Genomic DNA, 56,837 nt, shown 5'->3' with positions numbered 1-56,837 from the left:
CTTCTCGGCGAACAGGGTCTGGTGGTGATCTTTTCGATCGCCTTCGTAATCGTCTCGCTGACCGTGCCGAGCTTCCTGACCGAACGCAATATGCTGGGCCTCCTGCAATCGGTGGTGACGATCGGTATCGTCGCCTGCACCATGATGTTCTGCCTTGCCTCGCGCGACTTCGACCTTTCCGTCGGCTCGACCGTCGCCTTTTCCGGCATGATCGCAGTCATGGTATCGAATGCGACCGGCTCCATTCCGCTTGGCCTGCTGGCAGCGCTCGTCTGTGGCAGCATCGTCGGCGTCGTCAACGGCGTGGTCATCGCCCGTTTCCGCATCAATGCGCTGATCACGACGCTCGCGACCATGCAGATCGTCCGCGGCCTGGCGCTGATCGCCTCTGACGGCCGCGCCGTCGGCATCAACGATCCGGCCTTCTACCAGCTGGCGCTGTCGCGCTTTCTCACGGTGCCGACGCCGATCTGGATCATGGCTCTGCTCTTCATCGTCTTCGGCTTCGTCTTGAACCGCACTGTCTTCGGCAAGAATACGCTGGCGATCGGCGGCAATCCGGAGGCTTCGCGCCTTGCCGGCGTCAATGTCGTCACCATGCGCATCTGGATCTTCGCACTGCAGGGCTTCGTCTGTGCCATCGCCGGTATCCTGCTTGCCTCGCGCATCACGTCCGGCCAGCCCAATGCGGCGACCGGCCTGGAACTCTCCGTCATCTCAGCCTGCGTGCTCGGCGGCGTGTCGCTTGCCGGTGGCCGCGCGGCGATGACCGGCGTGATCGTCGGCGTGCTGATCATGGGCATTGCCGAAAACGTCATGAACCTGCTCAACATCCAGGCCTTCTATCAATATGTGGTGCGCGGTCTTATCCTTCTGATCGCCGTCCTGCTCGACAATATGCGCTCGTCGGCCGCCGGGCGCGGCAGTCGCGCGTGATGATCAGATTTCTTGGGAGAAGCCCGCTGAGCCTGCGGTTGCACATTGATGAGAAAGCATGGCGCTGCTCATGGTGACAACCAGACCAGCGGTACGGGGGACGTTATGAGCACGCGATCAGGACTTCTGCGAACGGGAAGTACGTCAGCCAACCTGGAACAGGGACGGCGCACGGTGCGCGAGGAGCTGTTGAAGAAGCTCATCGGGCAGATCGTATCCGGGGACATTGCCGAAGGCTCGCTGCTGCCGAACGAAGCGGAGCTTTCCGAGGTCTATGGCGTCAGCCGCACCAGCCTTCGGGAGGCGATGCAATATCTGTCGGCTCTCGGCATGATCCGCTCCCGCACGCGTGCCGGCACGAGCGTGCTGCCGCGCGAGAACTGGAACTATCTTGATCCGATGGTCCTCGATGCGACGCTCGAATTCAGCGACGACCGCAGCTTTTACGATTCGCTCCTCGATGCCCGCCAGCTTCTGGAGCCGGCAGCAGCCGCACAGGCCGCTGCCAACGCCACAGCCAAGCAGCTCGCCCAGATCGCCGAAGCCTTCGAGGACATGGTGGCCGCCAACGCCCGCGACAACGAGGCCTGGAGCCAGGCCGACCTCGAATTCCACACCGCCATCATCAATGCCAGCGGCAACTGGGTGTTCCGCCAGTTCGCCACCGCCATCCGCGCCGCCCTGCTCGCAAGCTTTCGCCTGACCAACCGGGCAAGCCAGAGCCATGATTACGCCATCGCCCGGCATCAGGACGTGCTTGATGCCATCCGCATGCGGCGGCCCGATGCGGCGCGTTTTGCCATGGAGCAGCTGATCGGAACGGCGCGGATGGAATTGAGCGACGCCCTGCGCGTCGGCAAGCCGGGCAAGCAGGAATAGGCGCCGCCGTCTCCCCGCCGAGGTAAAAGGAACATTCAAAATTCCATCTGCCGACAGAAAGTATATTAAGTTTGAAGTCCTTTTGCGGATTCGCTAGTAACTGGGTGTAAACTCGGCTGCTTGAAAGGACGATGGGCGCGTGGACGAGACCGAAAAACTGCAAACGCACAGGCGCGGCTCCGGCGTATCGACGGTCTATGAGACGCTTCGAAACGAGATCATCGAGCTGAAATTGCCGCCGGGCAGCCCGATCGACGAACAACAGCTGTCGGATCGTTTTGCGCTGTCGCGCACGCCGATCCGCGAAGCCTTGGTGCGGCTTGCTGCCGAAGGCCTGATCACCACGCTCACCAACCGCGCGACGATCGTCTCGAACATCGATTTCCTCGGCCTGCCGGAATTTTTCGATGCGCTGACGCTGATGTACCGCGTCACCACCCGGCTTGCGGCTGCCAATCACGCCGAAGGCGATATCGCCGCTATCCTTGTGCAGCAGAAGGCTTTCGAGGCGGCGGTCACCAGCCGTGATGTGCTCGGCATGATTTCGACCAATCGAGACTTCCATATCGCGATCGCCCAGGCCGGCCGGAACAGATATTACGTCGAGCTTTTCACCCGGCTGCTGGATGAAGGCCGCCGCATTCTGAGGCTCTACTATTCCTCCTTCAACGATGTGCTGCCGCGCCAATATGTCGGCGAGCACGAGGAGATGATCCAGGCGATCATCAATCGCGACGTGACGCTGGCCGACAGCCTGGCATCTGCCCACGCTGATCAGATCGTAGGCCAAATCCGCTCCTACATTACCGCCGATTCCCGCCAGAACGCTAAGCTGGCGCTCTAGCCGCCCGCAAAATTCTCGCACCATAGCAGCAGTGCCTCGCCCAGCACTGAAGGAAATCATTCTCTGTATTTTTCTTGTCGACAAGAAGTCGGCAAGGTGCTACATGCCTCATCAACCCCGCTATCCGGGGAGTTTTCCAGAGAACGAGAGATTGGCGATGACTGGTTCCGTATTCCAAGGCTGCATCCCGGCGCTCATGACGCCCTGCAACGACGACCGCACCCCAAATTTTGACGCGCTTGCCCGCAAGGGCAAGGACCTGATCGATCTCGGCATGTCCGCCGTCGTCTATTGCGGTTCGATGGGCGACTGGCCGCTCTTGACCGACGAACAGCGTCAGGAAGGTGTCAAGCGCCTCGTCGAAGCAGGTGTTCCCGTCATCGTCGGCACTGGTGCCGTCAACACCAAGTCGGCCGTCGCCCATGCTGCGCATGCTGCGGCTGTTGGCGCCAAGGGGTTGATGGTCATCCCCCGCGTTCTGTCGCGCGGTTCGTCCGTTTCGGCCCAGCGGGACCATTTCTCGGCGATCCTCGAAGCGGCCAAGGGCCTGCCGGCAGTCATCTACAACAGCCCCTATTACGGCTTTGCGACGCGCGCCGATCTGTTCTTCGATCTGCGTTCGCGCTTTTCGAATCTCGTCGGCTTCAAGGAGTTCGGCGGCAAGAGCGACATGACCTATGCGGCCGAAAACATCACGTCGGGCGATGATGCACTGACGCTGATGGTCGGTGTCGATACCGGCGTCTATCACGGCTTTGTCAATTGCGGCGCGGGCGGGGCCATCACCGGCATCGGCAACGCGCTGCCGAAGGAAGTGCTGCATCTCGTTTCGCTCTGCGAACAGGCGGCCAAGGGTGATGCGGCCGCCCGCAGCGCCGCCCGCGAGCTCGAAGAGGCGCTGATGGTTCTGTCGACCTATGACGAAGGTCCAGATCTCGTGCTGCACTACAAGTATCTGATGGTGCTGAACGGCGAGAAGGAATACACGCTGCACTTCAACGAGACCGACAAGCTGAGCAACTCGCAGCGCCGTCACCTCGAAAACCAGTATCGCCTGTTCAAGACCTGGTACGCTGCGCGTTATCCGAACGCCGCCTGAGGCTGCCAGAAACGGTTCGGTCTCGCAGCTTGCCTGCGAGGCCGCTCAAAGAAGGCGCGCCCCATCAGGTGAGCGCCGCGCCGCGGGCAAATGGATTGCTGTTGGTTTTCCTGCTGGAGACGGGGTCAGTTCGCCACATCGGTGGCGGCCAGGGAGTGGATCAGCATCGTCAGATCGCGTCGGATCTTCAGATCCGAGATACGCTCGATTTCCCTGGCAAGATAGGCTGCCTCGTCCTCGACGCCAGCGCCCGCCTCGGTTTCGATGCCGTTGATGAACCAGCCGGCATCCACCTTCATGAAGCCGCATAGCCGCAGCATGACCGCGACGGACAGGCGGTTTGTACCATTCTCGTATTTCTGGATCTGCTGAAACGCGACGCCGATATGCGCAGCGAGTTCGCTCTGGGTGATGCCGCGAGCGGCGCGCACGGAGCGTAATCTCTGGCCGATTGCCAAATTCAGTTCCTGATCTTTCATGCCTATCCTTGAGAATACTTCCGTCGACTGCAGATCTTGCAGGTTCTCTTTACATGATCGGCTTTTGAGATCCACCTCCATCTGTCAAAAGCGTCAGTTGTTCTTTGAGTTGGCGCTGTTCTCTCTCGGACAGACGCGCAATCTCATTTTCGACGAAGCTCGCAATGGCCTGTGGGTCGTCGCCAAACCGGCGTGCCCCTTCCGCGCAGAGAGCGATGATGGTTGCCATCGGATTGGCAGGGTCCGTCATTTTTGAAATCCCCCCTGAAATCTTCGTCCTTCGCTTCGCAGACGTTCTGGAGTTGAAGTGGGTTGCACAGAAAAAGAGGCCGACCGATGGTGAACAAATATCCCAATCTTCGATGCCAAGTCGCAACGACCCCGGACCATGTTCGGGATGCGATGATCTTGAGAAGCATCTGCTTTGTCCATGAGCACGGTATCTCGCCCTCCTTCATCTTCGACGGTAATGATCACCAGGCCACGCATTTCGTCTTTTATGATGGCGAAGAGCCGGTCGGCTCGCTTCGCATCCGCTGGTTCGCTGACTTTGCCAAGTATGAACGAACCTGCTTCCGCGAAAAGTACCGACACCCTTTTACGGTTAAGCGTTGCATTCAGATGACCTTCGATCACGTAGCGCGCAAGGGCTATACGAAGGTTCTGACCCAGGCCGAGCAGCGCCTCGCGCGGCTATGGACCATCCTCTTCGATCTGGAGATCGTCGACAGCCCGCCGGTGGAAATTGCCGGCCATCCCGAGCCCTATCTGACCGTTGTCGGCACGATCCCCGCGTCATCTGATCCGATTACCATGGAAAGCAGCAGCGCCATGCTGTTGCGCATCGAAGGTCAATGGGACGCCCCGAGTTCGTTTGAGACAGCATAACAATGGCAGGTTTGAGGAACGCGGGCGACATGTCTGCAACGGCTGCGCTGCAGGAGGAAATTCTCACGCGCACGAAACTACACACCGAAATGGTGCGTCGTCTCATCAATGATCCGACAGTGCAGCCGGTCGAGCTCGCCGGCTTCCTGGAGGATGTCGCGAATGCCTATCTTTCGATCTCGGAAGAGCTCAGCCAAATTGTGAAGGCGGCGGAGGAGCGATAGTTTCGAGCATCTTGCGCAAGCTTTCTTCCTGTTCGTGCCGCCCGGACGGGAAGGTCAATCTGCCGTCGAAAGACGGGTTGGTCCTGAAAATATCGACGATCCAGTCATAGACGGCGGCCACCGGTCTCGATTGCCGGCGATTGGCAACCGAGGTCAGATAGACGGGCAAGGCGACATGCACGCCGAGGTCAAGCGGTACGAGTTCGGGATCTGCGAGCACGTAATTGCCGAGCAGCCCCACGCCGGCGCCGTTGCGAACGAGAGCAAAGTAGGCAAGCGAATTCTCACAGTTGTGGGTCTGGTGGCCGGCTTCGACGAGGCCGCGCCAGCCATCCCAGATCTCGCGTTCGGAAGCATAATAGTTGCACTGCACATAGACATGCTGGGAGATGAACTGGCGCTGCGGGACACCGGATTTCTTCAGATAATCACGGCTGGCGATCGGAATGAGATGAAGAGTGCCGATCTCGACGCAATCGACATCCGCCCTCGAAATCGGAGAGAGCGAGATCATCAGATCGGCCTGGTTCTTCTCGAAATTGACGAGCGACACCTGTTCCCGGATGTCGAGATTGAGGCGCGGATAGTTGTCGTTCAGCCTGGGCACGGCGGGAGCGACGATGGCGACGGCAAGGCCGGAGGTCACGCTGACGGCAACCCGTCCGGTGACGGCGTCCATCTCATCCTTCAGGTCGTTGGAAAGGGAAAACAGCTGGAAATCGAGCTCTGCAACCTGGATGGCGAGCTTGCGCCCGGTTTCCGTCAGCGTGACGCCGGAAAAGGTCGAGATGACCAGTTGCGATCCGATCTGGTCCTGAAGGCGCTTCACATCACGGCTGACGGTTGGCGCACTGGTGCCGAGCAGCTCAGCGGCTTGAGCAAAGGAAGGGCTTTTGGCGACCGCCAGAAAGGTCCTGAGTTCGCGCCAGATCGGCCGCGAAAGCAGGCCTCTGATTTCAAGTGGCGATTTATCCAGATCGGCGCGTTCGCTGCCGAATGGAAGAGGAGGGAAGGCTTTGTTCACGACCGCCTCGCGTATCAGTGGAGGCGCAACAATATACTTAATCGGGGATTACGGGCAATTGTTGAAGAACGACAGCTTATAGGCGTTGAGAAGTCGCAGTTTAAAGATCGCGAACGTCCATTCTGGTCGCGGGCTTCTGAAAAATACTACCGATTGGGTGTCCATTTCTATTTCGATATTTCAATAAAGCGACTTTATTATAGTGATTTAAATCGATCTAATCGGGTCATTTACGCAACTCATGGGGTGTGTTAGCGTTTTGCAGCGGGCAAGATCCGATTTCAACATTCCGTTTCGGGACCGATGCAGGCGGGCCTGCCCGATCGCGAAACTTTCGCCAAGCTCGGAGGCAAATCAAGGCGATGGCCGATGGAATTTCTGATATGATTGATAGCAATGGGCCGGTGGGATTCCTGCGGCTCTTCCGTCTTATTTCTGCAGCAAGAGATAGTGCTTCATCACTGGAGCTCATGGATCTCGTGCGTCTAGTGGATATGGCGCTCATGCAGACGGCGCTCGACTGGGAAGGGCTTGATGCCGAAAACCTCGATGAGCGCGCTTTCCTGAATCTCATCCGCGAGAAGCGGGAAATTGCGGACAAGACGCATATCTACGCGGTCCCGAACTGACATGATCATCGCCAGCTCCTGAGAGCTGGTACTCAGATCTTGGCAAAGGAAAAGGCATTGATCGGCAGGTCGGTCTGCCCATCAATGGCAAGATCCGCCAGGATTTCGCCGACGACGCTCGTGAACTTGAAGCCGTGGCCGGAGCAGGGCGAAGCGACGACAATGTTCTTTTCGCCTGGCACATGGTCGAGAAGAAAGTCCTCGCTCGGCAGCATCGTATAGCGGCAGGTCGTTTCCTTCATGCGAAGACCGGCCGCAGCCGGAACACGCTTCCTGATGAAGCTGTCAAGCAAGTTCCGGTCGGCATCGTTGACGGGCGGGTTTGGCTTGTTAGGATCGATCGGCTCGCGGAAATGTGCGTGCTTGCCGACCTTCACCCCGTCGACGCCGATGGCGGGAAAACCGAAATACGTGCCTTGCGCACCTTCGTCCCGCAGGAAACAGGGCATGCGCTGCGGCTGCGTCGCGACATCATCCTGCGGCTGATACCAGGCAACCACCTGACGGATTGGCACCGCCGCCTGCTTCAGTTGGGGTATCAGTTCGGCAATCCACGATCCGGTCGCCACAACGATTTTCCCTGCCCGATACCGCCCGGTTTCAGAGATGATCGTCACGCCGGCATCATTGGGCTCGATTGCGGTCACTTTCTCGCCGAAATGGAGGACCGCGCCGTCCTCGACAGCAAGCCTCAGGTAGCCGAGCACAGCCGCCTCGGGACGAAGATAGCCGCCCAGCGGGTCAAACAGCGCCATCTCATGATCGTCGAGCTGGAAGGCCGGAAAGCGGCGCGCCATCTCTTCCTTGTCCAGCGCCTCATAGGCTAGTCCGTGGAGTTCGGAGGAAGCGCGCGTACCGGCAACGATCTTGCTGTCCGGTGCGCCGATCTGCAACACGCCTGTTATCGTCAGGATCTCGGTGCGCAGGCGTGCCTCCAGCGACCGCCAGTTCTGATAGGCGCGCTTGAGCAGCGGAACATAGGACGGGTCCTCGAAATAGCCGAGCCGGATCAGGCGGCTGTCGCCATGCGAGGAACTCAGCGCATGGGCGGGAAAATAGGCATCGAAGCCGATCGCCCTGACACCGCGGGCTGCCAGAAAGGCGAGCGCAGCACTCCCCATGGCACCGAGGCCGATAACGGCGACGTCGAAGCTGGCGGTCATGAAGTCTCCTCAGGGAATTGCTGGTGCTGCGGCCTTACGGATCAGTCCGCGCAAGGCCTCGATGTCGCGCGAAAGCGGCCGGTCATCGGCATAGGCAGGCACGATCGTGCGAACGGCTTTGTAGATAGCATCCGTGCCCGTCGCCCTCGACGCGGTACCGACGAGGAATTCGTGGGCCTGCGCAGCCGCCATCAATTCGATCGCCAGGATGTATTCGGCATTATCGATCAGCGTGAGAAGCTTGTTGGCGGCGGCCGTCGGGTGCGCCAGGAAATCCTCCTGCAGGCCGGATGTGATACCGCCATCGGTGGAGGCCGGTGCGGCAAGTCGCCGGTTCTCGTTGGCAAGGGCTGCTGCCGTATATTGCGCGATCATGAGGCCGGAATTGCTGCCGGCGTCGCTTGCCAGGAATGGCGGCAGGCCGCTCACGAGCGGATTGACGAGGCGGTCCATGCGCCGTTCGCTCATGGCGGAAATCTGAGCGAGGGCCGTCGCAAGACTATCGGCAGCCTGTGCAAGGGCAGGGGCTACGGCATGTGCTTCGGAGGATATGATCGGCTCCTCGGGCGTGCCGGATACGGCGGGATTGTCGGTGACGGAGGCAAGTTCCTGATCGACGACGAGGGCCGAAATATCGAAGACATCGCGTGCAGCACCATGGGCATGCGGGATCGAACGCAGGCTGAGCGCGTCCTGCGTCCGTTTGCCTGTCGCAGCTGATATCAGCCCGCTGCCAGCAAGCCTGGCACGCAGCGAGGCGCCGACGCTGGCGATGCCCTTGGAGGGACGCAGTGCCAGAACAGCAGCATCGAAGGCCGCCATCTGGCAGCCGGCCGCTTCAAGCGTGAGTGCCGCGATCGCATCGGCCCAGTCGAGAAGCCGCTCGGCGCGCGCCAGGGCAACACTTGCAAGCCCGGTCGCGCAGGCTGTGCCGTTGACGAGGCTAAGCCCTTCCTTGGCACCGAGCACCAATGGTTCGAGGCCGATGGCGGCAAGCGCGTCGCGGCCGCTCATATGGCCGCCCTTAACGCTGGCGCTGCCTTCGCCGATCAGCACCAGCGCATTGTGGGCGTTATGGGTGAGGTAGCCCGCCGAACCCTTGGAGGGAACGTCAGGAATGCAGCCCTTTTCGAGAAAAGTGGCGAGATGGCGGAGGATCTCGGGACGCACGCCGGAATGCCCGTGGGCAAAATTGGCGATCTGCGCGGCGATGATGGCGCGCACCTCGCGCGGCGCCAGCAATTCGCCGACGCCAACCGCATGGCTAAGAATGATGTTGCGTGACAGTCTGCTCTGCGAGGCCCTGTCGACAACGGTATCAGAAAGCGCACCAACGCCGGTATTGATGCCATAGGCCCGCACGCCGGTCTCGACGATCCGCTCGACGATGCGGCTTGCATGCGTGACACGATCCCAGGCCGCTTGCGATAGGCCAAGCGCTTCCCCCTCGGCCACGCGCGCGATATCGCGCCAGCCGGCAACCCTGTCGATGGTGATGGTCATTGGCCGCTTCCGAAATGGCCGATGAACTGGCGGAAGGCCGGCGACGCGCCGCCGCCGAACATTTCGTTCGGCGTGCCGCTGCTCTCGACCAGCCCTTCGCGCATGAAGACGACGCGGTTCGACACATTGCGGGCAAAGCTCATTTCGTGGGTGACGACGAGCATGGTCATGCCCTCTTCGGCGAGCGCGCGCATGACGCGCAGCACTTCGCCGACCAGTTCCGGATCGAGCGCCGACGTCGGCTCGTCGAACAGCATGACCTTCGGCTTCATGGCAAGCGAACGGGCAATGGCCGCCCGCTGCTGCTGGCCGCCCGAAAGATGCGCCGGGTAGGCATGGCGCTTGTCGGCAATGCCGACCTTTTCGAGCAGTGCTTCGGCTTCGGCGATGCATTCGGCCCGCGGCCGCTTCAAGACATGGACCGGTCCTTCAATGACATTCTGCAGGATGGTCATATGAGACCACAGATTGAAGGACTGGAAGACCATGCCGAGTTCTGAGCGGATATGGTCGACCTGCTTCTGGCTCGCCGGCTTTGTCTTGCCGTTCTTGTGGATCATCTGGATGTGTTCGCCGTCGACCCAGATTTCGCCGTCGCTCGCCACTTCAAGAAGGTTGATACAGCGCAGGAAAGTGGATTTGCCGGAGCCAGACGCGCCGAGCAGCGAGATCACGTCGCCATCCTCGGCATCGAGCGATATGCCGCGCAGCACTTCATGGGTGCCGAAGCTCTTGCGAATATTGCGGACCGAAAGTCGGGTTACGCCGGGCATGGAAGCTCCAATCACGTTCAGTCGGGTTCAAGCCTTCAGCGCCGCCGGAATGGCGCGGCGATGTCGGGACAGCCAGTATTCCAGCAGGGACATGGCCTGCAGGATGATGAAGTTCAAAACGAGGTAGATGATGGCCGCACAGAGAAAGACTTCCATCGTGCGGTAGGTCTGCGAAATCAGCCGCTGTGCGACGCCCGTCACTTCCCAGACCGTCACGAGGCTTGCGAGTGCGGTCGATTTCATCATCAGCACGATCTCGGTCGAATAGGCCGGCAGCGCATGCCGGAAGGCGATCGGCGCCAGGATGCGGCGCACCATCAGGAAGCCGGACATGCCGATGGCGCGCGCTGCCTCGATTTCCTTCGGCGAGACGGCGCGAATGCCGCCGCGGAAGATCTCGGCCGAGTAGCCGGCAGTGCAGAGTGCGAGCGAGAGAACCGCGCAGACCATCGGCTCGCGCAGGAAGGGCCAGAGGAAAGAATAGCGGATGACGCCGAACTGGCCGAGCCCGTAAAAGACCAGGAACATCTGGATCAGGAGCGGCGAGCCGCGGAAGACGAAGATGTAGCCCTTGGCGAAGCCGGAGAGGATCGGATTGCCGCTGACGCGCATGGCGACGATGACGAGCGCCAGCAATCCGCCAAAGAAGACCGACAGGAAGAACAGGATCAGCGTCGTCGGCACGGCCTTCAAGAGCGTGACCATGGTGCTGAAGAGGAAGGCGATGTCCATCTGTTCCCCCCTATGCCTGACCCATGGCCGAAGCCGGCATGCTGCGATTGGCCTTGCGCTCGGCGCCGTTGAAGACGCGGTCGGACAGGCTGGTGAGGATCAGGTAGAGCGCGCCGCCGACGATATAGAAGAGGAAATATTGCCGGGTCGAACCCGCGGCGACCTGGCTCGAACGCATCAATTCGGCAAGGCCGGTTACCGAAATCAGCGCCGAGTCCTTCAGGCTGAGCTGCCAGACATTGCCGAGGCCGGGAATGGCAAGGCGCAGGACCTGGGGAATGATGATGCGGCGAAACCGCAGGCCGCGATGCATGCCGATTGCCGAAGCTGCCTCGAGCTCGCCCTTGGAAATGGCGTTGTAGGCGCCACGATAGACCTCCGCCTGATAGGCGCCGGAGATGATGCCGACGGCAAGCGCGCCGGCGGCAAAGGATGGCAGGCCGAGAAAGCCTTCATAACCCATGGACTGGCCGATCGCGGTAATGGCCGAAGAACCGCCGAAATAGATCAGATAGATGATCAGCAGTTCCGGAACACCGCGGAAGACGGTGGTGTAGATATGGCCGATCGTGACGAGCACGAAATTGCTGGAGAGCTTCGCGGCCGCGATGATCGCGCCGAGCACGGCACCGATTGCAAGTGCGGTGGCGGTCACGCAGAGCGTCAGCAATGTGCCGAGGAGGAGGAACGCTCCCCACCCGGTTGAGCCGAATCCAATCAGTTCGAGTATCGCCATGGGCCTTCCCAGCGCTGTCTTCGTCGTGATGACGGGCGGTCAGAATAGCACGTGGTCTCCGATCGCAAAGCGGAGACCACGGAACGCGGCTTTTGATCGAAAGCTTAGTTCTGCGGGCTGACGTCGACCTTGAACCACTTCATGGAGAGGTTCTTGACCGTGCCGTCGGCAAGTGCGGACTTGATCGCTTCGCTGAACTTGTCGCGCAGGTCCGTATCGGCCTTGCGGATGCCGAGGCCTTCGCCTTCGCCCCAGATGGAGCCGGCGACTTCCGGACCGGTAAAGGTCAGCGCGCCATTGGCGGCTTCAAAGGCATTGTTGAAATAGACGGCATCGTCGAAGCCGAGGTCGATGCGGCCGTTCTGGAGGTCGAGGTCGCGGTCAGCACCCGTCTTGTATTCGCGGATCTCGGCAATGCTACCGAAATTGTCATAGACGAACTTGGCGTAGACGGTTGCCGCCTGGATGCCGATCGTCTTGCCCTTGAAGGCTTCCTTGAGCGCGTCGATTTCCTTCACGCCGGTCTGGCCGGGCGTCATCTTGACGGTCGCACCGGTGCCGGCTGCATTGGCGAGCGGGCTGTCCTTGGCGGTGGCGAAGGCTGCCGGTGTTGCTGCATAAGGAACCGTGAAGTCGATGACCTGCTTGCGCTCGTCAGTGATCGACAGCGCATCCATGATGACGTCGAACTTGCCGGCATTCAGCGCCGGGATCATGCCGTCCCAGTCGGATGCGACCAGCGTGCATTCGATCTTGGCGCGTTCGCACAGGACCTTGGCAAGCTCCGGTTCGAAGCCGCCGAGCGAGCCGTCGGCATTGGTGAGGTTCCAGGGAGCGTAGGCGCCTTCGAGCGTGATGGTCGCCTTCGTCCAGTCCTTGGCAGAGGCAGGAGCCGCAAAGGCGGCTGCCGTCATCGCGCAGGAAAGAAGAATCGTGCTGAGCTTCATTGATGTGATCTCCTCTGAGATTGGACAGACCTTGCGGTATGAATGCCGATCTTCGCCGGCTTGCCCGTCCTGATCCTTTGTTTCATTTTTGGATCGGCAGGTTGTATAGGGTACCATATGAGATATTTTGTGATATGCAAGTGGAAAGTCGATTTAAAAGGCAGATTCCATTCATGCAAAGGGAATAGGCAATGAAGCGTTCCGGCGAGATGAAGCGCGAACTGGCGGAAAATGACGGCGGCCCGCTTTATGCCGGTGTCAAGCAGGTCATTCTCGACCGGATCCGTAGCGGCGAATGGCCCCCGCGACACCGCGTGCCCTCCGAAAACGAGCTGGTGGTGGAGCTCGGCGTCAGCAAGATGACCGCCAACCGGGCGCTCCGGGAACTGGCGAACGAAGGCGAACTCCTCCGCATCCAGGGCGTCGGTTCCTTCGTTGCGGAACGCAAGGGCTATTCGGCGCTCTTCGAGGTGCGCAATATCGCCGACGAGATCACCGAGCGCGGCCATGTCCACGAGGCGACAGTCATCGTTCTGGCCGAGGAGCCGGCCTCTCCGGAGGTTGCCGATGCGCTGGAGCTTGAGATCGGTGCGCCGGTTTTCCACTCGCTGATCGTCCACAACGAAAATGGCGTGCCCGTGCAGATCGAGGACCGCTTCGTCAATCCGGGGGCCGTGCCCGACTATCTGGCGCAGGACTTTTCGACGCTGACGCCGAATGCCTATCTGACGGCGGCGGCACCGCTCAGCGCATCGGAGCATATCGTCGAGGCGGTGGTGCCGCGCGCCTGGGAATGCAAGCTGCTGACAATCTTGCAGAATGAGCCGTGCCTTGCCATCCGCCGACGCACCTGGTCGGCCCGCCAGGTGGTCTCGACGGCGCGCCTCGTCTATCCCGGACATCGCTACAGGCTGGAAACGCGCAGCGGCAAGATCTTCGAGGAATAGGCTAGTTGTATATGGAACTTGCCCCGAAAAAGCGATTTCCCTAGCCCATTCCATGATTTTACGCCTCCTCGATCGAGATGGCGTAGCAGCGCGCCTGGCCGGAAAGATCGAGCCTGCCGCCATCGCTCTCTTCAAGCAGCATTGCATCGCCGGCGTCGAGTTCGATGCTCTGCGCACCCGTTCGCGCCGCCAGAGCTCCATTGGCGCAAAAGAGCAGGAAAATCCCTTTCGCAAACGCCAGGCTCTTCTTGCCATCGATGAAATGCCGCGCGACTGCGTGCCTCACGGTACCCCGCCTGGTCATCACGTTCAGGTCGGTGATTGTGCCATCCGGTAGCGTTGCCGAGACGGCGATATCGGCAGCAAAGGCGAGGGGTTCGCTCTCCTGCGTCAGGAGCACCTGCTCATGCCCCTCGATGAAGAGCCGCATACCGTTGCCTTCCAGGATCGACAGCGTGCGGTCGATCCCGGGAAAGACGGAGAAGGGCCCATCGGAGGCAACGGTTGCCGTGCTGACCCGCCAATCGAAATCGGCAAGTCCCGCGCTCAGCGGCGAAATGGCAATTTCCACCGTTTCGCCGCCGCCATTCTTCCACGGCATACGCTTGTGATCGGCAGCGCGCAGGACCCTCATGGCTCAGTTTCCGAGGATGCCGGGCAGGCGCAGGCCCTTTTCCTTGGCGCAATCGATGGCGATGTCATAGCCGGCATCGGCATGGCGCATGACGCCGGTCGCCGGATCGTTCCAGAGAACATTTCCGAGGCGGCGGGCCGCATCGTCAGTGCCGTCGGCGCAAATGACCATGCCGGAATGCTGCGAGAAGCCCATGCCGACGCCGCCGCCATGATGCAGCGAGACCCAGGTGGCGCCGGAGGCGGTGTTGAGCAGGGCATTCAGGAGCGGCCAGTCGGAGACGGCATCCGAGCCGTCCTTCATGGCTTCCGTCTCGCGGTTCGGCGAGGCGACGGAACCGGAATCGAGGTGGTCGCGGCCGATGACGACGGGCGCCTTCAGCTCGCCATTCTTGACCATCTCGTTGAAGGCAAGGCCGAGGCGGTGGCGGTCGCCGAGGCCGACCCAGCAGATGCGTGCCGGCAGGCCCTGGAAGGCAATGCGCTCGCGCGCCATGTCGAGCCAGTTGTGCAGGTGCTTGTTGTCGGGCAGCAGCTCCTTCACCTTGGCGTCGGTCCTGTAGATATCTTCGGGATCGCCCGACAGGGCGGCCCAGCGGAACGGACCGATGCCGCGGCAGAAGAGCGGGCGGATATAGGCCGGCACGAAGCCCGGGAAGGCGAAGGCGTTTTCCAGGCCCTCGTCCTTGGCGACCTGGCGAATGTTGTTGCCGTAATCGAGTGTCGGAACACCGGCATCCCAGAAGGCGACCATCGCCTCCACGTGCGCCTTCATCGAGGCGCGGGCAGCGACTTCGACCGCTTTCGGATCGCTCTCGCGCTTGGCCTTGGCTTCGGCGACGGTCCAGCCGACCGGAAGGTAGCCGTTGCGGGGGTCATGCGCCGAAGTCTGGTCGGTGACGATATCGGGGCGCGGGCCGCCGGCCTTCATGCGACGAACGAGTTCCGGGAAGATTTCGGCGGCATTGCCGACAAGGCCGACCGACTTTGCTTCGCCCGCCTTGGTCCAGCGTTCGATCTTTTCCAGCGCCTCATCCAGCGTATGGGCCTTTTCGTCGACATAACGGGTGCGCAGGCGGAAATCGATGCGGGTCTCGTCGCATTCGACGGCCAGGCAGCAGGCGCCGGCCATGACGGCGGCGAGAGGCTGGGCGCCGCCCATGCCGCCGAGGCCGCCGGTCAGGATCCACTTGCCCGTGAGATTGCCGTCATAGTGCTGGCGGCCGGCTTCCACGAAGGTCTCGTAGGTGCCCTGCACGATGCCCTGCGTACCAATATAGATCCACGAGCCGGCCGTCATCTGGCCGTACATGGCAAGGCCCTTCTTGTCGAGCTCGTTGAAATGGTCCCAGGTCGCCCAGTGCGGCACGAGGTTGGAATTGGCAATCAGCACGCGCGGCGCATCCTTGTGGGTGCGGAAGACGCCGACCGGCTTGCCGGACTGAACCAGCAGCGTCTCGTCCTCGTTGAGCGTCTTCAGCGTTGCAGTGATGCGATCGAAATCGTCCCAGGTGCGGGCTGCACGGCCAATGCCGCCATAGACGACGAGCTCATGCGGATTTTCTGCGACGTCAGGGTCGAGATTGTTCATGAGCATGCGCAGCGGCGCTTCGGTCATCCAGCTCTTGGCGTTCAGCTGATCGCCGCGCGGCGCACGGATTTCGCGGATATTGTGGCGCGGGTTTACGGTCATGATGATGTTCCCTTTCTAGCGTTTCAGACCAAGCGCGATCTCTTCGATCCGCGTCAGAATGGATTTGAGATGGATGCGCAGATTGTCGGCCTCCTCGCCGTCATAGGCGAAGGGTGGCGCTTCGGTTGCAAGATGCGTGGATTGTGCGAGCTCCATCTGGATGGCATGGACGCCGGTTTCCGGCTTGCCGTAATGGCGCGTCGTCCAGCCGCCCTTGAAGCGGCCGTTCAGGATGCTGTCATAGCCTGCCGCAGCCGACGCAATGGCGATGGTCGCCTGCTCGATCGCCGGATCGCAGGTCTTGCCCATATCGGTGCCGATATTGAAATCCGGCAGCTTGCCCTCGAAGAGGAAGGGAATGTGCGAGCGGATGGAGTGGCAGTCGTAGAGAACGGCGACGCCATGAATGGATTTGACCCGTTCGATCTCGGCTGCAAGGGCGCGATGGTAGGGCGCATGAAAATCGCGCAGCCGGACGGCGATATCGGCCTCGGTCGGCGTGGGCCCATCCTTCCAGATTGCCTTGCCGTCGAAATCCGTCTCCGGGATCAGCCCGGTCGTGTTCTGGCCGGGATAGAGGCTGGTGCCCGAGGGATCGCGGTTGGCATCGATCACGTAGCGATGGAACGTCGCGCGCACCGTGGTCGGATTGTCGAGCAAGCCGTCGTAGAGCTGGTGGATGTGCCAGTCGGTATCGGCAAGCAGCCGGCCATTCTCATCAAGGCGTTCCCATATATCGGCCGGAACCTCGGTACCCGTATGAGGAAAGCCGAGGATGACGGGGGAAGTGCCTTGCTTGACCTCGAAAACAGACATGTCAAACCTCCAGAGCGGGCAGGACACCGCTTGAAACGGATGCGTTGAGACCGCCGCTCGCAATGAGCACCGTCGCCGCCTTCAGATCGTTCGCCATGTAGCGATCTTCCTCCAGCGACGGCACAACAGCGCGGATAGCGGCGATCGCTTTCTTGAGCTCGGGGCTGGTCGCAAGCGGTGCGCGAAGCTCCACCCCTTGTGCTGCGGTGAGCGCCTCGATGCCGATGATCGCAAAGAGATTTTCGGTCATCGGCAGAAGCCTGCGTGCGCCGTGGCAGGCCATGGACACATGGTCTTCCTGGTTGGCCGAGGTCGGTGTCGAATCGACGGAGGCCGGGTGCGACATCTGTTTGTTTTCGCTCATCAACGCGGCGGATGTGACTTCGGCGATCATCAGGCCGGAATTGAGCCCCGGCTTCTTGGCGAGGAAGGCCGGCAGACCGTAGGAAAGAGCGGGATCGACGAGCAGCGCGATGCGGCGCTGGGCGATCGCCCCGATCTCGCAGACGGCAAGCGCGATCTGGTCGGCGGCAAAGGCAACGGGTTCGGCATGGAAATTGCCGCCGGAGACGACGGAATTATCCGACAGGACCAGCGGATTGTCGGTCACCGCATTGGCTTCGATCTCGAGCGTGCCGGCAACCGAGCGCAGGAGATCGAGGCAGGCGCCGTCGACCTGCGGCTGGCAGCGGATGCAATAGGGATCCTGCACACGCTCGTCGCCCTCGATATGGCTCTGGCGGATCGGTGAGTTTTCGAGCAGGGCGCGTAGGCCCGCTGCCGTATCGATCTGACCGCGATGGCCGCGGAGCGTATGGATATCGGGATGGAATGGTGCGGACGAGCCCATGGCCGCATCCGTCGACATGGCGCCGGTAATCAGCGCCGATTGCGCCGCCCGGTGCGCACGGAAGAGGCCGGCAAGCGCAAGGGCCGTCGAGGTCTGCGTGCCGTTGATGAGCGCCAGGCCTTCTTTGGCTGCCAGCACGACGGGTTGCAGCCCGGCTTTGACAAGCGCCGTTGCACCATGCAGCCTCTCGCCACCGAAGAACGCCTCGCCGTGGCCCATCATCACGGCGCTCATATGGGCAAGCGGTGCAAGATCGCCGGAGGCGCCGACCGAGCCCTTTTCCGGGATGACCGGAATGACGCCGCGCGCCATCATCGCTTCGATCAGCCGCACAATGTCGAGCCGCACGCCGGAGGCACCACGGCCGAGCGAAACGAGCTTCAGCGCCATGATGAGACGCACGACATTTTCCGGCAGCGGCTCGCCGACGCCGCAGCAATGGGAAAGGATGAGATTGCGCTGGAGTGTGGCGACATCGGCGCTGTCGATCTTGATCGAGGCAAGTTTACCGAAGCCGGTATTGATGCCGTAAACCGGCGCATTGCCGGCAGCGATCTCGGCAATACGTTTCGCCGCCTTGAGGATCCTCGCATCAAAGGAGGGATCGAGTTTTGCCGGAACGCCGGTCCAATAGATGGTGGCGAGATCCTGAAGTGAAACGGAACCCGGATGGAGAGTGATGGTCATCGGTCGATCCTCTCGCCCTTGAAAATGTGCGCATAAAGCGGGTTGAAGCCGATGCGATAGACGAGCTCGGCCGGGCTCTCGATATTCCAGACCGCCAGATCGGCGGACTTGCCGGCTTCGAGCGTCCCTGTTTCGGCAAGCAGGCCGAGCGCGCGTGCGCCCTCGCGGGTTGCCCCGGCAATGCATTCTTCCACGGTCAACCCGAACAGGGTCGCCGACATGTTCATGGTGAGCAGCATGGACGTGAGCGGCGAGGTGCCGGGATTGCAGTCCGTGGCGATTGCGATATGCACGCCGGTCTGGCGCAAGGCCTGAACCGGTGGCTTCTGCTTTTCGTTGATCGCGTAGAAGGCGCCCGGAAGCAGCACGGCAACCGTGCCGGCCGCAGCCATTGCCCGCGCGCCGTCCTCATCCAGATATTCCAGATGATCGGCCGAAAGCGCACCGTAGGAGGCTGCTAGTTTTGCGCCGCCGAGATTGGAAAGCTGCTCGGCATGGAGCTTGACGGGAATACCGAGCGAACGGGCCTTGTCGAAGACTCGGCCAATCTCGTCGACCGAGAAGGCGATGCCTTCGCAGAAGCCGTCGACGGCATCGACGAGGCCTTCCGCATGCGCCCGTTCCAGTCCAGGCAGGACCACTTCATTAATATAATCCTGGTTACGTCCCCTGTATTCGACAGGTGTTGCATGAGCACCGAGATAGGAGGTGACGACCCGCACGGGTCGGACATTTGCAAGCGCGCGAGCAGCGCGCAGCATCTTCAGCTCCGCCTCGATGTTGAGGCCATAGCCGGATTTGATCTCGATGGTGGTGACACCCTCGCAGAGCAGCGTATCGAGCCGCGGCAGTGCGGCCTCGACCAGGCCCTCGACGGACAGTGCATTGGTTGCCTTTACCGAGGAGACGATGCCGCCGCCGGCGCGCGCAATCTCTTCATAGGTGGCGCCTTCAAGGCGCATCTCGAATTCTCGCGCCCGATTGCCGCCATAGACGATATGCGTGTGGCAGTCGACGAGGCCCGGCGTGACCCAGCGGCCTTCAAGATCCGTGATCTCGGCCGTCTCGATCAGGGCGGACGGCAATTCGCCTTCCGGCCCGGCAAACAGGATACGGCCGCCTTCGCAAACGATGGCGCCTTTGTCGATAATGCCGAGGCCCGTCAGATCCTCCCGCAGCGTCGCCAGGCGCGCGTTGCGCCAAAGCGAACGGGCGGCGGAGCCGCGACCCGATCTGGAAAATTTGTTCCCACTCATCAGCTTTACGCCTTTCTTTATGGATTAATATGTATATACATAATAGCGATGGTGACAAGTGGAAATTTATGGCCCTGTGCACAAAGGCAAGCGGTGGGCCAATAAGAAAGAAGGGGAGCAATCATGACGAAACTTCATGGAACGACTGCCTTGCTGGCCGAAGGCTGGCGCAAGAATGTGCGCCTGACGCTCGAAAACGGCCGGATTGCCGCAATCGAGACGGATGTCGTGCCTGGTGCCGATGACGAGCGCCATGCCACCCTTTTGCCGGCTATGCCGAACCTCCACAGTCATGCCTTTCAGCGGGCGATGGCGGGGCTTGCCGAAGTGCGCGGTCCGGCCAATGACAGCTTCTGGAGCTGGCGCACCGTCATGTATAAGTTCGCCCTGTCGATGACGCCTGACCATGTCGAGGCGGTGGCAGCCAAGCTCTATATGGAAATGCTGGAAGGCGGCTTTAGCCGCGTCGGTGAGTTCCACTATCTGCATCACGACAAGGACGGCAGCCCCTATGCCAATATCGCCGAAATGGCCGAACGCATTGGCGCGGCGAGTGCGGAGACGGGCATCGGATTGACACTGCTTCCGGTTCTCTACGCCCATTCCGGCTTCGGCGGCGCCGCACCCATCGAGGGACAGCGCCGCTTCATCAACTCCGCTGACAGTTTTGCGCAGCTGATGGACGGCTGCCGAAAGGTTACGGGCCGGCTGCCCGGCGCCGAGATCGGTGTTGCGCCGCACAGCCTGCGCGCCGTCACGCCGGAGGAACTGTCAGTCGCCATCGGGCTTGCCGGCGACGGGCCCATCCACATTCACGTCGCCGAACAGGTCAAGGAAGTCGAGGATTGCCTGGCCTGGTCCGGCGCAAGGCCTGTCCAATGGCTGCTCGAGAATACGCCGGTCGATCAGCGCTGGTGCCTCATCCACGCAACCCACATGACCGATGACGAAACGCGCCAGATGGCAAGGAGCGGCGCCATTGCCGGCCTTTGCCCTATCACCGAAGCCAATCTCGGCGATGGGACATTTTCGGCGCCCCTGTTCCTGTCGGAAGGCGGGCGCTTCGGCATCGGTTCCGATTCCAACATTCTGATTTCCATCGCCGAGGAACTTCGTCAGCTCGAATATTCCGAGCGTCTGGCGCTGCGTGCCCGCAATGTCATCGCGTCGACGGGCGGCTCCACGGGCCAGGCCCTCTTCGAACAGGCACTTGCTGGCGGTGGTGCGGCACTGAAGGCGCCGGCGGGTCTTGTCACAGGCAACCATGCCGACATCATATCGCTCGAGACCAATGCCGTTTCCTACCTCTCCGAGGACCAGCTTCTCGATCACTGGATTTTTGCCGGTGGTGTGTCGGTCGACTGCGTCTGGTCGCTCGGCCGCAAGCAGGTCGAAAACGGCCGCCATCTGCGGCGCGACCTGATTGACCGCCGCTTCATCGACGCGATGAACGAGCTGTTGGCGGCATGACGACCTTTCCTCGGCGCTTCCCAGGCGTTACAGCGGAGGAAGAGCCGGAGCGTGATGATGAATGAACCCAAGGAAACGACCTTACACCAGCGTATCCTCACGGATATCGAAGGTCGCATCGTCTCGGGCGAATGGCCGCCGGGTTACCGCATTCCGTTCGAAATAGAGCTGACGAAGCAATACGACTGCTCGCGTATGACGGTGAACAAGGCTCTGACCCAGCTGGTGAAAGCCGGTCTCATCGAGCGCCGCAAGAAATCCGGCAGCTTCGTCATCCAGCCGCAGGCGCAGTCCGCAGTGCTCGAGATCCACGATATCAAGGCGGAGGTCCAGTCCCTCAATCTCGCCTATTCCTACAAGGTCGCAAAGCGTATCCGCAGGAAGGCACAGGCGCAGGACCGCCAGATGCTGGACCTGCAGCAAAATTCCAGCCTCGTCGAAATCATCTGCACCCACTACGCTGGGACGCAACCGTTTTGCCTGGAAAAGCGGTTGATCAATCTTCAAACCGTGCCAGAGGCAGCCGGCGAGGCGTTTGAGCAGACGGCACCCGGCCCCTGGCTCTTGAGCCAGGTTCCCTGGAGTGCTGCCGAGCACAAGATCTTCGCAATCGGCGTCGATGAGGAGGAGGGAGCCATGCTTTCCATCCCGGCGTCAACCGCATGCCTCGTCGTCGAACGACGCACCTGGAACAAGTCAGGGCCGGTCACGCATGTGCGCTTCGTCTATCCCGGCAATCGCCACGCCCTTTATGCCCGCTTCACGCCGGAGGCGGTGAAATAGGCTTGATTCCCAAATGAAAAAGCGCCCGGTCACCTCGTATGACCGGACGCCTGTTGCTGCCGCCGCACTGGGTCGGCGGCTTCCCATAGAAAGCGATTTTCCCGCCGTCAACATCCCCAAAACACGGGTATTGCGAAAGTCCACACTTACCTTAAATCATTGGACGCTCACGGATTATTGCCCGCATTTCCTGGAAGCAGGCGAGCAATGATTTTGCCTTTGCAGTGGAAACCGGCCCGCTTTCATCGACGATATCGAGGACGCCAATTGCGGCGATGTGGACGGCTGGCGGAGCCGAGCGCGCAGCCTCTTTGACGTTGCGCGCCATAGATCCGTTGGAAGCATCGGAACCCGTGCCCGTCCATGGAGCACGCGAGACAGCTCAGTCGATGTTTAGTTATGGCGCGATCAGCGTTGAAAATGGGCGCGATGTCCAGGAAAGCGCAAATGGGCCGCGGCGCAGCTGATAATTTTTTAGTCGTGAAACCAGATGCTTGTGGACCATTCGATAATGCAGGAGGATAGCGGCTGGCCTGAGTAAGAAGGATCTTATCCCACAGCCATGAAATGGAACTGGCGTGATGCTGTCGCCGGCCTTTCGGTCGCCGGTCTTCTGCTCCCGGAAGCGATTGCCTACTCCTCAATCGCGGGGTTGACGCCTCGCCATGCGGTTACCGCAACAATCGCTGGATGTACGGCCTATTTCTTCATTGGCCGTTGCCGTTTCGCGGTTGTTTCACCGACATCGTCCTCTGCCGCGATCCTCGCGGCAATGCTCATGTCCATGGACGTGCCCGCGTCACAGAAGGCGCTATTTGCAGCTGTTGTCGTCGCGCTTGCAGGTCTTGTCTTCCTGATTGCCTCGGCGATGGGGCTTGGATACTTGGCTGGCGTAATATCCAGACCTGTCCTGCGGGGCTTCGCCTTCGGTACCGCCCTTCTGATCACGATCAAGCAGTTGCCGACCATTTTTGGCTTGAGCAATGCTGATATCCAACCTTGGGAAATCCTCCGTTCCGCTCTGGCGCGGTTTCACGAATGGAACCTCATCAGCCTCGGGCTCGCGCTATTCGCATTCGTCTGCCTTCTCGCCATGCGCCGTTACCGCGAGATTCCGGGCAGTCTGTTTGTGACTCTGGGGGCTGCGGCGGTTTCTTTCCAGTTCAATCTCGAGGGTCTGGGCGTGCCGGTCGTCGGGCCTGTCAGCCTCGCGATCGGTTGGGACGCTTTCGCCGCGCCCGATTTGCATGGTGTCGAGCATATTGCTCGCTACACCCTGCCTCTCGTGCTGATTGTCTTTGCCGAGTCCTGGGGCACTGTACGAAGCCTATCGCTGCTTCATGGTGAAGTCGTGGACGCAAACCGCGAATTGCGCGCAATCGGGGTGGCCAATATTGCAAGCGCTCTTGTCCAGGGCATGCCGGTCGGGGCCGGCTTCTCGGCAGGGTCCGCCAGCGAAGCGGCGGGATCGCAGAGCAGGCTCTCGTCTTTGCTCGCCGCAGCTTTCCTCGCTGCTTTCTGCCTTTTCGGTGTGAAACTCCTCGCTTATATTCCCCAAACGGTACTCGCCGCCGTGATCGTGAGCGTACTCCTACACTCGCTCGATCCATCTCCGGTCATGCATATTCTGCGTGTCGGTCGCGACCGGTTTCTTCTCACCTTTGCTGCCTGTGGCGTGCTTCTGTTCGGTGTCCTGAATGGCATGCTAATCGCGGTTGCGCTTTCATTCGTCCTGTTTTTGAAGCGACTTACGGTCGCGAGGGTGATTACACTCGGCAGACTTCGCCAGACACGGGATTTTGTCGACGTGGAACGCCATGCCGACGCCACCGAGATCGCCGGCATTGGCATATTCAGGCCAGCTCAGCCCCTCTTTTTCGCCAACGCCGAATTGGTATTGTCGGAAATCGCGACACATGCGCTTTCCAATAGAAGCACGCTTTCCGTCATCGTCAGTCTGGAAGAAAGCGTCGATCTCGACAGTACCGGCTTCGATGCTCTCGTCGAATTCGACACGTTGCTGCACAAGGCCGGCAAGCGCGTCTATTATGCCCGCGTGCATGACTGGATCAGGGATCTGATGGAATCGGCCGGCGAAGCGGAGTTGGCAAGCCGGTGCAATTTCAGTGTCGACGATGCCGTCACACAGGCTGTGGCAGACGCCGCGAGTCCGACGGAATGAAGCCGGCATTGCCGGGCAGAACAGCGAGCGCCGCGGACGTCATGCGCATCCGGCGACGAAGTTCTCCGATACGACCTCGCCAAAAGCCGTTCTTGTCGCCATTATTGCCAATGACTATTTTTGTGTGGACAAAGGCTCTGGTGGGAATTCATGGCGTCGACGTTGTCATCGATCTCGTTGACCGGGTTCATGGCTTGAGAGAACGGTTGCGGCTGCTTATGGAGGCCGTGAAGCAGCAGGATGCGGATATCCAGCAAGTCTGATGAAGAGCATGCGAGACGGGGATTAAAAGGTTTGCGCGCCCGGATTCGCGAAAGGACAGCGTCAAGGGCTGTGCAGGCAGCCTCGTAGCCATTGTCGATGTTGCAGACGATTATGCCGGGGGCGCAGCCTGTGAGCATCGCATTGAGTGCCGTGCGTCCGGCTTCCGAGGCACCGCATCCGACGGAGGTCTGCACCGCAATCAGTGCGCCCGGAACCAGGCCGCCGAGAACGCTGGGAATCCGGCGTTCACACCCGCGACGGCGATCACGACGGGATGGGCGCGGATTTCTTCGATCCGCTCATCCGCCGCCAGAGACCAGGAATCGGCAGATCAACTGGGTCCGCACCGGACGCTTACGCTTCCTGCGCTTCCGGAATTAGGGGCGGCACCTGGATGACGACAGGTTTGTTCGCTCCGGATTCGATGAGCTCGAACACCTTGTTCAGCATGCCCGGCACGTCCTGACGCACCATTTCGATGCCGTTTCCAAGCAGGGTGACGAAGGGGTCCCAGTCGAAACAACCGAGCACCAGACTGCGATCGTCGAGATGGCCGGAGCGGCGGATCCAGCGCATGACGCCTTCGAGCGAGATTGTCGAGTTGACGAACATGCCCTTGGGCAGTGCATTGCCGCCAAGCGCGCGCTCGTCCAACGCCTTTTCAGCCTTTTCCGGCGCATAGCCGCAGGCAAGGATATTTTCCTCATGCACGGCAACGCCGAGGTCGGCATGTGCCTCGCGAAAGCCGCGGATACGCTCGGCGGTGTTGTGGTCGCTGCCGCGGCCACCGATGAAGAGCAGCGGCTCCATCTTGCCGAGCCGTTGCTCGCTGTTTTTCAGGATGCGACGCGTCAGCTCGCGTGCGCCGGCGAAATTGTCCGAGATGACGGAGGGGGCAAGCGCGCCGGGCAGGTCGAGATTGAGGCTGCGCACGCCGGCAGCCGCACACATTTCGGTAATGCGGTCGGGGTCCGTGGCACCCGTCGCGATCAGGCATTCGACCTGATAGGAGAGCATGGTGCGCGCTGCCTCGACCTCCAGCTGAGGGTCGCGGCGCGTGCAGGTGATGATCGGGAAAAGGCCGCGCGCACGCGCCATGTCCTCGAAGAGTTCGACGATCGAGCCGAAATATCGGTTGTCGTATTTCGGCACGATCATGCCGATGATGTGGGATTTTTCGCGCCTCAGCAGGCTTGCCTGCATGTTCAGCGCATAACCCTGTTCCTCGGCGATCCGCATGATCTTTTCGGCAAGCTGGCTGCTGATCCTGCGCTTCTTCCAGTTGCCGTTGAGCACGGCGCTGACGGCGCTGGCGGATGTGCCGGCAAGCTCCGCCAGATCGTAAATCGTCGTCCTCTTCGTCTGTTTCACCTGATTCAAAATGTCTTCTCCGTTTGACGGTAACTTGACATCAATTGGAGGAAGTGGCAATTCTTGCTTCATCGATTGAGCAAGGTTGCGCAATCGATGATACAGGCCGGTCAGCAGACCGGTGCAGGGAGGTATTTCTAAGAAGCTGCGGAGAGGTTGTCCTTTTGCAGGGGCGCTTCGCTCGTCGTTTTCATGCCCGCGAAGGCGGCGGCGAGCGGGCGAACCGTGGTGACTTCCAGCAATGCCTGGGCCTGTCTTTCGATCACACCAAGGAGGAGAAAATGAATTATCGCAATTTGCTTATGGCCTCGGCGACCGTTTTCATCGGTTTTGCCGGCATGGCCTCGGCTCAGGAAGCGGCGACCGTCGCGTTCCTGATGCCCGACCAGGCATCCACGCGCTATGAGCAGCACGACTTCCCGGGCTTCAAGGCCGAGATGGAGAAGCTGTGCCCGAAGTGCACGGTGATCTATCAGAACGCCAATGCCGATGCCTCGCTGCAGCAGCAGCAGTTCAACTCGGTCATCGCCCAGGGCGCCAAGGTTGTCGTTCTTGACCCTGTCGATTCCGCCGCTGCCGCCGGCCTCGTCGAAATCGCCCAGTCCCAGGACGTCAAGGTCATCGCCTATGACCGCCCGATCCCGGACAAGCCGGCCGATTATTACGTCTCCTTCGACAATGAAGGCATCGGCTATGCGATCGCCAAGTCGCTCGTCGAGCATCTTAAGGCTTCAGGCGTTGCCGATGGCGCAGGTGTGCTCGAGATCAACGGCTCGCCGACCGATGCGGCCGCAGGCCTCATCCGCGACGGCATCCACCGCGGCCTGAAGGAATCCGCCTACAAGACGCTTGCCGAATATGACACGCCGGAATGGGCGCCGCCGAAGGCGCAGGAATGGGCTGCCGGCCAGATCACCCGCTTCGGGGCCGATATCAAGGGCGTGGTTGCCGCCAATGACGGCACGGCAGGCGGCGCGATTGCCGCCTTCAAGGCCGCAGGCGTGAAGCCGGTTCCGCCGGTCACCGGCAATGACGCGACGATCGCAGCCCTTCAGCTGATCATTTCCGGCGACCAGTACAACACGATTTCGAAGCCATCTGAAATCGTCGCGGCAGCCGCTGCCAATGTGGCGGTGCAGATGATCAAGGGTGAGAAGCCGCAGGCCAAGACGACGCTCTACAATACGCCGTCTCAGCTGTTCATCCCCGCCGTCGTGACGGCAAAGAACATCAAGGCCGAAATCTTCGACAAGAAGATCCAGACGCCCGAGCAGATTTGCACCGGTGAATATGCCGAAGGCTGCAAGAAGCTTGGCATTACCAACTAAACGCGTTTGAGTGAGCTCCGGCCGCGCTTGTCGCGGCCGGATGCCCCTATGGCAAGAAGGGCTGCCCCATGACTAGGGACGTGAAGGATATGCCGGAGAAGGGTCAGACGATCCTCCGGTTGAGCAATATTTCCAAGAATTTCGGCGCGGTGTCGGCGCTGACCGACATCGATCTCGAAGTGAGTGCCGGCGAGGTCGTGGCGCTGGTCGGCGATAACGGCGCCGGCAAGTCGACGCTGATCAAGGTTCTTGCCGGCGTGCATCAGCCGTCGTCGGGGACGATCGAATTCTGCGGCCGCAATGTCACGCTCGATAGTCCCGGCAAGGCGCTGGAACTCGGCATTGCAACCGTCTTCCAGGACTTGGCGCTCTGCGAGAATCTCGACGTCGTCGCCAATCTCTTCCTTGGCCATGAAATGTCTCCCTGGAGCCTCGACGAGGTTGCCATGGAGGTGCGTGCCTGGACGTTGCTCAGAGAACTTGCCGCCCCTATCCCCTCGGTGCGCGAGCCGATCGCCTCGCTTTCCGGCGGCCAACGCCAGACGGTTGCCATCGCCCGCTCGCTGCTGCTCGATCCGAAGATCATCATGCTCGACGAGCCGACGGCGGCTCTCGGTGTCGCCCAGACCGCGGAAGTGCTGAACCTGATCGAACGTGTGCGCGAGCGCGGCCTCGGCGTCATCATCATCAGCCACAATATGGAAGACGTGCGCGCTGTGGCAGACCGCATCGTCGTGCTGCGCCTCGGTCGCAACAATGGCGTCTTCACGCCCGATTCGTCCAACCAGGAACTCGTCGCCGCCATCACCGGTGCCACCGAAAACGCCGTCTCCCGGCGGATCGAGCGCAAGACCGGTGCTGCACACGAAACCAGCGGGAGGCCCGCATGAGCCAGAAGATGTCCGATACAGTCAGCCAGCCGGCTGCCCTTGATCGCAGCGACGAACGCGTCCGCCACGACGACAACATCATGGGTATGGTCAAGGCCTTCTTCGACCGCGTACGCTCGGGCGATCTCGGCATGCTGCCGGTCTTCGTCGGCCTGATCGTCATCTCCACGGTCTTCTCGCTGCTCAATCCGGTGTTTCTGGCGCCAAACAACCTTGTCAACCTGCTGTTTGACTGTGCCACCGTCGGCGTCATCTCGCTCGGCATCGTCTGCGTGCTGATGCTCGGCGAAATCGACCTTTCGGTCGGCTCGATGAGCGGGCTTTCCTCCGCCATCCTCGGCGTGCTCTGGGTCAATATGGGCTGGCCGATCCCGCTCGCGATCCTGGTTGCGATCGTCGCCGGCATCGTCGTTGGCGCGCTGTATGCGGTGCTCTACAACAGGCTCGGCATGCCGAGCTTCGTTGCGACCCTTGCCGGTCTGCTGGCCCTCCTCGGCATGCAGCTCTATATCCTGGGGCCGACCGGCAGCATCAACCTTCCCTATGCCTCGCCGCTCGTGCGCTTCGGCCAGATTCTCGTCATGCCAGACTGGCTGTCCTATGTTCTGGCTCTCTTGCCGGGCGTGGTCCTCGTCGTCAACGAGATGCGCAAGCGCCGCCAGCGGCAGGCTTCGAACCTCTCCTCCCCACCGGTCGGGGCGCTTGCGGTCAAGGCCATCATTCTCACCGCCGCGTTGGAATTTGCCGTCTATTATCTCAATCTCGGCCGTGGCGTGCCGTGGATGTTCGGCCTTTTCGTCGCAATCGCCGTCATCCTGAACTATGCGCTGACGCGCACCAAATGGGGACGCTCGATGTTTGCCGTCGGCGGCAATCGCGAGGCGGCTCGCCGCGCCGGCATCAACGTGCGCCGCATCTATCTCAGCGCCTTCGTGCTCTGCTCGACGCTTGCCACCATCGGCGGCATTCTCTCGGCCTCGCGTCTTGCCTCCTCCAGCCAGCAGGCTGGCACGGGCGACGTGAACCTCAATGCCATTGCGGCAGCAGTCATCGGCGGCACCAGCCTGTTCGGTGGCCGTGGCAGCGCCTATTCGGCTCTCCTCGGCATCATCGTCATCCAGGCGATTTCCAATGGGCTTACGCTGCTCAATCTCAGTTCGTCGCTGCGCTACATGATCACTGGTGCCGTTCTCGCCATCGCCGTCATCGTCGATTCGCTCGCTCGCCGGTCCCGTGTCAGCCATGGCCGCGCCTGACCCGCATTCTCAAGGAGTATTTGCATGACTGATCTCATGAAGGGCAAGGTTGCCGCCATCACCGGTGCAGCATCGGGTATCGGGCTGGAATGCGCCCGCACCCTGCTTGCCGAAGGTGCAACCGTTGTTCTCATCGATCGTGCCAAGGACAGGCTCGAGGCCCTCTGCAAGGAGATCGGGGAGGGCGCCCTGCCGCTTGTCGTCGATCTTCTCGATGGCCCGCAGGTCTCCGGCATGCTGCCGCGCATTCTGGAATTGGCCGGCCGGCTCGATATCTTCCACGCCAATGCCGGCGCCTATATTGGCGGCCCTGTCGCCGACGGTGATCCGGATGCCTGGGACCGCATGCTGAACCTCAACATCAACGCGGCCTTCCGCTCGGTCCATGCGGTGCTGCCGCATATGATCGCTCAGAAGTCCGGGGATATCCTGTTTACGAGTTCGATCGCCGGCGTCGTGCCCGTCGTCTGGGAGCCGATCTATACCGCCTCGAAATTTGCCGTTCAGGCCTTCGTCCACTCCACGCGCCGTCAGGTCGCACAATATGGCGTGCGCGTCGGCGCCGTGCTGCCCGGACCGGTCGTTACCGCGCTCCTGGATGACTGGCCGAAGGCCAAGATGGAAGAGGCGCTGGCCAATGGCAGCCTGATGCAGCCGAAGGAGGTGGCCGATGCCGTGCTCTTCATGCTGTCACGGCCGCGCAACGTCACTGTCCGCGATCTGGTGATCCTGCCGAACAGCGTCGACCTTTGAGGTTGACAGGTCCGGTTGCGGATTGCTCTAGAGCAATTCCAGCAAGAATGCGTAGCGGTCTTGCGTCCGCAATTGCATGAAAACAAAGAGATAGAGCGTTTCCGCGATTCGGGGAAAGATGGAAATGCTCTGGAACCCTGATACTGCCGATTTGAACGAGAGATCATGAGCGACACTTCACACACGCCATCAGCGGGTGCCAAACATGTCATCGGCGTCGATGTCGGCACCGGCAGCGCCCGCGCCGGCCTCTTCGACCTCGATGGCCAGATGCTTGCATCCGCCAAGCGGGATATCACGCTGTTTCATGAAGCCGGCTCCATCGTCGAGCAGTCGAGTACGGAAATCTGGACGGCCGTCTGCGCTTGCGTGCGCGAGGTCGTGGCCGCAAGCGGTATCGATCCGACTTCGGTCGCTGGCCTGGGGTTTGACGCCACCTGTTCGCTCGTCGTGCTCGGTGAGGCTGGCCGGCCGCTGCCCGTCGGTCCCTCGGAAGACCCGAACCGGGATATCATCGTCTGGATGGACCATCGCGCCGTCCCGCAGGCGGAGCGTATCAACGCGCTCGGCCATGAGGTGCTGCGCTATGTCGGTGGTCGCATCTCACCCGAGATGGAAACGCCGAAGCTGCTCTGGCTGAGGGAAAGGCGGCCGCAGGTCTTCGATGCCGCCTGGCAATTCTTCGATCTGGCGGATTTCCTGACATGGCGGGCGACCGGCGATCTCGCGCGTTCCACCTGTACCGTCACCTGCAAATGGACCTATCTCGCCCATGAGAAGCGCTGGGATGCGACCTACTTTCATGAGATCGGCCTCGGCGCATTGGCCGACGAAGGTTTTGCCCGCATCGGCCAGTCGATCGTCGAGCCCGGTTCGCCGCTCGGTCAGGGCCTGACAGCAGCGGCCGCCGGTGAACTCGGCCTCGTTCCGGGAACTGCTGTCGCCGCAGGGCTGATCGATGCCCATGCTGGCGGCATCGGAACGGTTGGTATCGGCGCCGGTCCGCAGGCCAATCTCGGCTACGTCTTCGGCACGTCGTCCTGCACCATGACATCAACCGTCGAACCGGCCTTCGTGCCGGGCGTCTGGGGTCCCTATTATTCTGCCATGGTGCCAGGCATGTGGTTGAACGAGGGTGGCCAGAGTGCTGCGGGTGCGGCGATCGATCAGCTGCTGTCATTCCATCCCGCCGCCAGCGAGGCAAAGCAATTGTCGAAGCGCAACGGCGTTCCGCTGCCGGTCCTTCTGGCCGACATGGCTGCGCAAAGGGCGGGGCGCTCTTCGAATGCCGTCAAACTCGTCGCAGGCTTGCATGTCGTTCCCGAATTCCTCGGCAATCGCGCACCCTTCGCCGATCCGCATGCCCGCGCCGTCATGGCCGGTCTCGACATGGAGAGAGGTCTCGACAGTCTGGTCTCGCTCTATGTCGCAGGCCTCTGCGGCATCGGCTATGGCCTGAGACAAATCATCGACACGCAGGCCGATGCCGGCGTCACCATCGACAACATCGTCATCAGCGGGGGTGCTGGCCAGCATGATTTCGTCCGTCAGATGCTTGCCGATGCGAGCGGCAAGCCGGTAGTCGCGACGAAGGCCGAGGAACCGGTGCTGCTGGGTGCTGCGATCCTCGGCGCCGTCGCCGGCGGGCTGTTTAGCGATATGCGTGAAGCAATGACGAAACTCTCTGCCGCCCAAGAGACCTACAAGCCGGCGCAAGGTGCGATCGCTGATCTTCACGCGAAGCGTTACGAGGGCTTCAAGCAGCTCCAGGTGCTGACGCGTGAGTTGCGGAAGTTCTGAACGGCCGTCGCCTCAATCGCGAGTGCCTCACGGCCACGCGGCAAAGGATGGGGCGAGGCCTTTCTGCGACTGTGCGGCGATCTTGCGCCGGTAGGCGCCGGGCGGTTCGCCGACGCGGCTCTTGAAGAAGCGGCTAAAATAGCCCGGATCGCGAAAACCGAGCCCGAAGCCGATCTGCTCGACGGATTGCTCCGATTGCCCAAGCCGCAGCTTTGCTTCGGCGATCAGCCTTTCATGGATCAGTTCCATCGGGCTTCGTCCGGTGCCGGAAATGCAGGCCCGATGCAGGTGGTCATAGGTGATGCCCATGGCGCGGGCGATATCGGTGATCGCTGGCTGTTCGCGGAAACGCAATTCGACGATCTGCCTGAACCGCTGCAAGGTGGTCGCCCCGGTGCCTGACGTCTTCGTCGGCGCCGATGCCCCTGAGGCCCGCCATATCAGCAGGAGCAGCACGGAAAAATAGGCGCCGACAAGCGCTGTCCCACCGGGTCGGTGGTCCCGTGCCTCCTGCGTGATGACCTCGAAGGCGCGGCCGATATCGCCAGCATGTCCCGCCAGATTTTCGTTTTGGGCCACGACAACGCGTTCGATCATGTCGTGCAATTGCACGGCGGCCGGGCTATCTCCAACCGTTCTGCGGACAAAGTCATCGGCTGCCGAGAGCATCGCCCCCTCACTGCCGGCGGCAAGAACGAAAGCCCCCGAAATCCGTCGCGGCAGCCAAAGTGCGGCAGGTGCCGAAAGCGTAAGCCCCACCTGTCCATCGATGGACAGGCTCGCTCTGCCCTGTGAGACGAAAAAGGCCTGGTAGAAGGGACGGCTGCCGTGAGCGTCAAGGCTCCAGGTCTGGCTGCCGAGGCCGGCGGAAATCATCGATGCAGTGACCGACAAGGCCGGCATATCGAGCAACTTTTCCGCCATCTTGGACTCCGGGCGCATAACCGGCCGGGCAATCACATGCCAAGCGAGAACCTGAAAAATATGCGGAAAAGTACAATAAACTGCCAGGAAAATCCATTCATTTCGCCGATGGATTGGTTCCTACTGGATCCTGAGGAGCGCCTGAATTCGGGCGATATGGGTGAGGATCTTCCAATGAAGGACGTCGATCTCCCGGCGTGACCGAGGGATTTGCATGACCCCCGGCAGATGCCGGAAACCAGCAGACATCATCGCGCCAGCCCTTTGGGAGGGACATCAGGCGCATATCTGAAAGGGAACGAGATGGTTGACCTGATGCTTCTCATTGGCGGCCGTGCCATGCCGGCTTCTGACGGCGCGACTTTCGAACGGCTGAACCCGATTACCGGTCAGCTTGCGACGAAGGCGGCCGCGGCAACGCTGGAAGATGCGCATGCAGCGGTTGCCGCTGCTGCCGCGGCCTTTCCGGCCTGGTCGGCGTTGGCGCCGACAGAACGGCGCAAGCGCCTTTCGAAGGCAGCCGACCTCTTGGATTCCCGCACCGGCGAATTCATCGCCGCCATGGCCGAGGAAACGGGAGCAACAGCCGCCTGGGCGGGCTTCAACGTCTATCTCGCCGCCAATATGCTGCGTGAAGCCGCCGCCATGTGTACCCAGATCACCGGCGAAGTGATCCCCTCCGACAAGCCCGGCCTGTTGGCGATGGCCGTGCGCCAGCCGGCCGGCGTCGTCCTTGGCATTGCACCCTGGAACGCGCCCGTCATTCTCGGCGTGCGCGCCGTCGCCCTGCCGCTTGCCTGCGGCAATACTGTCGTCCTCAAGGCGTCCGAGCTTTGCCCGAAGACGCATCATCTGATCGGCGAGACATTGCGGGAAGCGGGTCTCGGCGACGGTGTCGTCAATGTGCTCACCAATGCACCCGCCGATGCTGCATCCGTCGTCGAAAAGCTAATCGCCCATCCGGCGGTACGCCGTGTCAATTTCACCGGCTCGACCCGCGTCGGCCGGATCATCGCCGAGGTCTCCGCCCGCCATTTGAAACCCGTGCTGCTGGAGCTTGGCGGCAAGGCGCCCTTCGTCGTGCTCGATGATGCCGATATCGGCGAAGCCGTGAAAGCCGCTGCGTTCGGCGCCTTCATGAACCAGGGGCAGATCTGCATGTCGACCGAAAGGATCGTCGTCGACGAGGCGGTGGCCGACGAGTTTGCCGATCAGTTCGCCCGCAAGGCCTCGACGCTGGTTGCCGGCGATCCGCGCCAGAGCAATTCGCCGCTCGGCTCGATGATCGGCCTCGATGCGGTTGAACGCGTTAACGGCTTGATTGAGGATGCAGTGTCCAAGGGTGCCCGCCTGCTTGCGGGAGGCCGTGCGATCGGGACCCTGATGGACGCCACGGTGCTCGACCACGTGACGCCATCAATGCGGATCTATGGAGAGGAAAGCTTCGGTCCGGTTGCCTGCATGGTGCGCGTGCGCGGTATCGATGAGGCCGTCCGCGTTGCCAATGACACCGAATATGGCCTGTCCGCCGCCGTCTTCGGAAGGGATGCCGCCCGCGCCATGGAGGTCGCGAGACGGATCGAAAGCGGCATCTGTCATGTGAACGGCCCGACCGTGCATGACGAGGCGCAGATGCCCTTCGGCGGCGTGAAAGCCTCCGGTTATGGCCGCTTTGGCGGCAAGGCCGGCATCAACGAATTCACCGACCTCAGGTGGATGACGGTGGCATCGCAGCCCGGGCACTATCCGATCTGACACCGGCCTTGGCCGGTCGGCAGGCCTCAGAGACGATGGCACACCGTCACGAGATCGGTGCGCGGAATGTAGCGGTATTCGACAATCATATCCGTGCAATCGAGATGCCGGCGCTGCACATAGCGTGCACGAATGACCGGCTTCGGCCGATGCTTGGCGACATGGGGTCGTTCATAACCTCCGATCATGTCGGCAGATATGGCCGGGCCTGTCGAAACGGCGGCCACGGCCAGGGTCAGCAACGATACCAGCAAGGCGCGCATGCAGTCTCCTTCCTCAGAAATATGAGGGGACGCTGCATGTGCGCGTCCGCCCTCGGGCTCAATGTGTGGTTAGTCTTGCTTCTGCTGCCGCCGCGAGAAAATCTTCCCTTGCCGTTTCCAGGCTGACGCGTCCTTCGACGGCGCCCTTGCAGGTATTGCTTGCTTTGACGAATTTCGCTCCCGTGCGCCGCGGCCACATGTCGTGGAGATAGATGAGTGCGTCGAACGGCCCCCTGACGGTCCGGGACCCGGCATTGTCGAACTCGATTTCGACCGGCTCGCTCCATTGGGCATTTGGCATCTGTTTTTCCTCCTCCTGTCGCGAGCGCCACAACGTTGCGGAACAGGATTTGTTCCCGCGCCAGAGATTGATTGGTTAATCGCGGCTTTAACGGTCCGGCGGTGACTGACGATTGGGCCTGAAATGCCTGGTTTCTCACAGATTTCGTCGGTCTTGCGCCATACTAAAACTGATTATTGGATATAAAACAAAATACTTGATTAAAAAATTCGCTGAGAATAGCTTGCTCAAAAATCAAATTCAATAAACGAGGAACATCAATGCGGGCTAAAGCGACCCTGAACAGGGAATTTACCATCTCGACCGTCGATAAGCGCGTCTATGGCTCCTTCTTGGAGCATATGGGCCGCGCCGTTTACACCGGTATTTATGAGCCGGGTCACGAAAAAGCTGATAAGGACGGTTTCCGTACCGACGTTCTTGATATGGTGCGCGATCTCGATATGCCGATCGTCCGCTATCCGGGCGGCAATTTCGTTTCGGCCTATCATTGGGAGGACGGCATCGGCCCGCGCGACCAGCGTCCGACACGTCTTGATCTTGCCTGGCGGACCCGCGAGACCAACCAGATGGGCGTCAACGAATTCGCCGACTGGTCGAAGCTCGCCAAGACCGAGATGATGCTCGCCATGAACCTCGGGTCTCGCGGCCTGAATGACGCGCGCAATTTCCTGGAATATTGCAACCATCCGGGCGGCACCTACTGGAGCGACCTGCGCGCCAAGCACGGATACAAGGACCCGCACAATGTCCGCATCTGGTGCCTCGGCAACGAGATGGACGGCCCCTGGCAGGTCGGTCACAAGACCGCAACGGAATATGGTCTGCTTGCCAACGAAGTCAGCAAAGCCTTCAAATATTTCGACAAGACGCTCGAAACCGTGGTCTGCGGCTCGTCGAACGACAAGATGAAGACCTATCCCGAATGGGAGGCACAGGTTCTCGATGCGAGCTATGACAGCGTCGATTACATCTCGCTGCACAAATATTTCGGCAATGAGGAAAACGACACGCTGAACTACTATGCCAAGGCGATCGAACTCGACCGCTACATCGTCACGATCGGCGGCGTCATCGATTACATAAAGGCGAAGAAGCGCTCCAAGCGCGACGTGAAGATCTGCTTCGACGAATGGAACGTCTGGTATCACGACCGCAAGGAAGACGATCAGCGTTACAAGAACTGGGACTGGCCGGAAGCGCCGCCACTGCTCGAAGAGCTCTATAATCTCGAGGACGCGATCTTCGTCGCCTCGCTGATCAACGTCTTCATCCGCCGCTCCGACCGCGTCAAGATCGCCTGCATGGCGCAGCTCGTCAACGTCATCGCCCCGATCCTGACCAAGGCCGGAGGCCCGGCCTGGCGCCAATCGATCTACTATCCGCTGCAGTTCGCATCGAAGTATGGCCGCGGCACGGCGCTGACGGTTTCGGCCTCCGGTCCGACCTATGATTGCGATGTGGCGCAGGACGTTCCCTACCTCGATCTTTCGGCCGTGCTGCAGGAGGATGGCAAGAGCATCGCGCTCTTTGCAATTAACCGCAGTCTCGATGAGGCGATCGATCTCGATGTCGCCCTGCAGGGCTTCAAGGGCGCGAAGGTCATCCAACATCACACGATGGCGGGCGAGGACCTGAAGGCGCGCAACTCCGTCGAGGATCAGAACCGTATCGTGCCGACGGCAGGATCCGGCCTCCAGGTCACCGACGAGGGCAGGCTCACCGGATCGCTGCCGGCGAAATCCTATCATTTCATCCTGCTGTCCGTCGCTTCGGCGTGAGCTGATCGCCATCGGGGCAGCTAGAGGAGGCTGCCCCCCTGGAGTGCCTATCGGGAGGATATATGTCTGGGATAAAACTGACTGACGTCAGGAAGTCGTTCGGGGCCTTCGCGGTCATCCACGGCGTTGATATCGAGATCGAACAGGGTGAGTTTGCCGTTTTCGTCGGCCCTTCCGGCTGCGGAAAATCGACGCTTTTGAGGATGATTGCGGGGCTCGAGGAAACGAGCGGCGGGCAGATCAGCATCGAGAATGAAGATGTCACGCACAGGGAAGCATCGAAGCGCGGCGTTGCCATGGTCTTCCAGTCCTACGCGCTCTATCCGCATCTTTCCGTCTTCGAAAACATGGCGTTTAGCCTATCGATCGCCAAGCGTCCGAAGGCGGAGATTCAAGAGAAGGTGAAGGCGGCCGCCGATATTCTTCGCCTTGGCGATTATCTCCAGCACAAGCCGAGCCAGCTTTCCGGCGGCCAGCGCCAGCGCGTGGCGATCGGCCGCGCCATCGTGCGCGAACCGCGCGTCTTCCTGTTCGACGAGCCGCTGTCCAATCTCGATGCCGAATTGCGCGTGAAAATGCGCATGGAAATCGCCCGCCTGCACCGGCAGATCGGAGCGACCATGGTCTACGTCACCCATGACCAGGTCGAGGCGATGACGCTTGCCGACAAGATCGTTGTCCTGAAGGAAGGCATCGTCCAGCAGGTCGGCGCACCCCTGGAGCTCTATCGCGATCCGCAGAACATGTTCGTCGCCGGCTTCATCGGATCGCCGGGCATGAACTTCCTGAAGGGTAAGGTCATCGGCGCCGGACAGGGCTCTGCCCGCGTCGAGCTCGATGACGCGCCGGGCCAGGCTTTCGAACTGCCGACACGTACGCCGGTCGCCGAAGGCGCTGCCATCAATATTGGCGTCCGGCCCGAGCATATCGCGCTCAACAACGGGGAAGCCGGCCTGACGCTGCCCGTCACCGCCGAGTTTACCGAAGAGCTTGGCGGCACCGGATATCTTCACGTGCTCACCGCAACCAATGCGGAGATGACGGTCGAGTGCCGCGAAAGCAGGCCTCAGCCGAAGGAGAAGATCAGCCTCTCTCTGAGAGTGCCTGAGATGCTGGCTTTCGATGCCGAAGGCAGAAGGCTCAGCTGATTGAGCGGGTCCGGAGCTTGAGATCCGGAGACCGGAAAGGAATGCAGGAGATCTTGATCGCGCGCCTTTGGAGGAGGCTCGCGGCAAAAGTCATACCGTGACACGGGATGATCCCAACCCATGCTTCAGAGGAGGAACAAACGTGAGAAAGCTTTTAAAACTTGCCGTTTCGGCGGCCATCGCATTGCTGCCCTCGGCAGCCGCATTCGCACAGACTGATATTACCTGGTGGGATTTTTTGAGCGGCGGCGACGGCGTGCGCATGAAGGCGCTCATCAAGGAATTCAACGACACCCATCCCGACATCAAGATCAATGCCACGACGCTGGAATGGGGCGTGCCCTTCTACACCAAGGTGCAAACGTCGGCTGCCGTCGGCCAGCAGCCCGACATCATGACCTATCATATGTCGCGCTATCCGCTTGCCGTGCCGACCGGCATCCTGCGTCCCTTCACGGACGAGGAACTGGCTTCCGCCGGCATCAAGAAGGAAAACTATGTTGATGCGGCCTGGAAGCAGGCGACCTTCGACAACAAGGTCTACGGCATTCCCTTCGACGTCCATTCGATCGTTCTCTATTACAACAAGAACATCCTGAAGGAAGCCGGCCTGCTCGGCGACGACGGTCTGCCGAAGGGTCTCGACGGTCTCGACAATTTCAATGCTGCGCTCGACAAGATCAAGGCGACGGGCAAGGTGGAATATCCGCTGTCGCTGCACACGGACGAAGGCGGCTCCATGTGGCGCGTCTTCTATACGCTTCTCTCTCAGCAGGGCGCCAAGTTTATCGACGGTGACCAGATCCTGCCGGGCGATGCCGGCGTAAAGGCGCTGAAGACCATGGCGAACTGGGTCTCTTCAGGCTATTCGCCGAAGCTGATTTCCTATGAAGCCTCGATCGCGCTCTTCACCTCGGGCAAGGCTGCGATGCACGTCAACGGCGTCTGGGAAGTGCCGACCATGACCGACCTCGCAAAGAAGGGTGAGCTCGGCTTCGAATGGGGGGCTATCGAAATCCCGAACCTGTTGGGCACGCAGGCCACCTGGGCGGACTCGCATTCCTTCGCCATTCCAAACAGCGAGAGCAAGCCGATCACGCCTGAAAAGCTGAAGGCCGTGCTGCAGACCATCGCCTGGATGAACGAGCACAGTATCTCCTGGGCAAGTGCTGGCCATATCCCCGCTTACAAGCCGGTGACGGACAGCAAGGAATTCAAGGAAATGCAGCCGAACGCCACCTATGCGAAGCTTGCCGATACCGCCGTCTTCGACCCGGTCTCCAAGCTCGCGGGCGTTGCCGGCCCGATCTACGAGGCAACGCAGAATTTCGTGGTTCCCGCACTCAACGGTCAGCTCGATCCGGAAGATGCGATCGAACAGATGCGCGAAGAGCTGCAGAGCCAGCAGTGAGAAGATGCTGGCCGGAGTCTGTCTCCGGCCAGCCCTTCGTCCAGGGAGATGATCTGTGGTCAATACTGAAAAGCGACGCAAGACGCTGACGGCGATCGTCATGATCGCGCCGTTCCTGATCGCCTATGCGACCGTCTTTGCCTATCCGGTCTACAAGATGTTCGCCTTGAGCTTTACCGACGCCCCGCTCGTTGGCGAAGGTCAATGGGTGGGCTTCGACAATTACGTGAAGCTCTTCCACCAGAAGCTCTTCTACACTTCGGTCTGGAATACCGGATATTTCGTCGTGCTGACGGTCATCCCGAACACGCTGATCGGCCTTGGCCTGGCGCTGATGGTCGTGCGCCTGAAAGGCTGGGTGCAGAGCCTGGTGCTGGTGCTCTTCTTCATCCCCTATATTCTTCCGGTTTCCGTTGTCACCCAGATTTGGAAATGGGTCCTCGACCAGCAATTCGGGATCGCGCAATTCATCATCGAGGCCTTCACCGGCGGGCGGGTCAGTGTCTTCCGCGATCCGATCTGGGCAATGCCGATGGTGGCGCTCGTGACCGTGTGGTGGACCAACGGCTTCAACCTGCTGCTCTTCATCGCCGGCCTGCGCAACATTCCCCACGATTATTACGAGGCGGCGATGCTCGATGGTGCGACGCGCTGGCAATGCTTCAAGCGCATCACCTGGCCGTTGATCTGGCCGGTGACCGCGCTGGTACTGACATTGCAGCTTATCCTGCAGCTCAAGATCTTTGACCAGGTCTATCTCTTGACCGAGGGGGGGCCATTCAATTCCACCTATGTGCTCTTGCAGCTTGTCTATCGCGAGGCCTTTCGATCGAACCATGGCGGTCTCGGCTCTGCCGTCGCGGTGATCCTGTTCGTCATCATCGTCGTCGTCTCAGTGCTGCAATATCAGCTCTTGCGTGTGAGGGAGCGCTGAGATGCCCGGCAAGACAATCGGCAACGCGCTGCTTCTGATCCTCACGCTGGTGATCGCCTGCACCTGGGCTTTCCCGATCTATTGGGCGATCGTGACATCCATCAAGCCGGAACAGGATGTAGTCAACAAGACAACCCTTTTCCCTGACGTCTTCAATTTCTCGGCCTATTACTACGCCCTCTTCGAGACGAAGCTTTCGACATGGTATTTGAACTCCATCGTCACCTCGGTGAGCGTGACCGTCGTCGTCATCTTCATCAGCGTCATGTGCGCCTACGCACTGTCGCAGATCGTCTTTCCCGGCCGCAAGCTTCTCTACGGCATTATCCTGGCAAGCTTCATGGTGCCTTCGCAGGCGCTGGTGATTTCGCAGTTCGTGCTGATGCATAAGCTGAACCTGATCAACACCTGGGGCGGCATCATCCTGCCGCAGCTGATCGTTCCCGTGGTCGTCATCGTCTACAAACAGTTCTTCGATTCCGTGCCGAAGGAACTGCGCGAGGCGGCAAAACTCGATGGCTGCGGCGAGTTCCAGATCCTGTTCAAGCTCTATCTGCCGCTGAACTGGGGGATTACCACAGCACTTGCCATCATCACCTACATCATGGCGTGGAATGCCTTCCTCTGGCCGTTCCTCGTGACCAACTCCGACGACATGATGACGATCACGGTCGGCATTACCCAGACGAGAGATGCCTTCGGCGTCAAATATGCGCGCGATATGGCGGTGGCGATCCTTGCCGCCATGCCGGTCGCCGTCGCCTACCTCCTGTTCCAGAAACGCGTAACGCAGGCCCTGATGCTGTCATCGGGCATCAAGGGATAAGTGCATGAGAGATTTGCTTCCGGGCCGAGGTGAGAAGGCCCTGCCGGTCCGCGAGAGCTCTCCCGAGGCGCGGACCGGCGCTCACGAAAAAGAGCGGCGACATGGGACATGACGCCGTGATATCAGCTGAAACCAGGAAGAAAGACTGGAGAACCAGTATTAAAGTATGGAGACGAAACTTCTAACCGTCGATCCGATGAGGGACGTTGACGTCGTCCAGGCTCTCGGCTCTCCGACGCGTATCGAAATCCTCAACCTGCTGCGCCAGAAGGGGCCGCTGAATGTCAACGACATTGCGGCGCAGATGCGCTTGCCGCAATCGACGACGGCAACCAATCTGAAGTCGCTCGAGCAGGCAGGCCTCATCCAGACCCAGACGATGAAGGCGACGAAGGGAAATCAGAAGGTCTGCTCCAGCATCTACGATGAAATCCTGATCCGCTTCGATACCAACGGCACCAAGGCGAGCGAGGATGTAGTCACCGTCAGCATGCCGATCGGCCTCTTCACCGAATTCGACGTGGGGGCGCCTTGCGGGCTCTGTTCGGTCAACAACGTCATCGGCATGCTCGACGTGCAGGAGGTCTTCCTCGACCCGCAGCGCATGCAGGCGGCATTGCTCTGGTTTACCCGGGGTTATGTCGAATACAAGTTTCCCAACAACGCCAAGGTCTCCGGCAAGAAGATCCGCAAGGTGGAATTCTCGGCCGAACTGAGCTCCGAGACGCCGGCCACGAATGCCAACTGGCCTTCCGACATTTCGATCTGGGTCAACGGCATCAAGGCCGGGCACTGGACCTCACCCGGCGATTTCGGCGACCGCCGCGGCATGTATTCGCCCTCGTGGTGGAAGCTGTCCGGCTCGCAATACGGCAAGCTCAAGACGTGGACGATCGACGAGACCGGCACCTGGATCGATGGCGCCATGGTTTCAACCCAGACCATCGCCTCGCTGCGCATACCCGATCACCACTCGATCCGCTTTCGCATCGGCATCGACGAAAAGGCCGACAATCCAGGTGGGATGAACCTCTTCGGCAAGGGGTTTGGTGATTTCGACCAGGATCTGGTCATGTCGATCTATTTCTGACGGACGATGAACGCACGACGATTGCCGCAACAGTTTGCGGCGCAATTGAACAGCCTGTCTACGCTCTCGATGGCTACCCTTAACCTCTTTTAACCGGCCTACACTTTATTCGTGAATGCGATGCAGGTTATCTCGACGCCCGCGATACCACTCCTGAAGGGAAGGGAGAATCCGCCAGGGCTTGCGCAGCGGCTCTCAGTGGCCCGTCATTTAAAGAGGAAGCAAATTGAGTATTTCAAGCGACAGAATTTCCTGGGAAGAGATGATCGAGGCCAAGGCTTTCATTGATCTGGCGAGGATCACACCCCAACCCTTTAAAGACGGCGTCGAGTTTGCCTGCATGCCGGTGGGCACCGGCTGCGCCATTTCGCTGCCCACAGCTCCTGCCATTGGGCTCAATCGCATTTTTGCCTTGAATGACAGAGACGAACTCAATCTCGCATTCGAGTGGATGAAGACCAAAACAGGCAGGCGGCATATCCAGATCCGCGAAACCACTGCCGCCAACGAGCTGCGTGGCTGGATACTGGATCACGGACTGGTCGAAAACGGTGCCTGGATGAAACTCACGCGGCCTGCCCCATCCGCTCCGCTTGCAATCGAAGGACCTGTGCAGACGCGCTTGGCCGGTATCGATGACGCGCCGATTTTCGGCAGGCTGATGTGCGCAGGTTTTGGTTTCCCGACGGAGCTTGAGCCGTTGTGGTCATGCCTGGTCGGCAAGAAAGGCTGGGCCTGCTTCATTGCGGAATTGGAGGGAACGACGATCGGAACCGGGGCGATGTTCGTGGAGGACGGATGCGCATGGCTGGGAGGCGGAACGACACTTGGCGAGTACCGGAACCGCGGCACGCAAAAGGCGCTGATCAATGCTCGATTGAACGAGGGCGTCGCGCAGGGCGTTTCTCTCTTTGCCGTGGAGACGGCCGAACCTCAGGAAGATCAACCGAACATCTCCTTCGCCAACCTGACGAAAGCAGGCTTCAAGCCATCCTATATCCGCAAGAACTATCTCCTGCCGAATTAAGCCCTTCCCATCGGTGCGGATTGCCGCACCGATGCCATATCCCGTGACTAGATCGGAACAGGCTCGTGAAGCGGCCGCACTGGAGAAGGAAACGAGATGCAGTTGAACGGCGAATTGAACCCGAACGATCCCGAATTCTTTGAACTTCTCACTGGGAGCTTCCGGCGCCTTGTCGGCCGAGACCTTCTCCCGAGGGATCGGGGGCCCGAGTGGCTTTACGGCGATGCCCCGTTTGTGGTCCTTGCACACAATGCCGCGCCCGATCCCGTCTTTGTCTATGCCAATGGTGCAGCACAGAGGCGGTTCGGGTATAGCTGGAGCGAGTTCGTAAAGCTGCAATCCCGGTTGTCCGCTGGCCCAAGCGAGCGGTCAGAGCGTCAGGCGTTGCTCGATGCGGTGGCACGAAACGGGTTTATGACGGGTTATCGTGGCTTGCGGGTCACGAAGTCGGGCAGCCGGTTCTGGATGGAAGACGGAATAGTCTGGCAGCTCCGGAACGCAGAAGGACAGGATTTCGGCCAGGCGGCGACATTCTTGCAGTGGGCCGAGGTAGCGCCCACCTAAATCATCGATGGCGGTTGGTCGTCATGTCGCGCTTTTCCTCAATCGAGTTGCTGCCGGAACGCCTCACAGTAGGCGTGCTAGGTCAACCAAATCGCCTCGGCGTCGGGGTCACACGCGCTGCCTGACTCCGAATGCGACCGACCGCACGTTTTCCGACAACCGAAAGCGCAGCGTTCTGGATATTCTGGCCATTGGCAACGCCCTTCACGAAGGCAAGTGCATCGGCCGCGTAGGGGGACGGCGGCAAAACCCGACCTGCGGCAGCGAAAGCCGCATCCTGCAGTTTCTTGCCCTGGGCGAGCGCCAGGGCTCCGTCGAACGCCGCCTTTGCCGCAGGCCCGCCGGGCAGGCGGTCGCGTGCGGCAGCCAATAATGACTGTCCGATGTTCTTGCCGCTGGCAAGGTTGAGCGCGACGTCGAAAGCGGTCTGGGCGATCGCCCCTCCGGGGACAGCGCTGCGTGCTGCCGATAGCAGCGCCTGCGTTATCGGCTTGCCGGCAGCGAGTGCATTGGCAGCGCCGAGAGCGGCTGCGACCCCGGTGCCGATACCCGGCACGAAGGGAGCAACCATCTCGGCCAGTCGAAGCTGATCGCGTGCGGCATCGATCTGGCCCTTGACTGCTCCCTTCAGAGCACGGTCGAGGCGCTCTCCCTTCGCAACCCTCACGCCGGCGTCAAGCGCAATGGCAGCCGGCCCGGCGGCGAGCCGGACTGCACTGGCACCCATGCGGGCGATATCGCCAATCACCGGGATGCGGCCGACGGCCTTGGCCGCACTACCGACGACATTGGATACTTTCTTGACCACCTTGCCGACGCTGCGCACGAGGCCACCGAGAAAATACTCCATCTGCGGGTCGTAATCGAAAGGGTCGAAGGAAGGCGTCTGTTCGCTTTCCCATTCACCTTCGGATTCGAGCACTGTTGCGAGGGCCGGCGCATAGAGTTCAGCTGCAGCCGCCAGCGCGCCGAGCGCTTCGCGGCGGCCGCCATAGCCGCCAAACTCCTCGATCGCGTGGCGTGCAGCCTCGCCGGAAAGCCGTACGAAGCGCCGGCTCTCGGCCAAGGCGCGGCGACGGCTGTCAGTCTCGCCGAACTCCATGTCGAACTGGCTGTCCGGGCTGCCGCTCAACAGCCGGCGGCCGGCGATATTCTTGAGAAGGCCGCCCATCGCAGCGCCGAGCTGTGGGCTGAGCATCCCGCCGGAGCTTGCGGCAGCATGGGCGAGTGTGGCGCCGAGCAGGTGATCGAAACTCTCTTCAGATCTGCTGCGCGAAAGGCGAATGCCGAGTTCGAATACCTCCGCTTCGCTCAGCGCCTCGTCAAATACCGGGATCCGGGTGCGGCCCACGATGTGGTTTCCATAAGACGGCTCAATTGCGATCGTCATCTCAGTTTCTCCGCGGTTGATCGGCTTGGATGGCCGCGATCTCCTCCTGCAAGCGGGGTGCCAAGCCGAAGGATCGACGCGCATGAGCGCAAGCAAGGTGGCTGAAAGAGAGCGGGCGATCAGTCGTTAGCCAGGAAGCATGAATGAAAACAGTTTCTTGGCTCTACAGCTCCTTGCTGCGCGGGCTTGCTCGTTTGCCCCTCGCAGATCCGCCGGTCTCCTCGTCCATACCGAAAATACTTTCGCAAGAATCCGTTGATTCTTGATCGACGGCGAAAGCTGCTTCGGTACCTTCCGAAAACACAATGAATAAAATCAAAGGGTTAGATTTGGCACGGAAGTTGCGAAGCTCTCTTTGTCACCGCAGGCGTCGCGCCGGCGAAACGAGTTTCAAAACTGGAGAGCATGACGATGAACGGTTTCGAGAAGGAAGCATTCGTAAGGGATGCATTCGAGTTGAGCCCGCAGAACGAAGCTTTCGAGAGCGAGTTCGAATGGGGCGGCGAGGCGGAGGCCGAATGGGGCCATGAAGCCGAAGCGGAATGGGGAGGCGAGGCCGAAGCCGAATGGGAGGCCGAAGGAGAGGGTGAGTCGGAGGCCGGCTGGGGCGGCGAATATGAGTGGGAAGCCGAATCCGAAGCTCTCGGCGAAGCCGAGGTCATGGAACTTGCCGGCGAACTCCTCGAGGTCACCAGCGAAGCCGAGCTCGATCTCTTTCTCGGCAATCTCATAAAAAGCGCCGGTCGCGCCATCGGCCAGGCGGTGAAGTCGCCTGTCGGCCAGGCGATCGGAGGGTTTCTCAAAAGTGCTGCAAAGAAGGCGATTCCGCTTGCCGGCGGAGCGCTTGGCGGTCTTGTCGGCGGCCCGCTGGGCGCTCAGATCGGCAGCGGCCTTGCTTCTGCGGCCGGCAATGCGATCGGCCTGGAGGCCGAGATGGAGGCAGAAGATCGCGAATTCGAAGGCGCCAAGAATTTCGTGCGCATGGCCGGCGATGCCGTCAACAAGGTTCTGACGTCCTCTCCGAGCGGCGATCCCACGGCTGCTGCCAAGGCCGCCGTCACGGAAGCCGCGGGTAAGTTCGCCCCCGGCCTGCTGCCGGGCGTCGGCGGCCGTCACCGCCACCATCGTCCGCAAAGTGGCCGTTGGCATCGCCAGGGCCACAACATCGTCATCGTCGGCATCTGAGGCCGCACAGCGTTTGAAGAGGAGGCTGCAATGCCCACACCGCTCAAGCCTGGTGATAGCAATTTCCGTGCCCGCCGCAGGGCAAGGCTGTCGGTTGGCCGCGCCGCGCACTGCGACGGATGCGGCGAGCCCTTGGGGCAGTGCAGTTGCGGTCCGCAGGCCCCTGGCCAAGGCGGCAGAACCTTATGGAGAAATTCGATGCATGACCTGGATCGCGTGCGCCTCGAGCTTGGCTCGCGGGAACGGCAGCTTGAAGCCGAACAGTTCGAATTCAACGAGACCGAGGCGTGGAGCGGCGAAGCCGAGACAGTCTTCGGCGAGATGGAGAACATGGAACTCGCCAGCGAATTGCTTGAGGTCGGCAGCGAAGCCGAGCTCGAATATTTCCTTGGTGGCCTGATCAAGAAGGCTGGCCACGCATTGGGCGGCTTCATCAAGTCGAGCGACGGGCAGGCGCTGGTCGGCATGCTCAAGAAAGCTGCCGGCAAGCTTCTCCCGCAAGCCGGTGCGGCGCTCGGCGGGGCAATCGGCGGTTCCGAGGGAGCGCGCCTTGGCGGTCAGGCCGCTTCACTTGCGGGCCGCGCCTTCGGCCTCGAACTGGAGGGATTGAGTAATGAGGACCGTGAATTCGAGGTGGCGCGACGCTTCGTCGATCTTGCAGGCGAGGCGGTCAAGAACCTCGTGCAGGCATCACCGGGGCGGGCTAACGGCAGTGGCGCCACCGGCGCGCTTGCCGCCGCTATCCAGGCCAAGGCACCAGGTCTCGTCCCATCAACAGCCGGCCTGCCGCACCACAAGCGCGCAAAAAGCGGCAATTGGGTTCGGCGCGGCCATACGATCATTCTCATCGGAGCCTGAGAGCCATGTCCGCCGCTCCACTTGCGCATTGGATGCTGGAACAGGAGGCGAGGGCCCTGCTTACACGGCTCGCCCGGCTCAAGCCCTTCGTGCTCAACCAGCCGATGGTGCCGGCGGCAAGCTTCCTGCCCACCGCCCAGCTCGCGATCGAGCGCTTCCTCGCCAAGGGGCGCAGCGAACTGAAGCGTCGCATTCGCCAATTCATCGTCTGGGTCAATGGCCCGGGCAGATGGGCGCCGGCAGCCGACGCACAGCAACGTTTCGTCTTTCTCAGACTGCGTTTCAACGCGGTGCTCTCGCAGCTCGATCTGTTCGACCATGTGCTTGCACAGCGCGGACAGAACGAGCTTGGCGTCTGGCTTTCGGGCCTCGACGCTGTGTCTTCCGACGCGTTGGCGCTGCCCGAATATTACAAGGCGCCGCCGGTGATCTGTTATCTCGATCGCGGCGTGGGAGCAGCCATCCGGCGCGTGCGCACGCGCCTGCCTGGTGGCGGTGAAAACCCTGTCTCGATCATCCGCATTCCGCGCGAGCGGATGATCAGCAGCGGCATCTCCTCGTCGCTGATCCATGAGGTCGGACATCAGGGCGCCGAACTTCTCGGCCTCGTCGCTTCGCTACGGCCGGCAATACTTGAAAAAGGTTCAAGATCCAGGGATCCGCTGGTCTGGAATCTCTGGGAGCGCTGGGTTTCCGAAGTGATCTCGGATTTCTGGTCCATCGCCCGCCTCGGTATTGTATCGACGCTTGGCCTGATCGGTGTGGTCGGCCTGCCGCGACCCTTCGTGTTCCGGCTCAATGTCGACGATCCGCACCCCATGCCCTGGATCCGGGTCAAGCTCAGCTGCGCGATCGGCGACGCGCTCAACCCGCATCCGCAATGGCAGCGGGTCGCCCGTGTCTGGGAGAGTTACTATCCGCTCGACAGGCTCTCACGTGTCCAACGGGACCTGATCCTGCGGCTGGAGGCAAGCCTGCCAGCCTTTGCCGAACTCCTCGCCGGTCATCGGCCGGCCTCGCTCAGAGGACGTTCGCTTGCCGAGGCGCTGGAGGCGCACGACCGCCGTCCCGAACGGCTCGGCTCCCTGTTTCAGATATGGCGGCGCGAACCCGCGCAAATGTACGGGGCGCCACCCTCGCTCGTCTTCGCCGCCATCGGCCAGGCCAAGGCGGACGGGCATCTCGGCCCTGAGGACGAGAGCGAGCTTCTGGCCCGGCTTCTGACCCATTGGGCCATCGGCAGCACATTGAATGTCGTCCCGGTCTGGACAGCCTTGCCTGGCCGGCAACCGCAAACCATCCCTGCAATCTGACGCTGGAGTAACGAGCATGAAACCCGTAGCCTCTTCTTCGCAACATCACTGGAGCTGCCGTATCTTTTATTCGCCCACGAAACTCTATGGGGATTCGCAGGTGGAGGTTGGTGTCCTGCTGCATCATCCGGAGATCGGAGAGGTGGATATCGGCAAATATCCGGAATTCTATAGCCTCTTCGAATATCGATACAGGCTCGATGAAACTACCCTCTTTAATGCGGACGGATCGGAAGTCTTTACGAACCCGGATCACCTTAAGCTGCCGCATGTCCCTGATGGGTCACATATCCTTACCGTCGAGCTGACATACCCCGCCGCGGAAATGCGAACCCTGTTCAAAGGCGACCAGTATTTCAACAGGGTGCCTCTGGTTCCGGAGCGCCTGAGAGCCGATCAAGCCATTGAGATTTCGGGTCGACATGATCTCCCGACGAAGGTGGCGTTGCAGCGCACGGCCTCTTCCCCGACGCAAGACCAGGCGCTGTGGGCGGCGATCCGCAATCGTACGTCCGCAACGAGCTTCCCCCGTTATCAGCGCTTCATCAATACATTGCTGGTTGACAAGGGAGGCTTCGACAAGGCGGTCCAGACGGTAGAGCGTGAACTCAACGATCTGGATATCGACGGGAGACGCCAATCGCTTGGTGTGTTCGGTCCACATTCTTATGGCATTCTCAAACTCGCCACCCAGGCCTTTCTGACGTTGGAGAGCGGCGTGGCGATCCGCGAGCGCGACGCCTTTGGTGAACGCGATGACATTTTCAGTGCCGAACATGAAGATGTCCGCATGGAACGGGAGGGGGTTACCGCCCGCGGTCTGGAAAGGCGTCTTCGCAGCTATCTCAGGACCTCTGACGGGCAGCCTGTCGCTCTGCCCTATCTCAAGCGTATTGTCCGCGCCTTCATCAGCCTGGACAAGGATGATCCAGCAAAGCCGGAAACTTCGCCTTTCAGCGAAGGCATTCTATCGCATCGTTTCACGTCCCCCAGCATGCTGGAGCTGATCTGGTCCTACTGGCTGGAGGAGGGCATGCTCGTGCAGACGATCAACGCCATCGCCCTGCGCTTCCAGAACCGCCGCAGTTCACCGCAGGACCCGCTCGGCGAGCTGGAATTCGATCCGCTGCGTCCGCTCAACAATCTTCTCTGGGGCTATATCCAGGACGAGCACAACCGCCTTACGGTGTCGCGGCGTGCCTATGAATATCAACATCACTATGGCCTCGTTCTGCAAGGCAAGGCGGTCCGCGACATGGCGCCGGCCGATACCCGCTCCAAATTCATCGAGGCTTTCCACAATCTCCTTTACCGCACCAGCATGTTCTACCGGGAGGATCGCGATACAACAGTCATCGCCGATGCATTTCCGCTCCTGAATGCGCTGAAGGAAGTCCATCTCATTCTGGCCGAAGGAGCGCATAACCAGTTCGGCGACCTGACCTGGACGGCGCGTGGCGAGATGCTGATCAATCAGTGGATGCTGGCGCGACCCGAGATGCGCGAATTTCTGCGCGGCCGCTACATGGTGCCCTATCAGGAAGGGTGGATGGGTGCGGTCGATTGCATGAAGAAGCTGCAGGGCTGGTCCGATACCTCGATCACGCATTTCCACGAGCTGGCCGTGACGGGCGAGCGCATCCTGCTATCCATCCGTTACGGGGATTGGGTCGACATCAACAATATCGAGGAGCAGGCCAAGAACTGGGCCCGCAGCTGCAAGCCCGAGATCCAGCGCTACCTGCACGGCTACCAAGCCGTCACCGGTGTCGATCTTGCCGCCGAGACGACCGAGGCGCAGGACGGCACAGGCAGGCTCACTCAACCGTCGAAGCTCCTGCAGCGGCGCCTGGTGGCCCAGCGCAGTGGTTCTTTGGGACGGCGGCAAGCCAGCATGCGCACCATCGGGTCCTCTACCGCTTCGCCTGAGGAAATGCAGCCGGTGCGGCCGGCCCAGAAATATCTCGCCGAGAAGTAGGCTAGGGCCATGCCCGACTTTACCTCGGCCCTTTATCTGGGCCTCACCCACGACCATGGCTCACTCCGGCCATGGCGGCAACTGACGACCGGGCGCCCGGCGGCGCTCGGTTCTTCCCGGGAGGCCGAAGAACTCGAATGCGCGCTTGCTCACTTTCTGGGCTGCGGCGCCGTCGCGATCGGGCCTTCGACATTTCACCTGTTCTGGGACCTGTTCGACATGTTCGCTGAGTACGATATTACCGTTCACATCGATAGCGGTGCCTATGTGATCGCTCGCTGGGCAGCTGACAATATCGGCGGACGCGGCGTGCCAGTATATGCGTTCGGCACCCATGATGTCGGCGCCCTAAGAGCCTCCCTCGCCCTCCGGCCCGCAAAACATATGCCGCTTGTGCTCGTCGATGGATTGAACCCGCTCAGCGGGCAGCCTGCTCCCCTGCCTGACAATCTCGATCTTATCCGGCAGCGTAAAGGATGGCTCATTATCGACGATACGCAGGCGCTCGGCATCTTGGGCAGCCAGCCGAATCCCGCCCGCCCCTGGGGTATCGGTGGGGCGGGCACGCCAGCCTGGTTTGGACTGGCAGACCCGCGCGTCATACGCATCGCCTCGCTTGCCAAGGGCTTCGGCGCGCCGCTTGCGCTGATCGGCGGCAGTCGGTCGCTCATCGAACGCTTCAAGGCGGTCAGCAAGACGCGCCTCCACTGCAGCCCGCCCTCGCAGGCAGACCTTGCGGCGGCACATTGGGCGCTGGCCGTCAATTTCCGACATGGTGAAGCCCTTCGCCAACGCTTGCTCTACTTGATCTGTTCGTTTCGGCAGGGGCTGAGAAGGTTGGGCCTTGCGGCCCAGGGCGGGTATTTCCCAGTCCAGACCCTGATCCTGCCGGCGCACGTGAGGGCCAGCGGACTGCACACAGCGCTCGAATGGCTGGGTGTCACCACGGTCCTGCATCTTGCACGTGAGGGCGGTGAAGCCCTCGTCAGCTTCCTTTTCAACGCGAGCCATAGCCTCGCAGACATAGAGGCGGGGCTCGAAGCCCTGCGTCTGTTCGTCACCACCCGCACGCGACAGAAACCAGCCTTGCTAATCCAGGAGTAACAGCCATGGAAAGATTGTTGCGGTTCAATCCCGAGCCCTTCAGCCCGGAACTGGAATTGGAGAATTTCGAGCATGAGTTCGAAACCGAAGCGGATATGGAAGAGGAGTTCCGCGGCCGCGGCGGGATGAAAGGGTCGATGCGACCTTACCGCGCCTCAGGACCTTCGCCGCGTTACAATATGCCACCGCGCATGCCGGTGCGGGCATCCGTCTCCCGTTCCCAGTTTCGCACGGGGCAGGGCCGTTTCGCTGGTCAGACGGGTGCGTCCTTCCGAACATCGGGAGGTGGTTTCCGGCCATTTCGCAAGGCCGGCGGCCAACAAGGTCATCCCTGGGCGAAGCACCACGGCCAGCGCCATTTCGGTCGTGGCCATGGCGGCTGGCGCAATCCCTGGAGGGACGCGATCTTAGCTCCGGCAACCTTCTATGACGGCGCCATGCCGTCCGATTTCGTAAGCTGGATCCAATCAAGCCTCAACGATCAGCTCGGCCTTCGCCTGCCTGTCGACGGCATCATGTCGGCTGCCACGCGCAGCGCCGTGCGCAGTTTCCAGGAGCGGCAGGGATTGCCCGTCACCGGACTGGTCGGACCGGAGACCCAGGCTGTTCTGAGACAGGTTGCAGGAGGCGCCGGTGCCATGGGGGCGCCGGGCCCGACTGCCGGACCTCCCGCGGAACCAGTTCCGCCAGCCCCTGAGCAGCCTCCGGCCGATTCCGCATCAGAACCCGCCGATGGCGCAGCACCGGGCGAGCTGGAATTCGATGTCGAGGCCTATCATCCGCAGCGTCGCCGCAAGCGGCCGGCGAGCAGCAAAACGAAACCCGCACCGGCTCCAGGCCCCGCCCCTCTGCCGGCCGCGGCGATTGCGGCGAATGCGGCAAGCATCGCCCAGAAGCAATTCGTTCTCTGGGACAAGGGCAAGCTCTCTGAGACACAGAGCCGGGCGCTGCCGATGCTCCAGGACTACTGGAAGACCGGGCTTGGCATCAGCTACACGACCACCCAGCTCGCCTCACCGGCCTTCCAGAAGGCGCATTACTGGAGTGCCGCCTTCATCAGCTGGGTCATGCGCAAGGCCGGAGCCGGCAAAGCCTTCAAATATGCGGCCTCCCACTCGGTCTATTTTGCCGCCGCGCGCAAAAACCGCGCCGAAAACAATGACAATCCCTTCAAGGCCTACCGTCCGACCGAGATCGCGCCGCGACCGGGTGACCTGATCTGCAACTGGCGCGACAAGCCGGTCACCTATGACAGCGTCAAGCCGGGCGATCCCGGCCATTGCGACGTGGTCGTGGCCGTCAAGCCGGATCATCTGCTGGCGATCGGCGGCAACAAGGGCAGTAACGGCACCGTCCTGATGGTCAAAGTGCCAATCGATGCAAATGGCCGCCTGAAGGGCGCCAAGTTCTACGGTATCATCCGCGCCGAGGACGCGGGCGGATCCGTCAAGCCCGGACCCTCCCCCCAGCCTCAGCCTTCTCCGGGGCCCGGTCCCTCCGTCGTGCGGCTGCCTAACGTCGCCGCCCCACCGGTGACCAGGACCGAACACGTGCCGCCGGCAACGACACTCTATGCCAGGATCGACCTTTCCATCGTCGACAAGTTCGGCATCAAGGCCGAGCCGATGACCGGCATCTTCGTTCCCAACGGCTTCGTTAGTGGCCGCGGCACGGACATCGTTCTCTGGCTGCATGGCCATAAGGGCGACAGCAACCGTCGGCTCACCATCGATCAGTATTGGAATGCGAGCCGCGTGCACTACGGCGCCTTCCGCGAAGGCGTGAACGACAGCGGTCGCAACATTGTGCTGGTCGCTCCCACACTTGGTGCACGTTCTGAGGCAGGCACTCTGGTCAAGGCTGGCGGGCTGGACAGGTTCCTGGCTCAGGTCCTGGGCGTCCTGGGGCAGGGCGTGCCGTCTGCACTCGGCAATCTCATTCTCGCCTGCCATAGCGGTGGCGGCTCGCCAATGCGGCGCATTGCCGGCGGGAGCGACAAGGCCCTTGCAAACCTGCGCGAGTGCTGGGGGTTCGATTGCACGTATAATGGCGGCGACGACAGCTTCTGGGCCGATTGGGCCAAAAGGCGTCCGAGCGCGCGTTGTTTCATCTACTATATCAAGGGGTCGCCCACGGCGAAGCTGGCGGAATCCTTGCGCAATAAAGGCGTTGCCAACGCGATCGTCCTGCCGTCCAAGGACGGACGCCACAACTACGTCCCCATAACCCATTGGAAGGAGCGCCTTCAGGGAGCCCCGTACCTACAGATGCGCGGTTCACCAGGCCCGGCGCCATCGCCGCAACCAGTGCCGCAACCAGTTCCTTCCGGCGAACCGAATGACCTGAAATCGCTGAGCCACGCCGAGTTCATCGAATTCGTCGGCGTAAGGGCCCGCAAGGCGATGGCCGCGACCGGAGTGCCGGCTTCCGTCACGGTGGCGCAGGCCATCGTCGAAACGGGCTGGGGCAAACACACGATCGGCTCGGCCAAAAATCTCTTCGGCATCAAGGGCAAAGGCCCGGCGGGCAGTGTGACCATGCCGACCAAGGAATATGTCAAAGGACAATGGGTTACGATCCAGGCTGCTTTCGCCAAATATAACAGCTTCGAGGAGAGCATTACCGACCATGCGCGCTTCTTCCTGCGCAACAAGCGATACGCCAAGGCCCTCAGCGTGAAAGACGACGCCGAAGCATTCGCACGCGAGATCCACAAGGCTGGATATGCGACAGGCCCGGACTACGCCACCCAGCTGATCAAGATCATGCGCCAGAACAACCTGCGTCGCTTCGATAACTAGGCTTGGATCAGGCTGCACCTGTTTGTCCGATAGCGGCAAGATCCCTGCCGCTATCGTGGGTCGTTGAAAATTCATGACATTTGCGCTGACGTCGGGTGTTTGCCGCATCGCAGCGCTATCGACGCAATGACCGGAACGATCAGTTGATCGGTCGGACGTCGTCAATTCGCCTATCTGGAAGGTCGCGCGTGTTGGCTCGACGGATCTGCAGGGCCCGATCCGTGACGCCTAGCCGTTGAGCTGCTTTCTGCAGGCTGCCATTCTCAAGGCGCGTCGCGCATCGAATGGCGCAGTCTTCGGCAGCCCGTCCGATTTCCTTCAGCCCGACGCCGAGCAGCACCGCCCGCTGGATTAGCGTCTCGAAACTATCATCGGGCCAATCCTGGAGCTTGGCAAGGTCGGCGGGGCGCTCATTGCGGGGGACGTAGCCGATGCTGATGATGCCGTCATCGGCGCAACGATACATCAGGCGGGCGATGACCTGTTGGAGGTCCCTGATATTGCCCGGGTAGCTGCGCTCCATCAGGTATCGGCACACGGCATCGTCGAGAACCGGAGGACGCTTTGAGCCGCACATCCTGCGAATGAAATAATGCGCGAGCGGGATGATGTCTTCGGTCCGCTCCCGAAGCGGTGGCAAGCGTGTCACGAAGCCGGCAATGCGAAAATAGAGATCGGCGCGGAAAGTGCCTTGTTCGACCATGTCGGCAAGATCGCGGTTGGTGGCGCAGACAAGCCTGAAGCGCGTGTGGTGCCAGATACTGCCGCCCACGCGCTTGTAGGCATGCTCCTGGATGACGCGCAGGAGCTGGGCCTGCAGCGTAAGAGGAAGTTCACCGACTTCGTCGAGAAACAGCGTGCCGCCATCCGCCAGGGCGAATGCACCCTGGCGATCGTTCAGCGCTCCGGTGAAGGCGCCGCGCTCATGGCCGAAAAATTCGCTTCCCGACAGTTCCGGAACGATGGTCGAGCAATCGAGGATCACCATGTCGCGCTTTTGAGGACGCGGATCGAGCGCGTGGATAAGCCTTGCCGTTACTTCCTTGCCTGTGCCGCTTTCGCCCATCAAAAGAATCGGGGTGTCACCGAAATGGGCGGTTTCGGCGATGTCACGCAGAAGGCTGCGCCATTGGTGGCTATTGCCCACCACAAGGTCACCCAGGACGGATTTTTCAAAGAGCTGGTCGATTGATAGTTTCCGTTGGAAGCGCGCCTTTATCTGAGACGCGACCTTGCCGACGTCGCTCCAGTAGATGACGTCGGCAGCGCCTGCCCACAGCAAAGGCCAGCCTGCCATTTGTGAAAGACTGCCCGATGCCATGACGACCGCGATCACATGGTCCTTGTCGCTACGAAAGGGAAATTTTGCAGCTCCCAGGGGAGGCGCGATGAAATACAGGCCTAGACACCCCTGATCTGCGCCATCCGGCGGCATGACTACGATGCCTTCCTTTGTCAGAGCAACCGCGATCTGTGCTTTCAGATCGTCGGCAATCTCCCCCGAGTACTGCACCCAGCAATTCGCTTTCATGGCTATTGCTCCTGCGCGAGGGGAAGGGATTTTCCAACGACCGGCCCTTGTGATGAACGAAAGCGACGGAGCTTGGACGAGAGACAATCCCTTTCCGGACACGAAACAGTTCTTCGCGACAATGTCAGTAGATCAGATATGAAATGACGTCTGTGAGGCCTACCTGGATAGCGATGATGGCTTATCTGCCATTTGCGGCGCTAAACGCGCAAGCCACTCCTGCACGCATTCAGCCGTTAAGGGTCGGCCCCCGGGGAAGGGGCAGGCCTGTTTTCGCGTGGGGGCGGATCTCTAAAAAAACCAGGTCACTGCATGACATGCTCGCAATCACAGCATTGCACTCAGGGCGCGGTGAACCTTAGGTCCAATCACGACAGTTTCGGCTCGACGGCCAATTTCAAGATGACGTCATTACGAGCAATAAAGCGGTAATACCAAGCTGCCGCTGAGCAGCAGACCCCTCCCAGCAGATGATAAACCCAACCCTGACGAAGTATATAATAAGCTGTCACGGTCAAAACGTCTACTATAGGTGGGCATTTTTAATGAATCTTCTAGAAGTTCAAAAAACACCGAACGGGTCGATCGTGGGAAGGTCCGCTGATGGGATACGCCGCCGAAAAGGAGCATGTGCCACATCGGCGACGCATGTCCAAATTGCTCAACTGATGGCTGATCGATGGCAATGCTACCGGTCTCGACCGGATCAAGCGGGATTGAAACGTCAACCTGGTCATAGGTTTGACGAAGCCTTCAAATCAATCACTATCGATACCAAGTTTCAGGGCCGAACGGCAGGACGACTTGCCTAAAATATG

General features: G+C 60.9%; 53 protein-coding genes (1 of these 53 cut by a window edge). 32 read left to right on the top strand and 21 right to left on the bottom strand.

Features of this window, described 5'->3' with window-relative positions; all coding sequences use genetic code 11:
- From araH to AC1DM5_RS24780, 4 genes are all read left to right on the top strand, one after another.
- Positions 1-936, top strand: the 3' portion of a protein-coding gene (gene araH / locus AC1DM5_RS24795; protein ID WP_477820497.1) for an L-arabinose ABC transporter permease AraH. The gene continues 21 nt to the left of window position 1, outside the view; 936 of the gene's 957 nt are visible here — the last part of the coding sequence; its start codon lies beyond the left edge, outside the window; it ends in the stop codon at positions 934-936.
- Positions 937-1,041: 105 nt separating this feature from the next.
- Positions 1,042-1,815 (top strand): FadR/GntR family transcriptional regulator, encoded by a 774-nt coding sequence (locus tag AC1DM5_RS24790; protein WP_025668963.1) that lies wholly within the window; start codon positions 1,042-1,044, stop codon positions 1,813-1,815.
- Between the two features lie 139 nt (positions 1,816-1,954).
- Positions 1,955-2,659, top strand: a complete 705-nt coding sequence (locus tag AC1DM5_RS24785) for a GntR family transcriptional regulator (RefSeq protein ID WP_477820498.1) — start codon at positions 1,955-1,957, stop codon at positions 2,657-2,659.
- Positions 2,660-2,816: 157 nt separating this feature from the next.
- Positions 2,817-3,758 (top strand): dihydrodipicolinate synthase family protein, encoded by a 942-nt coding sequence (locus AC1DM5_RS24780; protein WP_113182635.1) that lies wholly within the window; start codon positions 2,817-2,819, stop codon positions 3,756-3,758.
- A gap of 125 nt (positions 3,759-3,883) precedes the next feature.
- Here the strand turns inward: AC1DM5_RS24780 and AC1DM5_RS24775 are convergent, their stop codons facing one another.
- Positions 3,884-4,237, bottom strand: a complete 354-nt coding sequence (locus tag AC1DM5_RS24775; RefSeq protein ID WP_113182634.1) for a helix-turn-helix domain-containing protein — start codon at positions 4,235-4,237, stop codon at positions 3,884-3,886.
- 49 nt (positions 4,238-4,286) lie between these two features.
- On the bottom strand, positions 4,287-4,487 hold the full coding sequence (locus AC1DM5_RS24770; RefSeq protein WP_025668967.1) for a hypothetical protein: 201 nt from the start codon (positions 4,485-4,487) through the stop codon (positions 4,287-4,289).
- Positions 4,488-4,639: 152 nt separating this feature from the next.
- Here AC1DM5_RS24770 and AC1DM5_RS24765 point away from each other — a divergent pair, with 152 nt between their 5' ends.
- Positions 4,640-5,125 (top strand): GNAT family N-acetyltransferase, encoded by a 486-nt coding sequence (locus AC1DM5_RS24765; RefSeq protein ID WP_113182666.1) that lies wholly within the window; start codon positions 4,640-4,642, stop codon positions 5,123-5,125.
- A gap of 29 nt (positions 5,126-5,154) precedes the next feature.
- The gene (locus AC1DM5_RS24760) at positions 5,155-5,349 is read left to right on the top strand and encodes a hypothetical protein (RefSeq protein ID WP_244430728.1); all 195 of its coding nucleotides are present in this window, start codon (positions 5,155-5,157) and stop codon (positions 5,347-5,349) included.
- Here AC1DM5_RS24760 and AC1DM5_RS24755 read toward each other — a convergent pair.
- Entirely contained in the window at positions 5,315-6,373 is a 1,059-nt protein-coding gene (locus AC1DM5_RS24755) for a LysR family transcriptional regulator (RefSeq protein WP_477820499.1), read from the bottom strand. The genes AC1DM5_RS24760 and AC1DM5_RS24755 overlap by 35 nt on opposite strands.
- 362 nt (positions 6,374-6,735) lie before the next feature.
- On the opposite strand from AC1DM5_RS24755, the gene AC1DM5_RS24750 reads away from it, so the two are divergent.
- The gene (locus AC1DM5_RS24750; protein WP_477820500.1) at positions 6,736-7,002 is read left to right on the top strand and encodes a hypothetical protein; all 267 of its coding nucleotides are present in this window, start codon (positions 6,736-6,738) and stop codon (positions 7,000-7,002) included.
- A 32-nt stretch (positions 7,003-7,034) separates the two neighbouring features.
- On the opposite strand, the gene solA is transcribed toward AC1DM5_RS24750, so the two are convergent.
- The 6 genes from solA to AC1DM5_RS24720 form a co-directional block, all read right to left on the bottom strand.
- Positions 7,035-8,165, bottom strand: a complete 1,131-nt coding sequence (solA, locus tag AC1DM5_RS24745) for an N-methyl-L-tryptophan oxidase (protein WP_477820501.1) — start codon at positions 8,163-8,165, stop codon at positions 7,035-7,037.
- 9 nt (positions 8,166-8,174) lie between these two features.
- Positions 8,175-9,668: an HAL/PAL/TAL family ammonia-lyase gene (locus AC1DM5_RS24740; RefSeq protein WP_477820502.1), complete on the bottom strand. Its 1,494-nt coding sequence runs from the start codon at positions 9,666-9,668 to the stop codon at positions 8,175-8,177.
- Entirely contained in the window at positions 9,665-10,441 is a 777-nt protein-coding gene (locus AC1DM5_RS24735) for an ABC transporter ATP-binding protein (protein WP_037108536.1), read from the bottom strand. The genes AC1DM5_RS24740 and AC1DM5_RS24735 overlap by 4 nt, the downstream gene beginning before the upstream one ends.
- A gap of 27 nt (positions 10,442-10,468) precedes the next feature.
- The gene (locus AC1DM5_RS24730; RefSeq protein ID WP_477820503.1) at positions 10,469-11,173 is read right to left on the bottom strand and encodes an ABC transporter permease; all 705 of its coding nucleotides are present in this window, start codon (positions 11,171-11,173) and stop codon (positions 10,469-10,471) included.
- Positions 11,174-11,183: 10 nt separating this feature from the next.
- Complete coding sequence (locus AC1DM5_RS24725) at positions 11,184-11,909, bottom strand: ABC transporter permease (RefSeq protein WP_477820504.1); 726 nt, start codon at positions 11,907-11,909, stop codon at positions 11,184-11,186.
- Between the two features lie 104 nt (positions 11,910-12,013).
- The gene (locus AC1DM5_RS24720) at positions 12,014-12,856 is read right to left on the bottom strand and encodes a transporter substrate-binding domain-containing protein (RefSeq protein WP_477820505.1); all 843 of its coding nucleotides are present in this window, start codon (positions 12,854-12,856) and stop codon (positions 12,014-12,016) included.
- A gap of 191 nt (positions 12,857-13,047) precedes the next feature.
- Here AC1DM5_RS24720 and hutC (AC1DM5_RS24715) point away from each other — a divergent pair, with 191 nt between their 5' ends.
- Positions 13,048-13,803: a histidine utilization repressor gene (gene hutC, locus AC1DM5_RS24715; protein WP_477820506.1), complete on the top strand. Its 756-nt coding sequence runs from the start codon at positions 13,048-13,050 to the stop codon at positions 13,801-13,803.
- 58 nt (positions 13,804-13,861) lie between these two features.
- Here hutC (AC1DM5_RS24715) and AC1DM5_RS24710 read toward each other — a convergent pair whose 3' ends face one another.
- Genes AC1DM5_RS24710 through hutI form a run of 5 tightly spaced genes read right to left on the bottom strand, consistent with a single transcriptional unit; the run spans position 13,862 to position 19,738 of the window.
- Complete coding sequence (locus AC1DM5_RS24710) at positions 13,862-14,437, bottom strand: HutD/Ves family protein (protein WP_477820507.1); 576 nt, start codon at positions 14,435-14,437, stop codon at positions 13,862-13,864.
- A gap of 3 nt (positions 14,438-14,440) precedes the next feature.
- Positions 14,441-16,129: a urocanate hydratase gene (hutU, locus tag AC1DM5_RS24705; RefSeq protein ID WP_477820508.1), complete on the bottom strand. Its 1,689-nt coding sequence runs from the start codon at positions 16,127-16,129 to the stop codon at positions 14,441-14,443.
- 15 nt (positions 16,130-16,144) lie between these two features.
- On the bottom strand, positions 16,145-16,945 hold the full coding sequence (hutG, locus tag AC1DM5_RS24700; RefSeq protein WP_477820509.1) for an N-formylglutamate deformylase: 801 nt from the start codon (positions 16,943-16,945) through the stop codon (positions 16,145-16,147).
- A gap of 1 nt (position 16,946) precedes the next feature.
- Positions 16,947-18,482: a histidine ammonia-lyase gene (hutH, locus tag AC1DM5_RS24695; protein ID WP_477820510.1), complete on the bottom strand. Its 1,536-nt coding sequence runs from the start codon at positions 18,480-18,482 to the stop codon at positions 16,947-16,949.
- Complete coding sequence (gene hutI / locus AC1DM5_RS24690) at positions 18,479-19,738, bottom strand: imidazolonepropionase (RefSeq protein WP_477975910.1); 1,260 nt, start codon at positions 19,736-19,738, stop codon at positions 18,479-18,481. Before hutI ends, hutH begins: the two co-directional genes overlap by 4 nt.
- Positions 19,739-19,861: 123 nt before the next feature.
- Here hutI and AC1DM5_RS24685 point away from each other — a divergent pair, with 123 nt between their 5' ends.
- The 4 genes from AC1DM5_RS24685 to AC1DM5_RS24670 all read left to right on the top strand — a co-directional run bounded on the left by AC1DM5_RS24685 (position 19,862) and on the right by AC1DM5_RS24670 (position 24,173).
- Positions 19,862-21,208: a formimidoylglutamate deiminase gene (locus AC1DM5_RS24685; RefSeq protein WP_477820512.1), complete on the top strand. Its 1,347-nt coding sequence runs from the start codon at positions 19,862-19,864 to the stop codon at positions 21,206-21,208.
- A gap of 57 nt (positions 21,209-21,265) precedes the next feature.
- Entirely contained in the window at positions 21,266-21,991 is a 726-nt protein-coding gene (gene hutC / locus AC1DM5_RS24680; protein WP_477820513.1) for a histidine utilization repressor, read from the top strand.
- A 13-nt stretch (positions 21,992-22,004) separates the two neighbouring features.
- The gene (locus tag AC1DM5_RS24675) at positions 22,005-22,202 is read left to right on the top strand and encodes a hypothetical protein (RefSeq protein WP_477820514.1); all 198 of its coding nucleotides are present in this window, start codon (positions 22,005-22,007) and stop codon (positions 22,200-22,202) included.
- 351 nt (positions 22,203-22,553) lie between these two features.
- Complete coding sequence (locus AC1DM5_RS24670) at positions 22,554-24,173, top strand: SulP family inorganic anion transporter (RefSeq protein WP_477820515.1); 1,620 nt, start codon at positions 22,554-22,556, stop codon at positions 24,171-24,173.
- Positions 24,174-24,274: 101 nt separating this feature from the next.
- On the opposite strand, the gene AC1DM5_RS24665 is transcribed toward AC1DM5_RS24670, so the two are convergent.
- Together AC1DM5_RS24665 and AC1DM5_RS24660 are read right to left on the bottom strand one after the other, a co-directional pair.
- Positions 24,275-24,631 (bottom strand): hypothetical protein, encoded by a 357-nt coding sequence (locus AC1DM5_RS24665; RefSeq protein WP_477820516.1) that lies wholly within the window; start codon positions 24,629-24,631, stop codon positions 24,275-24,277.
- A gap of 160 nt (positions 24,632-24,791) precedes the next feature.
- Positions 24,792-25,817, bottom strand: coding sequence for a LacI family DNA-binding transcriptional regulator (locus tag AC1DM5_RS24660; RefSeq protein ID WP_310380597.1), 1,026 nt, complete (start codon positions 25,815-25,817; stop codon positions 24,792-24,794).
- Between the two features lie 272 nt (positions 25,818-26,089).
- On the opposite strand from AC1DM5_RS24660, the gene AC1DM5_RS24655 reads away from it, so the two are divergent.
- From AC1DM5_RS24655 to AC1DM5_RS24635, 5 genes are all read left to right on the top strand, one after another.
- Entirely contained in the window at positions 26,090-27,136 is a 1,047-nt protein-coding gene (locus AC1DM5_RS24655) for an ABC transporter substrate-binding protein (RefSeq protein ID WP_477820517.1), read from the top strand.
- A gap of 68 nt (positions 27,137-27,204) precedes the next feature.
- Positions 27,205-28,026, top strand: a complete 822-nt coding sequence (locus AC1DM5_RS24650; RefSeq protein ID WP_477975908.1) for an ATP-binding cassette domain-containing protein — start codon at positions 27,205-27,207, stop codon at positions 28,024-28,026.
- Complete coding sequence (locus AC1DM5_RS24645) at positions 28,023-29,282, top strand: sugar ABC transporter permease (RefSeq protein ID WP_310380606.1); 1,260 nt, start codon at positions 28,023-28,025, stop codon at positions 29,280-29,282. Before AC1DM5_RS24650 ends, AC1DM5_RS24645 begins: the two co-directional genes overlap by 4 nt.
- 24 nt (positions 29,283-29,306) lie before the next feature.
- Entirely contained in the window at positions 29,307-30,035 is a 729-nt protein-coding gene (locus AC1DM5_RS24640; protein WP_477820519.1) for an SDR family oxidoreductase, read from the top strand.
- 165 nt (positions 30,036-30,200) lie between these two features.
- Positions 30,201-31,835 carry an FGGY-family carbohydrate kinase gene (locus tag AC1DM5_RS24635; RefSeq protein ID WP_477820520.1) on the top strand — a complete coding sequence of 545 codons (1,635 nt, stop codon included), beginning with the start codon at positions 30,201-30,203 and terminating at the stop codon, positions 31,833-31,835.
- A gap of 27 nt (positions 31,836-31,862) precedes the next feature.
- Here the strand turns inward: AC1DM5_RS24635 and AC1DM5_RS24630 are convergent, their stop codons facing one another.
- Positions 31,863-32,759, bottom strand: coding sequence for a helix-turn-helix domain-containing protein (locus tag AC1DM5_RS24630; RefSeq protein WP_477820521.1), 897 nt, complete (start codon positions 32,757-32,759; stop codon positions 31,863-31,865).
- A gap of 303 nt (positions 32,760-33,062) precedes the next feature.
- Between AC1DM5_RS24630 and AC1DM5_RS24625 the strand changes: the two genes are divergently transcribed.
- The gene (locus tag AC1DM5_RS24625; RefSeq protein WP_477820522.1) at positions 33,063-34,514 is read left to right on the top strand and encodes an aldehyde dehydrogenase; all 1,452 of its coding nucleotides are present in this window, start codon (positions 33,063-33,065) and stop codon (positions 34,512-34,514) included.
- 26 nt (positions 34,515-34,540) lie between these two features.
- Here AC1DM5_RS24625 and AC1DM5_RS24620 read toward each other — a convergent pair whose 3' ends face one another.
- Both AC1DM5_RS24620 and AC1DM5_RS24615 read right to left on the bottom strand, forming a co-directional pair.
- Positions 34,541-34,777, bottom strand: coding sequence for a hypothetical protein (locus AC1DM5_RS24620; RefSeq protein ID WP_477975906.1), 237 nt, complete (start codon positions 34,775-34,777; stop codon positions 34,541-34,543).
- 58 nt (positions 34,778-34,835) lie between these two features.
- Entirely contained in the window at positions 34,836-35,078 is a 243-nt protein-coding gene (locus tag AC1DM5_RS24615; protein WP_477820524.1) for a DUF982 domain-containing protein, read from the bottom strand.
- 260 nt (positions 35,079-35,338) lie between these two features.
- Here AC1DM5_RS24615 and arfA point away from each other — a divergent pair, with 260 nt between their 5' ends.
- From arfA to AC1DM5_RS24575, 8 genes are all read left to right on the top strand, one after another.
- On the top strand, positions 35,339-36,859 hold the full coding sequence (gene arfA, locus AC1DM5_RS24610; RefSeq protein WP_477820525.1) for an arabinosylfuranosidase ArfA: 1,521 nt from the start codon (positions 35,339-35,341) through the stop codon (positions 36,857-36,859).
- Between the two features lie 62 nt (positions 36,860-36,921).
- On the top strand, positions 36,922-38,007 hold the full coding sequence (locus tag AC1DM5_RS24605; RefSeq protein WP_477820526.1) for an ABC transporter ATP-binding protein: 1,086 nt from the start codon (positions 36,922-36,924) through the stop codon (positions 38,005-38,007).
- Positions 38,008-38,149: 142 nt separating this feature from the next.
- Positions 38,150-39,418: an ABC transporter substrate-binding protein gene (locus tag AC1DM5_RS24600; RefSeq protein ID WP_477820527.1), complete on the top strand. Its 1,269-nt coding sequence runs from the start codon at positions 38,150-38,152 to the stop codon at positions 39,416-39,418.
- A 100-nt stretch (positions 39,419-39,518) separates the two neighbouring features.
- Positions 39,519-40,352 carry a carbohydrate ABC transporter permease gene (locus AC1DM5_RS24595; protein WP_477820543.1) on the top strand — a complete coding sequence of 278 codons (834 nt, stop codon included), beginning with the start codon at positions 39,519-39,521 and terminating at the stop codon, positions 40,350-40,352.
- A gap of 1 nt (position 40,353) precedes the next feature.
- Positions 40,354-41,178 (top strand): carbohydrate ABC transporter permease, encoded by an 825-nt coding sequence (locus tag AC1DM5_RS24590; RefSeq protein ID WP_113321107.1) that lies wholly within the window; start codon positions 40,354-40,356, stop codon positions 41,176-41,178.
- Positions 41,179-41,344: 166 nt separating this feature from the next.
- On the top strand, positions 41,345-42,268 hold the full coding sequence (locus tag AC1DM5_RS24585) for an ArsR/SmtB family transcription factor (RefSeq protein WP_113321106.1): 924 nt from the start codon (positions 41,345-41,347) through the stop codon (positions 42,266-42,268).
- Between the two features lie 262 nt (positions 42,269-42,530).
- Positions 42,531-43,295: a GNAT family N-acetyltransferase gene (locus tag AC1DM5_RS24580; protein ID WP_477975904.1), complete on the top strand. Its 765-nt coding sequence runs from the start codon at positions 42,531-42,533 to the stop codon at positions 43,293-43,295.
- A 96-nt stretch (positions 43,296-43,391) separates the two neighbouring features.
- Positions 43,392-43,859, top strand: coding sequence for an MEKHLA domain-containing protein (locus AC1DM5_RS24575; protein ID WP_477820529.1), 468 nt, complete (start codon positions 43,392-43,394; stop codon positions 43,857-43,859).
- Between the two features lie 82 nt (positions 43,860-43,941).
- On the opposite strand, the gene AC1DM5_RS24570 is transcribed toward AC1DM5_RS24575, so the two are convergent.
- Positions 43,942-45,249 carry a hypothetical protein gene (locus AC1DM5_RS24570; protein ID WP_477820530.1) on the bottom strand — a complete coding sequence of 436 codons (1,308 nt, stop codon included), beginning with the start codon at positions 45,247-45,249 and terminating at the stop codon, positions 43,942-43,944.
- A gap of 411 nt (positions 45,250-45,660) precedes the next feature.
- Here AC1DM5_RS24570 and AC1DM5_RS24565 point away from each other — a divergent pair, with 411 nt between their 5' ends.
- From AC1DM5_RS24565 to AC1DM5_RS24540, 6 genes are all read left to right on the top strand, one after another.
- Positions 45,661-46,434, top strand: coding sequence for a hypothetical protein (locus tag AC1DM5_RS24565; protein ID WP_477820531.1), 774 nt, complete (start codon positions 45,661-45,663; stop codon positions 46,432-46,434).
- Positions 46,435-46,632: 198 nt separating this feature from the next.
- A complete protein-coding gene (locus AC1DM5_RS24560) occupies positions 46,633-47,292 on the top strand; it encodes a hypothetical protein (protein WP_477820532.1) in 660 nt (219 codons plus the stop codon).
- Positions 47,293-47,297: 5 nt separating this feature from the next.
- Complete coding sequence (locus AC1DM5_RS24555) at positions 47,298-48,605, top strand: hypothetical protein (protein WP_477975902.1); 1,308 nt, start codon at positions 47,298-47,300, stop codon at positions 48,603-48,605.
- Positions 48,606-48,705: 100 nt separating this feature from the next.
- Positions 48,706-50,583 carry a hypothetical protein gene (locus tag AC1DM5_RS24550; RefSeq protein ID WP_477975900.1) on the top strand — a complete coding sequence of 626 codons (1,878 nt, stop codon included), beginning with the start codon at positions 48,706-48,708 and terminating at the stop codon, positions 50,581-50,583.
- A 9-nt stretch (positions 50,584-50,592) separates the two neighbouring features.
- Entirely contained in the window at positions 50,593-51,687 is a 1,095-nt protein-coding gene (locus AC1DM5_RS24545) for a hypothetical protein (RefSeq protein ID WP_477820535.1), read from the top strand.
- Between the two features lie 5 nt (positions 51,688-51,692).
- On the top strand, positions 51,693-54,488 hold the full coding sequence (locus tag AC1DM5_RS24540) for a DUF2272 domain-containing protein (RefSeq protein WP_477820536.1): 2,796 nt from the start codon (positions 51,693-51,695) through the stop codon (positions 54,486-54,488).
- A 139-nt stretch (positions 54,489-54,627) separates the two neighbouring features.
- Here AC1DM5_RS24540 and AC1DM5_RS24535 read toward each other — a convergent pair whose 3' ends face one another.
- The gene (locus AC1DM5_RS24535) at positions 54,628-56,019 is read right to left on the bottom strand and encodes a sigma 54-interacting transcriptional regulator (RefSeq protein ID WP_477975898.1); all 1,392 of its coding nucleotides are present in this window, start codon (positions 56,017-56,019) and stop codon (positions 54,628-54,630) included.
- Between the last annotated feature and the right edge of the window lie 818 nt (positions 56,020-56,837).

The sequence above is a fragment of the Rhizobium sp. 01T437 genome (genome assembly GCF_056398505.1).
This window is presented reverse-complemented; position numbering and strand designations above follow the sequence as displayed.

Bases quoted from the DNA above. Each gene is read 5' to 3' on its own strand.
- AC1DM5_RS24790 (WP_025668963.1), top strand. From the start codon at position 1,042: ATGAGCACGCGATCAGGACTTCTGCGAACGGGAAGTACGTCAGCCAAC.
- AC1DM5_RS24780 (WP_113182635.1), top strand. From the start codon at position 2,817: ATGACTGGTTCCGTATTCCAAGGCTGCATCCCGGCGCTCATGACGCCC.
- AC1DM5_RS24775 (WP_113182634.1), bottom strand. From the start codon at position 4,237: ATGAAAGATCAGGAACTGAATTTGGCAATCGGCCAGAGATTACGCTCC.
- AC1DM5_RS24770 (WP_025668967.1), bottom strand. From the start codon at position 4,487: ATGACGGACCCTGCCAATCCGATGGCAACCATCATCGCTCTCTGCGCG.
- AC1DM5_RS24765 (WP_113182666.1), top strand. From the start codon at position 4,640: ATGATCTTGAGAAGCATCTGCTTTGTCCATGAGCACGGTATCTCGCCC.
- AC1DM5_RS24760 (WP_244430728.1), top strand. From the start codon at position 5,155: ATGTCTGCAACGGCTGCGCTGCAGGAGGAAATTCTCACGCGCACGAAA.
- AC1DM5_RS24750 (WP_477820500.1), top strand. From the start codon at position 6,736: ATGGCCGATGGAATTTCTGATATGATTGATAGCAATGGGCCGGTGGGA.
- solA (WP_477820501.1), bottom strand. From the start codon at position 8,165: ATGACCGCCAGCTTCGACGTCGCCGTTATCGGCCTCGGTGCCATGGGG.
- AC1DM5_RS24740 (WP_477820502.1), bottom strand. From the start codon at position 9,668: ATGACCATCACCATCGACAGGGTTGCCGGCTGGCGCGATATCGCGCGC.
- AC1DM5_RS24735 (WP_037108536.1), bottom strand. From the start codon at position 10,441: ATGCCCGGCGTAACCCGACTTTCGGTCCGCAATATTCGCAAGAGCTTC.
- AC1DM5_RS24730 (WP_477820503.1), bottom strand. From the start codon at position 11,173: ATGGACATCGCCTTCCTCTTCAGCACCATGGTCACGCTCTTGAAGGCC.
- AC1DM5_RS24725 (WP_477820504.1), bottom strand. From the start codon at position 11,909: ATGGCGATACTCGAACTGATTGGATTCGGCTCAACCGGGTGGGGAGCG.
- AC1DM5_RS24720 (WP_477820505.1), bottom strand. From the start codon at position 12,856: ATGAAGCTCAGCACGATTCTTCTTTCCTGCGCGATGACGGCAGCCGCC.
- hutC (WP_477820506.1), top strand. From the start codon at position 13,048: ATGAAGCGTTCCGGCGAGATGAAGCGCGAACTGGCGGAAAATGACGGC.
- AC1DM5_RS24710 (WP_477820507.1), bottom strand. From the start codon at position 14,437: ATGAGGGTCCTGCGCGCTGCCGATCACAAGCGTATGCCGTGGAAGAAT.
- hutU (WP_477820508.1), bottom strand. From the start codon at position 16,129: ATGACCGTAAACCCGCGCCACAATATCCGCGAAATCCGTGCGCCGCGC.
- hutG (WP_477820509.1), bottom strand. From the start codon at position 16,945: ATGTCTGTTTTCGAGGTCAAGCAAGGCACTTCCCCCGTCATCCTCGGC.
- hutH (WP_477820510.1), bottom strand. From the start codon at position 18,482: ATGACCATCACTCTCCATCCGGGTTCCGTTTCACTTCAGGATCTCGCC.
- hutI (WP_477975910.1), bottom strand. From the start codon at position 19,738: ATGAGTGGGAACAAATTTTCCAGATCGGGTCGCGGCTCCGCCGCCCGT.
- AC1DM5_RS24685 (WP_477820512.1), top strand. From the start codon at position 19,862: ATGACGAAACTTCATGGAACGACTGCCTTGCTGGCCGAAGGCTGGCGC.
- hutC (WP_477820513.1), top strand. From the start codon at position 21,266: ATGAATGAACCCAAGGAAACGACCTTACACCAGCGTATCCTCACGGAT.
- AC1DM5_RS24675 (WP_477820514.1), top strand. From the start codon at position 22,005: ATGAAAAAGCGCCCGGTCACCTCGTATGACCGGACGCCTGTTGCTGCC.
- AC1DM5_RS24670 (WP_477820515.1), top strand. From the start codon at position 22,554: ATGAAATGGAACTGGCGTGATGCTGTCGCCGGCCTTTCGGTCGCCGGT.
- AC1DM5_RS24655 (WP_477820517.1), top strand. From the start codon at position 26,090: ATGAATTATCGCAATTTGCTTATGGCCTCGGCGACCGTTTTCATCGGT.
- AC1DM5_RS24650 (WP_477975908.1), top strand. From the start codon at position 27,205: ATGACTAGGGACGTGAAGGATATGCCGGAGAAGGGTCAGACGATCCTC.
- AC1DM5_RS24645 (WP_310380606.1), top strand. From the start codon at position 28,023: ATGAGCCAGAAGATGTCCGATACAGTCAGCCAGCCGGCTGCCCTTGAT.
- AC1DM5_RS24640 (WP_477820519.1), top strand. From the start codon at position 29,307: ATGACTGATCTCATGAAGGGCAAGGTTGCCGCCATCACCGGTGCAGCA.
- AC1DM5_RS24635 (WP_477820520.1), top strand. From the start codon at position 30,201: ATGAGCGACACTTCACACACGCCATCAGCGGGTGCCAAACATGTCATC.
- AC1DM5_RS24630 (WP_477820521.1), bottom strand. From the start codon at position 32,759: ATGGCGGAAAAGTTGCTCGATATGCCGGCCTTGTCGGTCACTGCATCG.
- AC1DM5_RS24625 (WP_477820522.1), top strand. From the start codon at position 33,063: ATGGTTGACCTGATGCTTCTCATTGGCGGCCGTGCCATGCCGGCTTCT.
- AC1DM5_RS24620 (WP_477975906.1), bottom strand. From the start codon at position 34,777: ATGCGCGCCTTGCTGGTATCGTTGCTGACCCTGGCCGTGGCCGCCGTT.
- AC1DM5_RS24615 (WP_477820524.1), bottom strand. From the start codon at position 35,078: ATGCCAAATGCCCAATGGAGCGAGCCGGTCGAAATCGAGTTCGACAAT.
- arfA (WP_477820525.1), top strand. From the start codon at position 35,339: ATGCGGGCTAAAGCGACCCTGAACAGGGAATTTACCATCTCGACCGTC.
- AC1DM5_RS24605 (WP_477820526.1), top strand. From the start codon at position 36,922: ATGTCTGGGATAAAACTGACTGACGTCAGGAAGTCGTTCGGGGCCTTC.
- AC1DM5_RS24595 (WP_477820543.1), top strand. From the start codon at position 39,519: ATGATCGCGCCGTTCCTGATCGCCTATGCGACCGTCTTTGCCTATCCG.
- AC1DM5_RS24590 (WP_113321107.1), top strand. From the start codon at position 40,354: ATGCCCGGCAAGACAATCGGCAACGCGCTGCTTCTGATCCTCACGCTG.
- AC1DM5_RS24585 (WP_113321106.1), top strand. From the start codon at position 41,345: ATGGAGACGAAACTTCTAACCGTCGATCCGATGAGGGACGTTGACGTC.
- AC1DM5_RS24580 (WP_477975904.1), top strand. From the start codon at position 42,531: ATGATCGAGGCCAAGGCTTTCATTGATCTGGCGAGGATCACACCCCAA.
- AC1DM5_RS24575 (WP_477820529.1), top strand. From the start codon at position 43,392: ATGCAGTTGAACGGCGAATTGAACCCGAACGATCCCGAATTCTTTGAA.
- AC1DM5_RS24570 (WP_477820530.1), bottom strand. From the start codon at position 45,249: ATGACGATCGCAATTGAGCCGTCTTATGGAAACCACATCGTGGGCCGC.
- AC1DM5_RS24565 (WP_477820531.1), top strand. From the start codon at position 45,661: ATGAACGGTTTCGAGAAGGAAGCATTCGTAAGGGATGCATTCGAGTTG.
- AC1DM5_RS24560 (WP_477820532.1), top strand. From the start codon at position 46,633: ATGCATGACCTGGATCGCGTGCGCCTCGAGCTTGGCTCGCGGGAACGG.
- AC1DM5_RS24555 (WP_477975902.1), top strand. From the start codon at position 47,298: ATGTCCGCCGCTCCACTTGCGCATTGGATGCTGGAACAGGAGGCGAGG.
- AC1DM5_RS24545 (WP_477820535.1), top strand. From the start codon at position 50,593: ATGCCCGACTTTACCTCGGCCCTTTATCTGGGCCTCACCCACGACCAT.
- AC1DM5_RS24540 (WP_477820536.1), top strand. From the start codon at position 51,693: ATGGAAAGATTGTTGCGGTTCAATCCCGAGCCCTTCAGCCCGGAACTG.
- AC1DM5_RS24535 (WP_477975898.1), bottom strand. From the start codon at position 56,019: ATGAAAGCGAATTGCTGGGTGCAGTACTCGGGGGAGATTGCCGACGAT.